Annotated in this window: 60 protein-coding genes (2 of these 60 only partly in view); 26 read left to right on the top strand and 34 right to left on the bottom strand. The window is 66.9% G+C overall.

Annotated elements, in window-relative coordinates:
• Positions 1–786 carry the end of a signal peptide peptidase SppA gene (sppA, locus tag EER27_RS09105; protein WP_123087713.1) on the top strand. 1104 nt of this gene lie to the left of the window's left edge, so only the last 786 of its 1890 coding nucleotides appear in the window; its start codon lies beyond the left edge, outside the window; its stop codon occupies positions 784–786.
• Positions 787–1006: 220 nt separating this feature from the next.
• On the opposite strand, the gene EER27_RS09100 is transcribed toward sppA, so the two are convergent.
• Positions 1007–1255 carry a hypothetical protein gene (locus EER27_RS09100; protein ID WP_425480826.1) on the bottom strand — a complete coding sequence of 83 codons (249 nt, stop codon included), beginning with the start codon at positions 1253–1255 and terminating at the stop codon, positions 1007–1009.
• A gap of 72 nt (positions 1256–1327) precedes the next feature.
• Here EER27_RS09100 and EER27_RS09095 point away from each other — a divergent pair, with 72 nt between their 5' ends.
• Positions 1328–2107 carry an SDR family oxidoreductase gene (locus EER27_RS09095; RefSeq protein ID WP_123087709.1) on the top strand — a complete coding sequence of 260 codons (780 nt, stop codon included), beginning with the start codon at positions 1328–1330 and terminating at the stop codon, positions 2105–2107.
• Between the two features lie 82 nt (positions 2108–2189).
• Here EER27_RS09095 and EER27_RS09090 read toward each other — a convergent pair whose 3' ends face one another.
• The 10 genes from EER27_RS09090 to EER27_RS09045 all read right to left on the bottom strand — a co-directional run bounded on the left by EER27_RS09090 (position 2190) and on the right by EER27_RS09045 (position 12584).
• Positions 2190–2834, bottom strand: coding sequence for a DUF4124 domain-containing protein (locus EER27_RS09090; RefSeq protein ID WP_123087708.1), 645 nt, complete (start codon positions 2832–2834; stop codon positions 2190–2192).
• Positions 2834–3514, bottom strand: a complete 681-nt coding sequence (locus EER27_RS09085; RefSeq protein ID WP_123087707.1) for a DUF4124 domain-containing protein — start codon at positions 3512–3514, stop codon at positions 2834–2836. The genes EER27_RS09090 and EER27_RS09085 overlap by 1 nt, the downstream gene beginning before the upstream one ends.
• A 128-nt stretch (positions 3515–3642) precedes the next feature.
• On the bottom strand, positions 3643–4263 hold the full coding sequence (locus EER27_RS09080; RefSeq protein WP_190285716.1) for a DUF1579 domain-containing protein: 621 nt from the start codon (positions 4261–4263) through the stop codon (positions 3643–3645).
• 99 nt (positions 4264–4362) lie between these two features.
• Positions 4363–4926, bottom strand: a complete 564-nt coding sequence (tsaC, locus tag EER27_RS09075; RefSeq protein WP_123087703.1) for an L-threonylcarbamoyladenylate synthase type 1 TsaC — start codon at positions 4924–4926, stop codon at positions 4363–4365.
• Positions 4927–5065: 139 nt separating this feature from the next.
• On the bottom strand, positions 5066–7585 hold the full coding sequence (locus EER27_RS09070) for a DNA topoisomerase I (RefSeq protein WP_123087701.1): 2520 nt from the start codon (positions 7583–7585) through the stop codon (positions 5066–5068).
• Positions 7586–7793: 208 nt separating this feature from the next.
• Positions 7794–8819: an RDD family protein gene (locus tag EER27_RS09065; protein WP_123087699.1), complete on the bottom strand. Its 1026-nt coding sequence runs from the start codon at positions 8817–8819 to the stop codon at positions 7794–7796.
• On the bottom strand, positions 8816–9544 hold the full coding sequence (locus EER27_RS09060) for a GYF domain-containing protein (RefSeq protein ID WP_123087697.1): 729 nt from the start codon (positions 9542–9544) through the stop codon (positions 8816–8818). The genes EER27_RS09065 and EER27_RS09060 overlap by 4 nt, the downstream gene beginning before the upstream one ends.
• A gap of 81 nt (positions 9545–9625) precedes the next feature.
• Entirely contained in the window at positions 9626–10114 is a 489-nt protein-coding gene (locus EER27_RS09055) for a DUF494 family protein (RefSeq protein WP_123087695.1), read from the bottom strand.
• 76 nt (positions 10115–10190) lie between these two features.
• Positions 10191–11363, bottom strand: a complete 1173-nt coding sequence (gene dprA, locus EER27_RS09050; protein WP_123087693.1) for a DNA-processing protein DprA — start codon at positions 11361–11363, stop codon at positions 10191–10193.
• A 75-nt stretch (positions 11364–11438) separates the two neighbouring features.
• Complete coding sequence (locus tag EER27_RS09045; protein WP_123087821.1) at positions 11439–12584, bottom strand: LysM peptidoglycan-binding domain-containing protein; 1146 nt, start codon at positions 12582–12584, stop codon at positions 11439–11441.
• Positions 12585–12756: 172 nt separating this feature from the next.
• On the opposite strand from EER27_RS09045, the gene def reads away from it, so the two are divergent.
• The 4 genes from def (at position 12757) to EER27_RS09025 (ending at position 17685) form a co-directional block, all read left to right on the top strand.
• A complete protein-coding gene (gene def, locus EER27_RS09040) occupies positions 12757–13269 on the top strand; it encodes a peptide deformylase (RefSeq protein ID WP_123087691.1) in 513 nt (170 codons plus the stop codon).
• A 181-nt stretch (positions 13270–13450) separates the two neighbouring features.
• A complete protein-coding gene (gene fmt / locus EER27_RS09035) occupies positions 13451–14368 on the top strand; it encodes a methionyl-tRNA formyltransferase (protein WP_123087689.1) in 918 nt (305 codons plus the stop codon).
• On the top strand, positions 14365–15681 hold the full coding sequence (gene rsmB / locus EER27_RS09030; RefSeq protein ID WP_123087687.1) for a 16S rRNA (cytosine(967)-C(5))-methyltransferase RsmB: 1317 nt from the start codon (positions 14365–14367) through the stop codon (positions 15679–15681). Before fmt ends, rsmB begins: the two co-directional genes overlap by 4 nt.
• 261 nt (positions 15682–15942) lie before the next feature.
• Positions 15943–17685, top strand: a complete 1743-nt coding sequence (locus EER27_RS09025; RefSeq protein WP_425480828.1) for an ArnT family glycosyltransferase — start codon at positions 15943–15945, stop codon at positions 17683–17685.
• A gap of 371 nt (positions 17686–18056) precedes the next feature.
• Here the strand turns inward: EER27_RS09025 and EER27_RS09020 are convergent, their stop codons facing one another.
• From EER27_RS09020 to EER27_RS09005, 4 genes are all read right to left on the bottom strand, one after another.
• A complete protein-coding gene (locus EER27_RS09020) occupies positions 18057–19181 on the bottom strand; it encodes a glycosyltransferase family 4 protein (RefSeq protein ID WP_123087685.1) in 1125 nt (374 codons plus the stop codon).
• Positions 19182–19208: 27 nt separating this feature from the next.
• On the bottom strand, positions 19209–20117 hold the full coding sequence (locus tag EER27_RS09015; RefSeq protein WP_123087683.1) for a glycosyltransferase family 2 protein: 909 nt from the start codon (positions 20115–20117) through the stop codon (positions 19209–19211).
• A complete protein-coding gene (locus tag EER27_RS09010; RefSeq protein WP_123087681.1) occupies positions 20114–21067 on the bottom strand; it encodes a UDP-glucuronic acid decarboxylase family protein in 954 nt (317 codons plus the stop codon). Before EER27_RS09010 ends, EER27_RS09015 begins: the two co-directional genes overlap by 4 nt.
• 210 nt (positions 21068–21277) lie before the next feature.
• Positions 21278–22072 carry a glycosyltransferase family 2 protein gene (locus EER27_RS09005; protein WP_190285715.1) on the bottom strand — a complete coding sequence of 265 codons (795 nt, stop codon included), beginning with the start codon at positions 22070–22072 and terminating at the stop codon, positions 21278–21280.
• 19 nt (positions 22073–22091) lie between these two features.
• Here EER27_RS09005 and EER27_RS09000 point away from each other — a divergent pair, with 19 nt between their 5' ends.
• Positions 22092–23150, top strand: coding sequence for a CDP-glycerol glycerophosphotransferase family protein (locus tag EER27_RS09000; protein WP_190285726.1), 1059 nt, complete (start codon positions 22092–22094; stop codon positions 23148–23150).
• Positions 23151–23360: 210 nt separating this feature from the next.
• Here the strand turns inward: EER27_RS09000 and EER27_RS08995 are convergent, their stop codons facing one another.
• The 3 genes from EER27_RS08995 to EER27_RS08985 all read right to left on the bottom strand — a co-directional run bounded on the left by EER27_RS08995 (position 23361) and on the right by EER27_RS08985 (position 26727).
• Entirely contained in the window at positions 23361–24803 is a 1443-nt protein-coding gene (locus tag EER27_RS08995; RefSeq protein WP_123087818.1) for a PH domain-containing protein, read from the bottom strand.
• A 232-nt stretch (positions 24804–25035) separates the two neighbouring features.
• Positions 25036–25566: a PH domain-containing protein gene (locus EER27_RS08990; protein WP_223807240.1), complete on the bottom strand. Its 531-nt coding sequence runs from the start codon at positions 25564–25566 to the stop codon at positions 25036–25038.
• A gap of 222 nt (positions 25567–25788) precedes the next feature.
• Complete coding sequence (locus EER27_RS08985; RefSeq protein ID WP_123087677.1) at positions 25789–26727, bottom strand: lauroyl acyltransferase; 939 nt, start codon at positions 26725–26727, stop codon at positions 25789–25791.
• A 240-nt stretch (positions 26728–26967) separates the two neighbouring features.
• On the opposite strand from EER27_RS08985, the gene dtd reads away from it, so the two are divergent.
• Positions 26968–27408 carry a D-aminoacyl-tRNA deacylase gene (gene dtd / locus EER27_RS08980; protein ID WP_123087816.1) on the top strand — a complete coding sequence of 147 codons (441 nt, stop codon included), beginning with the start codon at positions 26968–26970 and terminating at the stop codon, positions 27406–27408.
• A 96-nt stretch (positions 27409–27504) separates the two neighbouring features.
• Positions 27505–29364, top strand: a complete 1860-nt coding sequence (gene rpoD, locus EER27_RS08975; protein WP_123087675.1) for an RNA polymerase sigma factor RpoD — start codon at positions 27505–27507, stop codon at positions 29362–29364.
• Between the two features lie 128 nt (positions 29365–29492).
• Here the strand turns inward: rpoD and EER27_RS08970 are convergent, their stop codons facing one another.
• The 8 genes from EER27_RS08970 to EER27_RS08940 form a co-directional block, all read right to left on the bottom strand.
• A complete protein-coding gene (locus EER27_RS08970) occupies positions 29493–29864 on the bottom strand; it encodes a nuclear transport factor 2 family protein (protein ID WP_123087815.1) in 372 nt (123 codons plus the stop codon).
• A gap of 612 nt (positions 29865–30476) precedes the next feature.
• A complete protein-coding gene (locus tag EER27_RS17585) occupies positions 30477–30896 on the bottom strand; it encodes a DUF3658 domain-containing protein (protein ID WP_223807252.1) in 420 nt (139 codons plus the stop codon).
• A 51-nt stretch (positions 30897–30947) separates the two neighbouring features.
• Positions 30948–31202 carry a DUF2164 domain-containing protein gene (locus EER27_RS08960; protein WP_123087673.1) on the bottom strand — a complete coding sequence of 85 codons (255 nt, stop codon included), beginning with the start codon at positions 31200–31202 and terminating at the stop codon, positions 30948–30950.
• A 68-nt stretch (positions 31203–31270) separates the two neighbouring features.
• Positions 31271–31738 carry a hypothetical protein gene (locus tag EER27_RS08955; protein WP_123087672.1) on the bottom strand — a complete coding sequence of 156 codons (468 nt, stop codon included), beginning with the start codon at positions 31736–31738 and terminating at the stop codon, positions 31271–31273.
• A gap of 26 nt (positions 31739–31764) precedes the next feature.
• Positions 31765–32178 (bottom strand): VOC family protein, encoded by a 414-nt coding sequence (locus EER27_RS08950; protein WP_123087671.1) that lies wholly within the window; start codon positions 32176–32178, stop codon positions 31765–31767.
• 525 nt (positions 32179–32703) lie between these two features.
• A complete protein-coding gene (locus tag EER27_RS08945; RefSeq protein WP_148040988.1) occupies positions 32704–33219 on the bottom strand; it encodes a hypothetical protein in 516 nt (171 codons plus the stop codon).
• Between the two features lie 120 nt (positions 33220–33339).
• On the bottom strand, positions 33340–33738 hold the full coding sequence (locus tag EER27_RS16930; protein ID WP_148040987.1) for a hypothetical protein: 399 nt from the start codon (positions 33736–33738) through the stop codon (positions 33340–33342).
• Positions 33739–33757: 19 nt separating this feature from the next.
• Positions 33758–34174 carry a hypothetical protein gene (locus EER27_RS08940; RefSeq protein WP_123087669.1) on the bottom strand — a complete coding sequence of 139 codons (417 nt, stop codon included), beginning with the start codon at positions 34172–34174 and terminating at the stop codon, positions 33758–33760.
• Between the two features lie 905 nt (positions 34175–35079).
• Here EER27_RS08940 and EER27_RS08935 point away from each other — a divergent pair.
• From EER27_RS08935 to EER27_RS17075, 6 genes are all read left to right on the top strand, one after another.
• Positions 35080–35313 (top strand): hypothetical protein, encoded by a 234-nt coding sequence (locus EER27_RS08935; protein ID WP_123087668.1) that lies wholly within the window; start codon positions 35080–35082, stop codon positions 35311–35313.
• A 159-nt stretch (positions 35314–35472) separates the two neighbouring features.
• The gene (locus EER27_RS08930; RefSeq protein WP_123087667.1) at positions 35473–35829 is read left to right on the top strand and encodes a hypothetical protein; all 357 of its coding nucleotides are present in this window, start codon (positions 35473–35475) and stop codon (positions 35827–35829) included.
• 63 nt (positions 35830–35892) lie between these two features.
• Positions 35893–36186, top strand: a complete 294-nt coding sequence (locus EER27_RS08925) for a hypothetical protein (RefSeq protein WP_148040986.1) — start codon at positions 35893–35895, stop codon at positions 36184–36186.
• Positions 36187–36248: 62 nt separating this feature from the next.
• Positions 36249–36494, top strand: a complete 246-nt coding sequence (locus EER27_RS16925; RefSeq protein WP_148040985.1) for a hypothetical protein — start codon at positions 36249–36251, stop codon at positions 36492–36494.
• A 145-nt stretch (positions 36495–36639) separates the two neighbouring features.
• Positions 36640–37029, top strand: a complete 390-nt coding sequence (locus tag EER27_RS16920; RefSeq protein ID WP_148040984.1) for a hypothetical protein — start codon at positions 36640–36642, stop codon at positions 37027–37029.
• Positions 37030–37106: 77 nt separating this feature from the next.
• Complete coding sequence (locus tag EER27_RS17075) at positions 37107–37277, top strand: hypothetical protein (protein WP_190285713.1); 171 nt, start codon at positions 37107–37109, stop codon at positions 37275–37277.
• A 180-nt stretch (positions 37278–37457) separates the two neighbouring features.
• Here the strand turns inward: EER27_RS17075 and EER27_RS08915 are convergent, their stop codons facing one another.
• Positions 37458–38486: a TolB-like translocation protein gene (locus EER27_RS08915; protein ID WP_190285712.1), complete on the bottom strand. Its 1029-nt coding sequence runs from the start codon at positions 38484–38486 to the stop codon at positions 37458–37460.
• A 71-nt stretch (positions 38487–38557) separates the two neighbouring features.
• Positions 38558–38992: a nuclear transport factor 2 family protein gene (locus EER27_RS08910; protein ID WP_123087663.1), complete on the bottom strand. Its 435-nt coding sequence runs from the start codon at positions 38990–38992 to the stop codon at positions 38558–38560.
• A 181-nt stretch (positions 38993–39173) separates the two neighbouring features.
• Here EER27_RS08910 and EER27_RS08905 point away from each other — a divergent pair, with 181 nt between their 5' ends.
• Complete coding sequence (locus EER27_RS08905) at positions 39174–40256, top strand: sensor histidine kinase (RefSeq protein WP_190285711.1); 1083 nt, start codon at positions 39174–39176, stop codon at positions 40254–40256.
• A complete protein-coding gene (locus EER27_RS08900; protein WP_223807239.1) occupies positions 40165–41055 on the top strand; it encodes a LytR/AlgR family response regulator transcription factor in 891 nt (296 codons plus the stop codon). The genes EER27_RS08905 and EER27_RS08900 overlap by 92 nt, the downstream gene beginning before the upstream one ends.
• Before the next feature lie 54 nt (positions 41056–41109).
• On the opposite strand, the gene EER27_RS08895 is transcribed toward EER27_RS08900, so the two are convergent.
• On the bottom strand, positions 41110–41730 hold the full coding sequence (locus EER27_RS08895; RefSeq protein WP_123087660.1) for a TetR/AcrR family transcriptional regulator: 621 nt from the start codon (positions 41728–41730) through the stop codon (positions 41110–41112).
• Between the two features lie 90 nt (positions 41731–41820).
• On the opposite strand from EER27_RS08895, the gene EER27_RS08890 reads away from it, so the two are divergent.
• From EER27_RS08890 to EER27_RS08875, 4 genes are all read left to right on the top strand, one after another.
• Complete coding sequence (locus EER27_RS08890; RefSeq protein ID WP_123087659.1) at positions 41821–43302, top strand: phytoene desaturase family protein; 1482 nt, start codon at positions 41821–41823, stop codon at positions 43300–43302.
• A gap of 524 nt (positions 43303–43826) precedes the next feature.
• Positions 43827–44699 (top strand): hypothetical protein, encoded by an 873-nt coding sequence (locus tag EER27_RS08885; RefSeq protein ID WP_123087658.1) that lies wholly within the window; start codon positions 43827–43829, stop codon positions 44697–44699.
• A gap of 214 nt (positions 44700–44913) precedes the next feature.
• The gene (locus EER27_RS08880) at positions 44914–45372 is read left to right on the top strand and encodes a nuclear transport factor 2 family protein (RefSeq protein WP_123087657.1); all 459 of its coding nucleotides are present in this window, start codon (positions 44914–44916) and stop codon (positions 45370–45372) included.
• A 188-nt stretch (positions 45373–45560) separates the two neighbouring features.
• Complete coding sequence (locus EER27_RS08875) at positions 45561–46154, top strand: glycosyl-4,4'-diaponeurosporenoate acyltransferase CrtO family protein (protein WP_123087656.1); 594 nt, start codon at positions 45561–45563, stop codon at positions 46152–46154.
• Positions 46155–46276: 122 nt separating this feature from the next.
• Here EER27_RS08875 and EER27_RS08870 read toward each other — a convergent pair whose 3' ends face one another.
• The 3 genes from EER27_RS08870 to EER27_RS08860 all read right to left on the bottom strand — a co-directional run bounded on the left by EER27_RS08870 (position 46277) and on the right by EER27_RS08860 (position 48573).
• The gene (locus EER27_RS08870; protein WP_123087655.1) at positions 46277–47590 is read right to left on the bottom strand and encodes an RNA polymerase sigma factor; all 1314 of its coding nucleotides are present in this window, start codon (positions 47588–47590) and stop codon (positions 46277–46279) included.
• Between the two features lie 74 nt (positions 47591–47664).
• The gene (locus EER27_RS08865; RefSeq protein WP_123087654.1) at positions 47665–48075 is read right to left on the bottom strand and encodes a VOC family protein; all 411 of its coding nucleotides are present in this window, start codon (positions 48073–48075) and stop codon (positions 47665–47667) included.
• Between the two features lie 72 nt (positions 48076–48147).
• Positions 48148–48573: a YciI family protein gene (locus EER27_RS08860; protein ID WP_123087653.1), complete on the bottom strand. Its 426-nt coding sequence runs from the start codon at positions 48571–48573 to the stop codon at positions 48148–48150.
• Between EER27_RS08860 and glk the strand changes: the two genes are divergently transcribed.
• From glk to hemC, 5 genes are all read left to right on the top strand, one after another.
• Entirely contained in the window at positions 48563–49993 is a 1431-nt protein-coding gene (gene glk, locus EER27_RS08855) for a glucokinase (RefSeq protein ID WP_123087814.1), read from the top strand. The genes EER27_RS08860 and glk overlap by 11 nt on opposite strands.
• A 97-nt stretch (positions 49994–50090) precedes the next feature.
• The gene (locus EER27_RS08850) at positions 50091–51110 is read left to right on the top strand and encodes an energy transducer TonB (RefSeq protein WP_148040983.1); all 1020 of its coding nucleotides are present in this window, start codon (positions 50091–50093) and stop codon (positions 51108–51110) included.
• 83 nt (positions 51111–51193) lie between these two features.
• Positions 51194–51886, top strand: a complete 693-nt coding sequence (locus tag EER27_RS08845; RefSeq protein ID WP_123087651.1) for an alpha/beta hydrolase — start codon at positions 51194–51196, stop codon at positions 51884–51886.
• 178 nt (positions 51887–52064) lie between these two features.
• Positions 52065–52793 (top strand): LytR/AlgR family response regulator transcription factor, encoded by a 729-nt coding sequence (locus EER27_RS08840; RefSeq protein ID WP_123087650.1) that lies wholly within the window; start codon positions 52065–52067, stop codon positions 52791–52793.
• A gap of 94 nt (positions 52794–52887) precedes the next feature.
• Entirely contained in the window at positions 52888–53805 is a 918-nt protein-coding gene (gene hemC / locus EER27_RS08835) for a hydroxymethylbilane synthase (RefSeq protein WP_123087649.1), read from the top strand.
• Positions 53806–53878: 73 nt separating this feature from the next.
• Here hemC and EER27_RS08830 read toward each other — a convergent pair whose 3' ends face one another.
• On the bottom strand, positions 53879–54838 hold the full coding sequence (locus EER27_RS08830; protein ID WP_123087648.1) for a dimethyl sulfoxide reductase anchor subunit family protein: 960 nt from the start codon (positions 54836–54838) through the stop codon (positions 53879–53881).
• A 92-nt stretch (positions 54839–54930) separates the two neighbouring features.
• A protein-coding gene (locus EER27_RS08825; RefSeq protein WP_123087647.1) for a 4Fe-4S dicluster domain-containing protein crosses the window boundary here: on the bottom strand, positions 54931–55142 show its final stretch. It continues 649 nt past the right edge of the window; 212 of the gene's 861 nt are visible here — the last part of the coding sequence; its start codon lies beyond the right edge, outside the window; it ends in the stop codon at positions 54931–54933.

Here is a 55142-nt window from a genome sequence, read left to right as displayed (position 1 = left end):
GACGTGAAGGCCCTGGTCCTGCGCGTCGACTCGCCCGGCGGCGAGGTGTTCGCTTCCGAGCAGATCCGCCGCGAGATCGTGGCACTCAAGGCGGCCGGCAAGCCTGTCGTGGTGTCGATGGGCGACCTGGCGGCGTCGGGCGGCTACTGGATCTCGATGAACGCTGATCGGATCTACGCCGATCCGTCGACGATCACCGGTTCGATCGGCATCTTCGGCCTGATCCCGACCATTCCGCGCGCGCTCGAGAAGATCGGCGTGCACACCGATGGCGTCGGCACCACGCGATTCGCCGGTGCCTTCGACATCACCCGCCCGCTCGATCCGGACGTGGGCAACGTGATCCAGTCGGTGATCGACAAGGGCTACCGCGACTTCACTGGCAAGGTGGCGCAGGCGCGCAAGAAGCCGGTCGAACAGGTCGACGCCGTGGCGCGTGGTCGCGTGTGGACCGGTGCGCAGGCGAAGGAACGCGGTCTGGTCGACGAACTGGGCGGGTTGCAGGCGGCGATCGACGATGTCGCCGCGCGCGCCAAGCTCGGCAAGACCGACGACTACCAGGTGCGTTACGTCGAGAAGATCACGCCGCCGTTCGCCCGCCTGTTCGGTAGCCTGGCGGAAAGCCGGATGGGTTCGGCGTGGCTGCGCGAATCGGGCATGGCCCGCGCGTTGCTGGCCAAGGCGGCCCCGCAGGCGGCTGCCGACCTGCGCTTCCTCGAAGGCTCGATCCAGCGCACCCAGGGCGTGCCGGTGAAATCGCTGGCGTACTGCTTCTGCGGCTGGTGAGTCGGGTGCGCCGGGCGCCATCGCGCGTTGCCAACCGGCCCTGAGAAACGCACAACCCCGGCCCAGGCCGGGGTTGTTTTTTGGGGCGTGGGTTCGGTGCGCGGGAAATCCCGCGAGGCATCCGGGACGATGGCCGTCGATGCCGTCGGTACCCTCGGAGCGCGGTGGTGTCCGCTACTGCCGGCGAAGCCGACGCGCGCAATGCCGACGCAAGCCTCGGTCAGTCGCCGGTAGCGGCCTCGATGGCGGCGCGTTGCGCCTCTGCCGCTTCGCGTGCCGCGGCGTCGGCAGCCTTGGCCTGGTCGATCGGCTGCTGGATCGCTTCGCGCAGTTCGGTGTTGGCCTGCGGCTCGGGCGGTTGATCCTTGTCGGGCGGCTGTGGCCTGGAGCATGCGGCCGACGCAAGCAGCACGGCGCACAGCACGGCGGCGGTTAGCGGGTTTGCCACGTGCATCGGGCTGGCTGACATGTCGGGCTCCTCGGCTGGGTCGGAGGCTATGCTACGCCCGGCCGCGAGCGGCGGCGCACGAACGAGGCAGGCATGGATCCCAAGCGTTGGCGACTGGATGGACAACTGGCGCTGGTCACCGGCGGCAGCGCCGGCATCGGTCGTGCCATCGCCCGCGAGCTGCTCGGTTTCGGTGCCGACGTGCTGCTGGCCGCGCGCGACGCCGCCGCGCTGGACATCGCGCGCAACGAGCTGCTCGAAGACTTTCCCGAACGCCATATCGAAAGCTTCGTTGCCGATGTCGCCATCGACGAGCAACGGCGCGAGCTGCTCGACTGGGTGGAGGATTACGGCGAGGGCGCGCTCAACATCCTCGTCAACAATGCCGGCGCCAACATCAGCAAGCCGGCAACCGACTACGCCGATGACGAATGGCGCGATGTGTTCGAGGTGAACCTGTTCGCCGCATTCGAGCTGTCCCGCTACGCGCACCCGCTGCTGACCCGCCACGCCGCCTCGAGCATCGTCAACGTCGGCAGCGTGTCGGGGCTGACCCATGTGCGCACCGGCGCGCCGTACGGCATGAGCAAGGCGGCGATGCACCAGATGACGCGCAACCTCGCGGTCGAATGGGCCGAGGATGGCGTGCGCGTCAATGCCGTGGCGCCGTGGTACATCCGCACGCGTCGCACGTCCGACCGGCTGGCCGATCCGGACTATCTCGATGAGGTGCTGCTGCGCACGCCGCTGGGCCGCATCGGCGAGCCGGAGGAAGTCGCCGCCGCGGTGGCATTCCTGTGCCTGCCCGCGGCCAGCTACGTGACCGGCGAATGCATCGCGGTGGACGGCGGATTTCTGCGCTACGGGTTCTGACATCCCGGTGTCGCGATGCCGGGCCGGTTCCGCGACGGCCCACGCCCGTGGCGGAGCACGGGCAAGTGACTAGAAGCAGGCCTTAAGGCTTGGCCGCCTGCGCGCAGGTGCTCTCGGCGACGATGCGCGCAACGCGATCGCGTTCGGCCTGCACCACCTCGCGTGTTTCGCTGCGACCAAAGCGCAGGCCGGCTTCGGCCTCGCCCAGGCGCTGCTTCCAGGCCGCGCACACGGCGCCATCGGGAATGCGCTGGCAGCGGTCGCTGACCATCTGGCAGGAGCTGGCGCCGCCGCTGCCGGACAAGCCGCCCAGGTCGCTGGTGGCCAACGGCGCGCAGCGCTGCTGCGCCTCGCCGCTCTCGCTGAGGTAGCGATCCTTGTCATAGGTGGTGCATTCGTACAGCACCGGCGGCGGCAGGCGCTCGACGTCGGACGCGGTGTCGTAGACCGCCGGGGGCGGTGCTGCCGCTGCGGACGCTGCCGGTCGCGCGGCGGCGGGCGAGGCGGGCATGGGAGGAGGCACGTAGGCCGGTGCGGCGTACGAGGGCGTCGGTGCTTCGAGCACCTTGCGTTCCTCACGACTGCCCTTGGGGCAGCGTTCGTTGTTCTGGAACGTCTGCGCACCGCTTGCGTCGGTGCATTTGTAGATCACCACTTCCTGCTGCGCAGTTGCGACGCCGGAGGACAACAGCAGTACCAGTACCGGCAACGACATCCACGCGCGCATCAGGTTCCTCCGCAATCGTTATCAAGGCGGGCATCGATGCCGCGCTGCTCATTATCCATGCGCGCGCGTTCGCTCTGCAGCGCGCTGTTGTAGGCACGGATCAATTCGTAACGGCGGTCACGCAGGCGCGCGCAGACTTCCTGCTGCGGCAGCGGGTGGCAGGCATCGCGAACCCAGCTTCCGGTCGAATGGACGACGCCGGCCGGCAGGAGCGGTCGATGGCGCGGTCCGCCCAGATCGATGCCAGCGCGGACGTGGCGGTCACGGTACACGATGCGTGCTCGCCCGGTGTCATGACGGTCCAGTCCGGCGTAGACGGGATAGCCGTAGGTCCACGACGGCACCCAGCGCGGACTGCCGTCGCCGTTGTCGCTGGTGTAGGTCTGGCCGTCGGCGCCTGTGCACTCGTACATCGTGCGCGGCGGTTGCAGGTAGACCACGTGCGGCGCCAGTGTCGCCGGCGCCTGCGGTGCGACCGGTGCCGGGCGCGGTCGTGCGGGTGCATCGACCGGACGCACCATCGCGCGCACCTGCTGGCGCTCGCCTTTGGCACACGGGGTGTCGCGCAGCGTGAGCCGGTTCTGCGCGTCGGTGCAGCGGTAGATGGTGACCTCCCCGGCGTGCGCTGCGGAGGCAGCGCACAGGGCCAACAACAGGTAGGTGGCACGGTGGAGCTTCATGCCCGCATCTTGCGCCCCATCGCGCGTCCGGTGGTAGCGCCGCCCGCCGGAAGGCGTCCTCCGGTCGAGGCGGCATTCAGATTGTCCGCGCAGCGCCCGGTGCGAGGCCCACACACGGGCCGGTCGGCTCATTGCGCGCGATTGAACTCGATCTGCATGGTCTTGCGTTCCTTGCCGTCGCGGGTCTCGTAGAACTCCATCACGTGGTGGTCCTTGTCGACCACACGCACCACCTCGCGGATCGGCGTCATCGTGCCGGGCTTCATCGCGTCGGCCATTTCGCCGCGATAGGTGTAGGTCTTGCTGGCCGCGTCGTAGTCGCCTTCCAGCATGGCCATGCCGGTCGACATGTTGTCGGTCCAGCTGCTGAAGTACTTGCCCTTGACGTTGTCGTAGCCGCTGTAGCCGATCCCTTCGAATGCCTGGCCCATGAACATGCCGCTGTAGTCCATGCGCAACTGGCGGGCGCCCAGTACCGGGGTGTTGACCGTCTTGCCCATCTCGACGGCCGGCGGCGTGGCGGGATCCATCCAGGCGCTCATCTTGGTGGTCCAGCTGCCGCTGAAGTGTTCGGCCAGCTGCGCGTGCTGCGCACCCGGGGTGGAAGCCTTCTGCCAGGCGTCCATCATCGCCTTCTGTTCGGCGCTCATTTCCGGCGGTGCGGTGTCCTGCGCGCTGGCGGGCGCGGCGAAGGCCAGCGCGAATGCCAGTAGCGGCGTGAGGGTCAGGAGCTTGGTTCGGGTTGGCATGTCATCGTCTCCAGGCAGGCGGTGCGGCGCACCGTGGCGCGTCATGCTGGCAACGTCGGCGTGAAACGGGCGCGAATGCTAGGTGCACCGGCGATGGCTTCAGTCGCGCAGGACCAGGCCACTGCGGGCATCGCGGATCGCCGTTGGCGATGCCAGTCCACCGGTTTCGCCTTCGACCACGCCGTCGATCAGCGCCAGCAGCGCCGGGTCCAGCGCATTGCGGACGAACGCGGGCGGCTCGCCCGATCGATTGGCGCTGGTCGACACCACCGGCCCGCCGAAGGCCGTGCACAGCGCGGCCACGACCGGATGCGCACTGACGCGGACCGCGACACCGGCGTGGCTTCCGCGAATCCATGCGGGCACGCGCGCGGTGACCGGCACGATCCAGGTGTTGGGGCCCGGCCAGCTGGCCAGGACCGCGTCGCGGCGCGCGTCGGGCAGCGCCTCCCAGTCCAGCAGCCCGTCGAACTGCGTGGCGCTGGCTGCCGCCAGGATCAGTCCCTTGTCGCGTGCACGTTGCTTGATCGCGAGCAGCCGCGTCACCGCGCCTTCGTCGAACGGATCGCAGCCCAATCCCCAGACCGCTTCGGTCGGGTAGGCCAGCACCGCACCACGGCGCAGCGCCGCGGCGGCTTCGGGGATCGTCAGTGCGAGGGACATGCGGGCAGCCTGTTCGCCGGTGACCGGGCGTTCGAGGTGGGGCGGGACGCCTGCCAGCCGGCAGGCTCCCGATGCGGACCGTGGCGGGCACGGTTCCGGAGACGACGGCGATCGGTGGTGGCGATCGCCGGCATCGGGTTCAGAAGGGTGCGGCGTCGTTGGCGGCCTTCTTCACGACCTTCTTCGCCGCCTTCTTGGCAACGGTCTTGGTCGCGGTCTTGCTGGTCGCCTTCTTCACGGCTTTCTTCGTCGCCTTCTTTGCCGCCTTCTTCACCGCAGCGGTGGCCGGGGCCTTGGTTGCGGCCTTCTTGGCGACCTTCTTGGCCGGTTCTTTCTTCGCCGCCGCCTTCTTGCCGAAGCCCTTGCGCATCGGCTTGCCGGTGTCGGCCATCATCTGGGTGACCTCTTCCAGCGTCAGCGATGCCGGCTCCCGATCCTTGGGGATGCGGCCGTTGAGCTTGCCGTCGCTGATGTACGGGCCAAAGCGGCCGTTCAGCACCTGGATGTCGCTGCCCTCGAACTGCTTGATGATGCGATTGCGGGCGATCTCTTCCTTCTCTTCGATCAGGAACACCGCACGCGCGAGGTCAACGGTGTAGGGGTCGTCCTCCTTCTTCAGCGAGGCATACACGCTGCCGCGCTTGGCGAACGCACCAAAGCGGCCAATGCCGACGCTGACTTCCTCGTCCTTGTCCAAGCCCAGCTTGCGCGGCAGCTTGAACAGCTCCAACGCGTCCTCGAGCGAGATGGTGTGCATGCTCTGGCCGGGGCGCAGCGAGGCGAACGTCGGCTTTTCCTCTTCGTCCTCGATGGCGCCGATCGCCGCGTACGGTCCAAACCGACCCAGGCGCACGCTGACCGGTTTGCCGGATTTCGGGTCGGTACCGAGCTGGCGCGCACCGGTGGCTTCGTTGCGGTCGACCGAATCCTTCTTCTCCTCGACCAGCTGCTTGAACGGCGTCCAGAAGCGTTCCATCAGCGGGATCCAGTCTTCCTCGCCGCGCGACACCGCGTCGAGCTCGTCTTCGAGCCGTGCGGTGAAGTCGTAGTCGACGTACTGGGTGAAGTGTCCGGACAGGAACTTGCTGACCGCACGGCCGACGTCGGATGGACGGAAGCTGCGGCTTTCCAGTTCGACGTACTTGCGGAACAGCAGGGTCTGGATGATCGAGGCGTAGGTCGACGGCCGGCCGATGCCGTATTCCTCGAGCGCCTTGACCAGCGCCGCTTCGGTGAAGCGCGGCGGTGGCTGCGTGAAGTGCTGGTCGGTGTGGATGCGGTCCAGCGGCACGCGGTCGCCGGTCTTCATCAGCGGCAGCTTGCGGCCTTCGTCCTCGTCCTCGGCGCCCTTGGTGTCCTTGCCTTCCTCGTAGACGGCCAGGAAGCCCGGGTCGACCACGGTGGTGCCGCTGGCGCGGAAGCTGTGCTCGCTGCCGGCGGCGAGTTCGACGCTGACCGTGTTGAGCGTGGCCGGCACCATCTGGCAGGCCACGGTGCGCTTCCAGATCAGTTCGTACAGGCGACGCGCATCGTCCTCGAGGAATCGCGCCACCTGCGTGGGCGTGCGCAACGCCGAGGTCGGGCGCACCGCCTCGTGGGCTTCCTGCGCGTTCTTGGCCTTGGCCTTGTAGGTGTTGGGCTTGTCCGGCAGGGCGCCGGTGCCGTAGTCGCGGGCGATGACGTCGCGGATCTCATCGATCGCATCGGCCGACAGGTTGACCGAGTCGGTACGCATGTAGCTGATGAGGCCGACCGTGCCTTCCTCGCCGAGCGCCACGCCCTCGTACAGCTTCTGCGCAACCTGCATCGTGCGCTTGGTGGTGAAGCCGAGCTTGCGCGCGGCCTCCTGCTGCAGCGTCGAGGTGGTGAACGGCGGTGCCGGGCGACGCTTGCGCTCCTTGCTGCCGACGTCGGTGACGTGCAGCGCGCCGTTTGCGGCCGCGACGATGCGCTTGCGCGCCGCTTCGGCGGTATCGCCGTCGGTGACGGTGAACTGCTCGAACTTCTTGCCGTCGAGCTTGGCCAGTCGAGCGGTGAATGCCTGCGACGGATGCGCGCACTCGGCTTCGATGGACCAGTACTCGCGCGCGACGAAGGCTTCGATCTCCTCCTCGCGTTCGACGATCATGCGCAGTGCCGGCGACTGCACGCGACCGGCCGACAGCCCGCGCTGCACCTTGCGCCACAGCACCGGGGACAGGTTGAAGCCGACCAGGTAGTCCAGCGCGCGGCGCGCCTGCTGGGCATCGACGAGGTCGCCTGCGATGTCGCGCGGGTTGGCCATCGCTTCCTTGATGGCGCGCGGGGTGATCTCGGTGAACACCACGCGCTGCAGCGTGCGGTTCTCGAGCAGGCCACGTTCGCGCAGGATCTCCGCGATGTGCCAGCTGATCGCCTCGCCCTCGCGGTCCGGGTCGGTCGCCAGGAACAGGTGCTCGGCGCCCTTGGCGGCCTTGGCGATCGCATCGACGTGCTTCTCGTTCTTCTCGATGAGGTCGTAGCGCATCGCGAAGCCGTTGTCGGGATCGACTGCACCCTCCTTGGGCACCAGGTCGCGGACGTGGCCATAGGACGCCAGGACGGTGAAGTCCTTGCCCAGGTACTTGTTGATCGTCTTGGCCTTGGCGGGCGACTCGACGATGAGGAGATTCTTGGCCATGAAGGATTGGCTCCGCAGGGCCGTTTCGGGCCGGGCATGGTGCCGCGAAAACGCCGCGGCAATGTGTTGACGCCCGCGGCCAGGACCGCGGGCGTTCAGCGAGTTGCTCTATTTAGTGGAATCACGCGGCGACCACGCCTGTCAAGCTCGGCCGGCTTTCACGCCGTCTCCACGGCGCGCGCGGCAGGGCCCTGCGCGCCGCGTTGGATCAGCTGCTGCCCATCGCGCCCAACGCCACGACGAACGCCAGGATTGCGCCATAGCCGAGGATCGCCAGGCCTGCCAGGACCAGCATCACGATCGTGACCACGCCCAGTTCCCGGCGCTGCAGGTCCGGCCGGCCGGTGTAGGCCCAGCGGTCCACCACCAGGGTGTTGGCGACCATGTCGTGCAGTCCGCGCTTGCGGTCGGTGAAGCCGGCCATGATGTAGCCGACGTACAGGGTGAGGTACGAGAGCAGGTGCGAAACCCAGCGGCCCAGGGCGTGGGTCGGGCGCAGGCGCTGTCCGTTGCCGTCGGTGACCTTGATCCCGACCGCCATCTTGCCCAGCGTGGCCTGCATCGAGGAGGACTCGAAGCCGACGTAGTAGAGCCCGCTGATGATCGGGTACACGCCGTAGATCACGGCAAACATCGCGACCATGCCCGCCGGCAGGGCGTCGGAGCTCGGAGTCATGCTGCCCAGTGCGCCAAGGCCCATGCCGAACACCAGCATCAGGATGATGACCACGGCGTAGTACGCGATGGTGATGGCGAAGCCGTCGATCACGACCGCGGCGAAGCGCTTCAGGAAGCCGGCATAGACGACTTCGCCGCCGGCCTGATAGTCGCTGCTTTCGGCCAGGGTGGCCCGGGGCGGCGCGTACGGCGAGGCGCTGTCGGCAGTGGCCCAGGAGGCGGGCAGTGCGTCTGTGACGGTCGCTGTGGGCCGTGGCGACGCCGGGATACCCCAATCGATTGCGTCACCCGATTCCGGTGCTGTCGTGGGCGTGGCGGCTGGCGTGAAGCCCGCTTCACCATCGATCGCCGCCGGTGCGGGGGGCGGCGAGAGCGCGACGTCGGTGCCGAGCACCTCGGACATCAGAGTCCGCCATGGCTGCCACTCAGTCAGGCCCTCGCGCCAGACCAGCGTATCGGGCGCCAGTCGTCCCTCGCGGTGCAGTTGCGCCATCGCTTCGGCATCGACCGGCCCCTGGCGCGTGCGGGTGGAGTCGCTGTAGTACCAGTGGCTCATGGTGTGGACTCGTCAGAGATGATGGATTTGCACATTGCAGGCAGGAACTTGTTGGGGACGCTGCCGCCCTGGCACCGCCATTCTCCTGCGTCACGGTCCAGTTTCCAGAACAGCGTTTCACCGTCGACCGCCGGGGCGATGCCGCGCAGGGCGATCTCCATGGCGCACCCCCCTTCTTCGACAGACCCCACGCGGACGCTGGCAACCGTGTCGGACGCGTAGCTGTCGGGTTCGCCGAAGCCCTCATCGCCGTTGCGCGGGCAGGCGTCATGACGCCTCTCGTACGCGTGCACGCCATCGCGCAGCGTGGCGGTGGATACGATGACCTGGGTGACCTTCGTGCGGTGGATGTAGTCCTGGTAGGCCGGAATGGCAATCGCGGCGAGGATCGCAATCACCGGCACCAGGATCACGACGACGACCACGCCGATGATCGCGGCGATGGCGCAGCCACCCAATCCGCGCCCCGCGGTAGCGGGGGGCGCGTTGGTCCCGCGGTGGGATGCGGGGGGATTCAGCGGCGGGGGCTGGCGCGGATCGGACGTCATGCCGGGCAGTCCGAGTTCGCCGGAAAACTGCGACAGCGGGGACCAGTCGGCCTGGCCGGGGCGCCAGACGGGCGTTTCAGAGCGGATCAGGTGGTCGCGGAATCGCGCGCGCAGTTCCTCTGCCGCAATCGGCCCGACGCGGCCCAGTGCCGGGTCGTGGTAGTACCAATCGGTCATTCCCCAACTCCTGTAGGCCACCCGGCAGTGCACGGGCGGCGCGTCCTGCGATGCCGCGCGCCTCCCCGGCGCGCGGACAGGTCAATGCACCGGCTCTGGCTCGTCTTCGAAGATCTGCGTTTCCATCCAGGCGTATGCCGCTTCGGAGCCGGGCTGGTTGAACAGAACCATCAGCACGACCCACTTGAGGTCGTCCAGGTCGATCTGGTCCTGGTCCAGTGCCATCGCACGATCCAGCACCAGCTCGCGCTGGCCGGCATCGAGGATGCGGTGCTGTTCCAGGAACATCAGGAAACCCCGGCATTCGACGTCGATCTTGTCGAGTTCGGGGCCGAAGTAGACGCGGGTCGGGCCGTCGGCACGCGGCACGCTGGCCGAGGGACGCTGACGCGCCAGCGCATCAAGCCAGTCGAAGGCCTTGTTGATCTCGGCGGGGCTGAAGCCCGCCTGGCCCAGCTCATCGAACAGCGGGCCGCTTTGCAGGGAGTCGCGGTCGCGGACGAGGTCCGCGTCTTCGGTGAAGTAGTGCTCAAACAGGTAAAGCAGGACGTCCAGGATGCTCTCTTTCATTTCCCCTCGGCCTGCGCCGCTTGCGGCGCGGTGGGCTGGAGTTGCTGACGTGCCGCCAGCCGGCCATGGGGCCAACTCAGCGACTGCGGTGGTAGCGGCCGTGTCGTGCCGCCACGTGGCCCTCAAGCTCCATGAGCAGCAGCATGGAGGACAGGGCGGCGGGCGTCAATCCGGTGCGCTGCGCCAGTTCATCCATATCGGTAGGGTCGTGACCGAGTGCGCGCCACAACGTGTTGTAGTCATCGCCCCGTGGTGGCGGGATCACGGGAGGGCCTGGCGGACCCGAAAGGAAGGCGACGGCGGCGCTATCGTTGCGCCCCGTGATGGGGGCGGGCAGGCGCTGGCGCAAGTCGCCGGCCAGCCGTCCGGCCAACGGGGCGAGCACTTCGACGATCTCCTCGGGCGTCTCGACCAGCAGCGCCCCATCGCGGATCAGGCGGTGGCAGCCGCGGGCGTGCGGGTTGTCGATCGACCCGGGCAATGCGAACACCTCGCGCCCGGCCTCGGCAGCCAGCCGGGCGGTAATCAGTGCGCCAGAACGGGCGGCGGCCTCGATCACCACCGTGCCCAGGCTCAGCCCGGCGAGGATCCGGTTGCGTGTGGGGAAGTGCTCTTTGCGTGCTGGCGTGCCGGGCGGGTGCTCGCTGACCAGCGCCCCCAGTCCCGCGATCCGGGCATGGAGCCCGATGTTGGTGGCGGGATAGGCGGTGTCGGGGCCGGTGCCGAGCACGGCAAACGTGTGGCCCCCTTGGCGCAGCGTGGCCTCGTGCGCGGCCGTGTCGACGCCTGCGGCCAGCCCGCTGCCAACCACCAGGCCTGCGGCTGACAGCGCATGCGCGAAGCGGATGGCGTGGTCCCTCCCACCCGGACTGGGCGTGCGGCTGCCGACGACGGCGACCGAGGGGCGCCACAGCAGGGCGGGGTCGCCGGAAACGAACAGCGCCAGCGGCGGGCTGGCTGCCTCCCGCAACGGTGGCGGGTAGTCGGCGTCGTGCCAGCCGATCACGTGATGGCTTTCCCGGTCGAGCCAGTCCAGGGCCCGCGCCAGCGCCGACCTGGGTGGAGGCCTGCGCAGAGCCCCGATCTGCGCGTCGTCCAGTCCGGCATCACGCCAACTGGTCACCGACGCGGACAGTGCGGCCAGGGGTGACTGCCAGTTGTCGAGCAGTCGTCGCCGCGGCGCGCTGGCGCCGCCGGCGAACAGCAGGTGCAGCAGGGCAATGGCGTCATCGCGGGGTTCGGTCGGCATGCTGGCAGCCTGCCCCGGAAACGACGACGGCGCCCGAGGGCGCCGTCGCTTCAAACCGTAGGGAAAGCCCGCGAATCAGTACGCGGCGTCCGGGTGCTTGAGTTCGTAACCGACGCGGGTCGGCTTGACGCTGTCCATCACCAGGCCGTAGCTGACACGTTCGAAGGTCTTGAAGATCATCACGTGACCGGCGTACTCGTCCGGCAGGCGAACGTGGCCACTGCGCGGAATCGTGTCCTCGCTACGGCTGTCACCGAAGCGAATGCGGTCCGCCGGTTCGCTGCCAACGCGCCAGGTCGAGAACACCGTGCCGTTGTCGACGCCGTCGCGGGTGCCGACCGACAGCGCGATCACGTCACGCGGCCCACCGCTGGTGAGGGTGTCGGCGACTGCAAGCACGCGGGCACGGCCGTACTCGAGCTGCTGCTTGGGCGGGTGCGGGAAGAACTGCAGGTCGTACGGCTGTGCTTCGACCGGGATCAGGCGATCGCCGATGCGCACTTCACGACCGGCCCGGTCGAGCAGCAGGGTGCTGGCCTCGATTCCGCCGACTTCACCGCGGGTGATCGTGCCGACATTCTGCTGCATCAGCTCGAAGCCGAGCAGTTCGGTGCCGTTCTCGCCAACCAGGCGGCTGGTCCAGAAGTCTTCGAAGTTGATCGTGCGGCGACCACGGAAGTCGAGGTCATCGGCCTTGTGGATATCGCAGCATTCATCGCGATCCACGCGGGTATAGCGCACGGTCGGACGAACCACCGCGTAACGCTGCCCCGGCTGCGCGCTCGGCAGGCCCTTGACGTAGACGAGCTGGCCTTCGCTGCTGCGCAGGCGGTCTTCTTCGAGACCGACCACGTACGGCATGTCGTCGACCTTGTCGACAACGCGCAGGTTCTTGAGGAACGGCTCGACGTCCGACAGCGGGATCGCGTTGAGCGGCGCTTCCGCGCGCGGACCCGGCTCGACCGCGACGCGGTTGAGGTAGGCCAGCGAGATCACGTCACCCGGATAAATAAGATGCGGGTTCTTGATCTGCGGATTGGCTTGCCAGATTTCCGGCCACAGCCACGGACGCTTTAGGAAACGGCCGGCGATATCCCACAGGGTATCGCCCCGTTTCACCACGTAGGTGTCGGGATGGTTGCCAGACATTTCGGCGGCGACGCCGTAGGTGGCAACGGTCAGCAGCGCAGCAGTGACAACCGCGCGGATCGGTTTAAGTATGGCAGCCATCTACCTGATTCCCCTTGCAGGTTTGCCGGCCCACCATTGACGGCGGGGGCCCGGGCACTATAGCCCAGAAGATACGCGCGGTTGCAAGCTTTTGGGGGCCCCATCGGCGTTACAATCACTGCCACTGATTGTGTCTGTGACAGACGCCCCCATTTCTGACGCCATGGCCCTGCTTCCAATACTCGAATTCCCCGATCCGCGCCTGCGAACGCAGGCCGTTGCCGTCGATCCTGCCCGGATTACCGATTCCGCGTTCCAGCAGTTGATCGATGACATGTTCGAAACCATGTATGCCGCTCCCGGCATCGGCCTGGCGGCCAGCCAGGTCGACGTGCACCAGCGGTTCATGGTCATAGACGTGTCCGAAGAGAACGACCGGCCGCTGGTTTTCATCAATCCCGTGATCACCGCCCACGATGGCGAGCAGGTCTACCAGGAAGGTTGCCTCTCGGTCCCCGGCATCTTCGCCGACGTCACCCGGGCCAACACGATCACCGTGCACGCGATCGGACGCGACGGCAAGCTGTTTGAAATGCAGGCCGACGGGGTGCTGGCTGTCTGCATCCAGCACGAGATGGACCACCTGTTGGGCAAGCTGTTCGTCGACTACCTGTCGCCGCTCAAGCGTGAAATGGTCCGCAAGAAGCTCGCCAAGGCGCGTCGCAACGCCGCTTGAGCCATCGCGGGGTGCCGCAGGCCGGCCGCGGTGCGGCCTGTACGATGTGCGATGTCCCCGCCTCGCGCCGACGTCCACCGGCCGCGTCTCCTGGCGTGGTCGGCGTGCCTGTTCGTTGTGCGCTCCCGTCCTCCCCCGCAGCGCACGCCGTGCGCGACGCCCCCAATCGACCTGACCGCCCATGAGAATCGTCTTCGCCGGCACACCCGACTTCGCCGTGCCGTGCCTGCGCGCGGCCGCCCAGCGCGGCGAGGTGGTGGCGGTCTACACCCAGCCCGACCGGCCGGCTGGTCGCGGCCGTGAGCTGACCCCGTCGCCGGTCAAGCGCGAAGCGCTCGCGCGCGGCATTCCGGTGCTGCAGCCGGAGAATTTCCGCACGACGGTTTCCAAGGACGCCCTGCGCGCCCTGAAGCCGGACCTGATGATCGTGGTCGCCTACGGCCTGATCCTGCCGCAGTCGGTGCTCGACATCCCCGCTTACGGCTGCTGGAACGTTCACGCCTCGCTGCTGCCGCGCTGGCGCGGCGCCGCGCCCATCCAGCGCGCCATCGAGGCCGGCGACGCCGAGTCGGGCGTGTGCCTGATGCAGATGGAGAAGGGCCTGGATACCGGTCCGGTGCTGCTGTCGCAGTCGCTGGCGGTGGGCGAGGACACCGGCGGCGCGCTGCACGACCGCCTCGCCGCGCTCGGCGCACAGGTGCTCGCCGACGGCCTGGGCCTGCTGCGCGCGGGCATTCGCCCCGTGCCGCGCCCGCAGCCCGAGCGCGGCGTCACCTATGCCCACAAGCTCGACAAGGCCCAGGCCCGGCTCGACTGGAGTCGTCCTGCGACCGAGTTGGCCAACCGCGTGCGTGCGTTCAACCCCTGGCCGATGGCCGAGGGCACGGTTGCCGGTGAGCGCGTGCGCGTCCACGCCGCCACCGCGCTTGCGTTGATCCACGGAGCCACGCCCGGCACCCTGTTGCTGGCCAGCCGCGAGGGCATCGACATCGCCTGCGGCAAGGGCGCGCTGCGCATCCGCACGTTGCAACGCGATGGTGGCAAGCCGGTCAGTGCCGCCGACTACCTCAATGGTCGCGCCGACCTGAGGACCGCATGAGCGCCGGTGCCGCGCCTCGCGCGATTGCCGCCGACGTACTTGACGCGGTGCTGCACCGCGGGCGCTCGCTGAAGGCCGAACTGGCCAGCGCCCTGCCGCCGCTGCGCGACCCGCGCGACCGCGCGCTGGTCGAGGCGATCTGTTTCGCCGTGCTGCGCCAACCGCAGCGCTACGCCGCCGCCGTCGACGCATGGATGGCGCGGCCGCTGCCCAAGCGCGACGCACGCGTGCGCACCTTGTTGTTTGCCGGTTTCGCCCAGCTGGATCCGCTCGGGCTTGCTGCGCATGCCGCTGTCGCCGCGACCGTCGAGGCTGCGCGCATGCTCGGCTTCGAACACCACGCCGGACTGGTCAACGCGCTGCTACGCCGTGCCCAGCGCGAAGGCCTGCCGGCGGTTGACCCGCACGCGCATTGGCCGCAATGGCTACGTGAGCAATTGCAGCGCGATTGGGGTGACGACGCGGCGGGGATCCTCGACGCCAGCGCGATTCCGGCGCCGATGTGGCTGCGCGTCAACGCGCGCCGCGTCGATCGCGACGGCTATGCCGCGCAGCTGCGTGACGCCGGCATCGCGGCCACGACCGTGCCGGCGCTGGCCGATGCCCTGCGCCTGGAAGAGTCGGTGGCCGTCGCGGCATTGCCGGGCTTCGACGAAGGCGCGGTGTCGGTGCAGGACGCGTCGGCGCAGTTGGTTGTCGACGCGCTGGCACCCGTGCGTGGTGCCCGTGTGCTCGATGCGTGTGCGGCGCCTGGCGGCAAGGCCGCGCACCTGCTCGAGCGCGACCCCGAGCTTTCGCTGGTGGCGCTGGAGATCGACGCCGCGCGGTTGCGGCGCATGCGCACTGGCTTGGCCCGGTTGGGGTTGGGTGGGCGAGGCCGTCTGCTGGCCGCCGACGCTGCCGCGCTGCCATCGTGGTGGGACGACGTGCCGTTCGACGCGGTGCTGCTCGACGCGCCGTGTTCCGCCACCGGTGTGGTGCGGCGCCAGCCCGATGTGCTGCTGCACCGTCGCGAAGCCGACATGGCCGCGCTGGTCGCCACCCAGGCCCGTCTGCTGGATGCGTTGTGGCGTACCGTCGCCCCCGGTGGCGTGCTGCTGTACGCCACCTGCTCGATCCTCAAGGCCGAGAACGACGCGCAGGTCGCGGCGTTCCTGGCGCGCACCGCCGATGCCGCGCTCGAGCCACTCGACGGACGCTTCGGCCGAGCCGTGTCCGTCGACGGCGTGCCCGCCGGTTACCAACGCCTGCCCGGCGAGGGCGGTGGCGACGGGTTCTTCTACGCGCGGCTGCGCAAGTCCGCCAAGGCCTGACGCCGCCCCTGCTGGGCGAGGCCGGTACAGGGCCCCGCACCGGCGCATCGCATCGGGCCCCTTGGATGGGGCCGGTGCAACGACCGCCCGGGCGCTACGGCCGATCGCGGCGACGGCGCGTTCACCGCAGTCCGAGCAATCGCCAAGACGCGCAAGCCGCGCCGCTGGCACTTCCGACAGAACGCTTACATCGTCTGGCTATCATTTGCGCTCCGTCGAAACGCCGTGGAAAGCCTGATCGTGCCCCTGCAGATGCCGCGCCTGGCGAGAACCGCGATTTCGCGTGAAACCTGGTTGTTCTGGATCGTGGCCGTGCTGGTGCTGGGCGCCGGACTGGGCCTGCGCGACCCCTGGCCGGCGGACGAGCCGCGCTTTGCGCTGGTCGCGCGGCAGATGGTCGACAGCGGCGACTGGCTGTTCCCACACCGGGGCGGCGAGCTGTATTCGGACAAGCCGCCGTTGTTCATGTGGCTGCAGGCCGCCGCCTACACGGTGATCGGCAACTGGCGCGTGGCCTTCCTGCTGCCGTCGTTGCTGGCCGCGCTGGGCACGCTGTGGTGCGTGATCGACCTGGGCCGCCGACTGTGGACCCGCCGGGTGGGGTTGTACGCGGGTTGGGCGGTGTTGCTGGCGCTGCAGTTCACCTGGCAGGCCAAGAAGGCGCAGATCGACCCGCTGGTGGTGTTCTGGATCACCCTGGCCAACTACGGACTTCTGCGGCACGTGCTCACCACGCGCAGCGATCCCGGACCGAACTGGTCGATGTGGGCGCTGGGGTGGGCGGCGGCCGGGTTCGGCACCATCAGCAAGGGGGTCGGTGCGATCGCGCTGCTGATGCTGGTTCCGGCCGGCATCGCGGCAGTACGCGGTTGGCCGGTGCGCCTGTACGCCACCCACCCTCGGTTCTGGCTGGGTCCGCTCGCGTTCGTTGCGGCCTGCGGCGTGTGGCTGGTGCCAATGCTGGTGGCCGCGCTGGGCAATGGGTCGCCGGACTACCGGACGTACATGGACGACATCCTGCTGCGCCAGACCGCCAAGCGTTACGCCGCCTCCTGGCACCACGCACAACCGGCCTGGTACTTCCTGGAGGTCATGGCCACCATGTGGCTGCCCACCGCGCTGGCGCTGCCGTGGGCGGTGCCGGCGTGGCGCCGGCGACTGCGTCGCGTCGACCCGCGCTACCTGTTGCCGTTGGCGTGGTGGCTGCTGGTGCTGGTGTTCTTCACCATTCCCAGCGGCAAGCGCGACATGTACATCCTGCCGGCCCTGCCGATGGCGGCGTTGGCGTTGGCGCCGCTGCTGCCGGGTCTGCTGCGGCGCGTGTGGCCGCGCCGGCTGGCGTTGGGGTTTGCCGCGGCGCTGGGCGGCGTGGCGCTGGTGGCGGGTCTGACGATGTGGTTCGGCGATCCGGGGTTCGAGCGGCACCTCGTGGCGCAGCGCGGCCTGGAGAATGAAGCCCTGGCGCTTGCCGGCCTGCTGGTCGCCATCGGGGCCTGGGGCGTGGCCAGCGTGCTGTGGTTCGGTCGCCGGCGGCCGATCGCGGCGCTGGTCTCCACCCTGGCCGGCCTGTGGGTGTTGTTCGGGCTGATCGGGGCGCCGCTGCTCAACGACTCCTCGTCGGCACGCGGGCTGATGGTCGCGGTCGGCCGGCGGATCGGTGCGGACGCCGAGCTCGGCCTGGTGGCCTGGCGTGAGCAGCACCTGTTGATGGCCGATCGCGCGGTCGCCGAGTTCGGCTTCAAGCGTCCCTTCGACGAACAGATGCGGCGGGGCCTGGCCTGGCAGGCGCAGCGGCCGGCATCGCGGTGGTTGCTGGTGCAGGATGCGGCGATGGTCGATTGCATCGACCGGCGACATGCGCAGGCGCTGGGCAATGCCAATCGCCGAAGCTGGTGGCTGCTGCCGGGAGCGGCCACCGCCGCGTGTGCGGATGCGATGCTGACACCCACGGCGCCCCCCAGTGCTGCGTCGGACGACGACGGCGATGCCGACGACGGCGGCTAGTCGCCGTCACGTGTGGCTAGCTGTCTGAACGCACAAGTCTGTTCTTGCGGGCGCGGATGCGAGGCACGGGCGGCTGGCGGCCCAGGCTGGGCCGAGCCCAGATCGCCCGCCGGGCGCAGCCCCGTAGGATGGGTTGAGCATCGTGATACCCATCGCTCGCCATCGCGGTCAGTGCGCCAGCGGCCATCCCGAGGGCAGCGCAGATCGACCAAGCAGCTTCGGCATTTGCCAAGGCCTAAGGTGCACTCGTAGGGCGCCAATAAGCGAAGCGCATTGCGCCGGATTTGTTTGTGTCGAGGTTGGACCTTCATCGCGCGTCCGATCCGGCGCATTACGCCTTCGGCTAATGCGCCCTACGAGAGCCGTGCTAGCTAGCCGGGCGTAGCGTCCAGAAGGCGCTGGTATGCCGCCTCGGTGCGATCCACGAAGCGCTCCAGGCCGAACTCGGCCTGGGCATGCGCGTGTGCTGCCGCACCCATGCCCTGCAGTTGGTCGCGCACGCGCAGCAGGTGCTGGATCGCGGCGCCGATGGCCGTGCGATCGCGTACCGGTACCACCCAGCCGTCGATGTCGGGCTGGATGTTCTCGGGCAGGCCAGCGTAGTTGCTGACCAATACCGGCCGCGCCATCGCCATCATCTCGCGGCAGGCGAACGAGATCGTCTCGACATCCCACGACAGCACGAACCCGGCATCGATCGCGGCGATCACCGGGCGCACGTCGTCCAGCAGGCCGGTGAACTGCACCTGCGCGCTGAGCCCCAACTGCTCGATGCGTGCACGTTGCTCGCTGCCGGGCGGTTTGCCGGCCAGCAGCACGCGAACGCGGGTGCGTTGCTCCGTCGGCAGGGCCGCCAGCGCTTCGACCAGGTCCATCCAACCCTTGTAGGTCGCGGTGCCGGCGTTGCTGCCCAGCAGCAACGTGTCGTCGTCCGCCCAGCGCCGGCGCTCGGTCGCCGCCTGCGACGCGGGCCACGGCGCGTAGCGAGCGATGTCGACCCCGTTGTGCACGGTCTCGTGCAGGCAGCGTCGGTACGCGGTGCCGGCCAGTTCGGTGCGGGTGTGGTCGCACACGGCGATGACCATGTCGGTGCCTCGCCGGGCTCGCCAGGCGTGGCCCAGGCCGGTCATCGGCTTGGAGTTGTGCTTGGTCAACACGATGCGCGGCCGTTGCGGCAGGCCGCGCAAAGCGGACATCACCAGGCGGTGGTCCGCCGATCCGTTGACGTGGACCACGTCGAAATCGTGCTCGCGCAGGTAAGCGGCAAGTTGCGCGCGGGCGCGCAGACGGGCCGCCAGACGCTTGAGCCCGTTCGGAAACGCCTGCGCCAGCGCGTGGACGCCCAGTGACGCGGCGGCCTCGCGGTACAGGCGGCTGCCTTCGGGCGCGGCGACGTGCACCTCATGGCGCGGGGCAAGCCCTCGCGCCAGCGCCAGCACGTACGTCGTGTGACCGCCGCCGTCGCCGTCGTGGAAGTTGGTGAGCAGCAACTTCATGGGATGGGGCCGCGATGGCGCCGCGGCTCAACGACCCTTGCGGCGGCCCATGAGGATGGAGATCGCGCGTTCGCCACGCTTCCACCACGGCGCGCCGCGACCGGCCCAGGCCAGCCCCGCGTAGCGCTTGGTTTCGTCCCAGCTCGGGTCGGGCTTGGTCTTGTACTCGTACTTGGCCAGGTGCAGGCAGGAGTCGTCGATCCCCGCGATCCGCGCGTAGTGCGCGATCAGGCCGCGCGAACGCAGGCGGTTGAGGAAGTTCGCAGTCGGCGTGCGGTTGGACCACCAGCCGTTGTTCCCGTGGATGCGGTAACCCACGCTGCCGGTGGGCAGGTAGTACTTGCGCGCACCCAGGACGCTGGCGCCGTAGACCAGGCAGTTGTCGGCCGAAAGGCGCCAGGTGTGGTTGAGATCGGCAGGCAGGTCGAGGCTGCGCCGCGCCCACAGCGAGCGAAGCGACAACGCCGAAGTCGGCGCGCCGTACCAGTGGGTCAGCGAGAACGTGCTGATCGCGGTGTAGCCCAGGTCGCGGGCACACTCGTCGTAGCCGATCGTGCGCTGCTCGTTGCCGAACAGGCTGATGTCGGAGAAGACGAAGTCGACGTCCTTGCGGCTGTCGTACAGCTCGCCAATGCGCGCGAGGTAGTCCGGGGCCCAACGGTCGTCGGCATCGAGGAAGCAGATCACGTCCGCGTTGGCCGCCGCCATGCCGCGCTGGAACGCGACCAGCTGGCCGCCATTCGCGCCGCACAGCAAGGTCACCCGCGGGTCGCTGCCGTAGCGCTGCTGGAGCAGGTCCGGGGTGCCGTCGGTGGAGCCGTCGTCGACGACGATCACCTGCGCAGGCGCACGGGTCTGTGCCAGCGCGCTGTCGACGGCCTCTTCGACGAAGGCGCGGTAGTTGTAGCTGGTGACGATGACGGCGAACGTGGTCATGCCGGGTTCCCTTCGGCAAGCAGCTTGCGGAAATAGGCGATGGTCTCGCGCAGGCCGTCTTCGAGCGCGACCTTGGGTTCCCAGCCGCCGAGCTTTTCCTTGGCCAGCGAGATGTCCGGCTGACGCTGGCGCGGGTCGTCGGAAGGCAGCGGGCGATAGACCAGCTTCGACTTGCCGCCGACCTGCTTGAGCACCAGTTCGGCCAGCTCCAGCATGGTGAACTCGACCGGATTGCCGATGTTGACCGGACCGGTGAAGCCGGTCTCGGTCTCCATCATCCGCACCTTGGCTTCGATCAGGTCGTCGACGTAGCAGAAGCTGCGCGTCTGGCTGCCGTCGCCGTAGATCGTGATGTCCTCGCCGCGCAACGCCTGCACGATGAAGTTGCTGACCACGCGCCCGTCGTTGGGATGCATGCGCGGGCCGTAGGTGTTGAAGATGCGCACCACCTTGATGTCCAGCTGGTGCTGGCGGTAGTAGTCGAAGAACAGCGTTTCGGCGCAGCGCTTGCCTTCGTCGTAGCAGCTGCGGATGCCGACCGGGTTGACCTTGCCCCAGTAACCCTCGGGCTGCGGATGCACTTCCGGATCGCCGTACACCTCGCTGGTCGAGGCCTGCAGGATGCGCGCCTTCACCCGCTTGGCCAGGCCGAGCATGTTGATCGCGCCGTGCACGCTGGTCTTGGTGGTCTGCACCGGGTCGAACTGGTAGTGCACCGGCGAGGCCGGGCAGGCGAGGTTGAAGATCCGGTCGACCTCGACGTAGAGCGGGAACGTGACGTCGTGCCGCATCACCTCGAAGAACGGACTGCCGTGCAGGTGGGCGACGTTGCGCTTGCTGCCGGTAAAGAAGTTGTCCACGCACAGCACGTCATGGCCGTCGCGCAGCAGACGCTCGCAAAGGTGCGAGCCAAGGAAGCCGGCGCCGCCGGTGACGAGGATTCGATTCATTGCGTGGTCTTCGGGGGGATGCGGAATGCCGGGATTCCGCATGGTTCGAATGGAGGGGCGTCCGGCAGCGGCGGATAGTGGCACGGAACGGCATGGCGCGATGCGACTGATCGCGCCAATTCTGAACGGAGTTGTCCGATTTTTTTGTCCGGCGGGCCTGACAGTTGGGTCAGGGTCCGGACGCCAGGGCGGCGCGGGCCGCCATCGCGTTCAGCGTTCGGGCGTGGTCACCGGCTGACCGTTCTGCAGCATCCACAGCATGATCGTCTTCTGCCGCACGTAGTTGGCACGCACGTAGGCGTAGACCAACCCGTGCCAGCCGTCCAGGAAGCCCAGCCGCAGCACGTAGCCACGCCAGAAACGCCAGGCCGGCGACAGCACCAGCTTGGCCACGGTGGCGCGCTTGCCGCGTGCGTGGTCGTGCTCGGCCATCATGCGGGCGTAGCGCTGGGTCTTGGCCAGCTGCTGTTCGAGCGAGCGGTACGGGTAGTGGATCAGGTCGCCGTGCAAGGTGCGCACCGGGCCGTCGACGCTGGCGGCCTCGTGCACCTCGCGCGTGCCTCGCCAGCCGCCGCGGCGGCGATCGAACAGGCGCAAGACCCGGTCGGGATAGGCATTCCCGCGGCGCAGGAACTTGCCGAAGTACTGTGACAGGCGGGCAAAGCGGTAGCCGGCGGCATCGAACCCCGCGTCCCGCGCCGTCGCGATCGCCGCGGCCAGCTCCTGGCTGATGCGTTCGTCGGCGTCCAGGCACAGCACCCAGTCGTGGCGCGCCTGCTCGACGGCGAACTGCTTCTGGCTGCGGAAGCCGTCGAACGGCCGCAGCAGCACGCGTGCGCCGAGGTCGTGGGCGATCTGCGCGGTGGCATCGGTGGAATGCGAGTCCACCACCACGACGTCGTCGCAGAACGCCAACGAGGCAATGCAGTCGGCGATGCGGTCGGCCTCGTTGAACGTGATAATGACCGCCGAAAGCGGCACGCGGCGGGTCGCGACGGCATCCATGGATTCAGTACGGGAAGCGTTGATGGCGGACTACCTGTTGTTTGCGACCGAGCGTTATGCGCTGCCCATCCTGCAACCGCTGGCGCAGGCGCTGCAAGCCGCCGGTCACGGCGTCCACGCCTGGTTCGCCGACGGTGCGGCCTCCGCGCGCCTTCCCGAGCCGGTGCGCATGGTCGGCCTGCGTGAGGCGGTGGCACTGCGTCCGCGGGCGGTGTTCAGCGCCGCCAACTGGGTGCCGCCGTTCGTTTCCGGTGCCAAGGTCCAGCTGTTCCACGGGTTCAACGTCGAGAAGCGCGACGACGCGCGCGGCCACTTCCGCGTGCGCGGCTTGTTCGATCTGTACTGCACGCAGGGGCCGGCGACCACCGCGCCCTTCGTCGAGCTGGCCGCGCGCCATCGCCATTTCGCCGTGGTCGAGACCGGCTGGCCCAAGCTCGATCCGCTGTTCCGCGACGACGACGGTGCCGCGGCGGCCTTGCGCGCGCCGGCCGACGGGCGCCCGGTGGTGCTGTTCGCCTCCACGTTCACCGAGCGGCTCAGCGCCGCGCCGCACCTGTTCGAGGCCATCGCCGCCGAGGTCGCGCGCGGCGATCGCTACTGGCTGCTGACCCTGCACCCCAAATGCCCGCCCGCGCTGTTCGAGCGCTATCGGACGCTGGAAGGGCCGAACGCGGCGTTTTTCGAGACCGAACAACTGGTGGCTGCGCAGCGTGCCGCCGACGTGCTGGTCGCCGACACCACGTCGGTGGTGTCCGAGTTCGTGGTGCAGCGCAAACCGGTGGTGACGTTCCGCAATCGCGCTCCGAAACCGCACATGCTCGATTTCGACGATGCATCGGCATTGCCGCAGATGCTGCAGCGCGCATTCGCACCCACACCGGAGTTGCAGGCGGCGTTGGCCGCGTACGCCGATGCGATCCATCCGTTGCGCGATGGCCGCGCCAGCGAGCGCGTGATCGCCGCCACTGAGGATCTGCTGGCCGGTCGTCTGGGTCCGCTGCGATCGAAGCCCTGGGGGGGACGCCTGCGCGCGCTGCAGATCCGCCGGGAGCTGGGCTACTGGGGTCCGGGCGGCTGAACCCTCGCGTCCCGCGCCGGCCGGCGTGGGACGCGGCAGGGCTCGGCGGCGTCCGCCCGTCTCCGGCTCCGTGCCTGCGCCGGGCGATCAAGGGATGCCGGCGGCGTTTCCCTCGCGATCCGTGACGCGGCTGATGCCGCGCCTGCAGGCCCGGTCAGCGCCGGGCAACCGGTGCGCTCGCGTCCTGGGTTGAACGACTCACTGACCGACTCACCACCGCAGCGGCCGTTTCGCCAGTTCGTGCGCCAAGCGCGCGTACAGCGCCTGCGCCTGCGCCTCGGGCAGGAAGCGGATCTGCAGCGGCGGCGCCATCGCGCCACTTCCGGCGGTGTCCAGCGACAGCGTCGCGGTGCCGCAGCGCCGATCGAGGGGCGATCGCGACAGGCGCAATGCCTGCAGCTTGTCGATCTCGGCGAAGCGCCAGTGCCGGCTCCACCAGCCGCCGCGCACCGCAACCAGCTCGGCGTTGCACGCCCAGGCCATGCGCCGCGCCTGCTGGCGCGACAACAGCACCGCCCACGGCAGCCACAGCAGTGCCAGAAGACCCCAACTGCCCACGCGCAGGCACAGCAAACCGGTGGCCAACAGCAGCCAGGGCAGGTGTGGGGCGAACAACCGCCACCAGTTCGACGCCGGCAGCGCCCGCCAGTCCAGCGCGGCCCAACCCGCGCGTGGCAGCAGGTGTTCGATCAGGGCGTCGCAGGCGTCCGGCGTCGCGATGGGGGCCAGCTCGCGCAGCGCACGTTGCTGGCCGTTGCCTTCCTCGCGCGCGGCGGTGTCGATCTCGAGGCTGCGGCGTCGCAGCAGGCGGTGCATCTGGCTTTCCCGCAGGGTCCACGCCTGGATGCGACGGCGCGAGGCAGAAGTACGCCAGCGCGCCAGCAGGCCACGTTCGACGGTCAGCCGCCGGCCATGCTCGACCAGTCGGAATCCGTGGTACTGCAACAGCGCCAGCACCATCGAGAACAGTCGCAGCACCACGACCAGCAGCACCGCCAGGCTCAGGCCGACCAGCACGTAGTCGGGTATCCCGTAGCCATGGCTGTCGCCGTAGCCGAACAGTGCCTCTCCCCAGCGCTTGAGCATCTGCGGCATGAGCTTCGGGCTGAACTGGGCCAGCGCCGCGGCGCCGGCGCCGAGCACGACCATGCCGCGGTTGGACACCAGTCCATGGCGCAGCACCTCGGCGGTCGACATCGCCAGCAGCACCGGCGAGGGTTCGTTCGCCGATTCGGCCTGCGATGGGGCGACCTGCAGGCCGCGGTGGCGCACCAGCGCCTCCAGCGCGATCGCATCGGCGTACTTGAGTACCCGCATCTCGGCCTCGGGCTTGGTGCCGCCGGCCGATTCCAGGCGCACCTCGGCCACCCCGAACAGCCGGTGCAGCAGCGACTGCTGCACGGCGACGTTGTGGATCCGCGCGAACGGGATCACGCGCAGGCTGCGTTCGAGCAGGCCGCTGCGCACCACGAGGCTGTCGGCGGTCACGCCATAGCGGTAGGTGAAGTAGCTCCACACCGACAACAGCACCAGCGCGCCGACGCCGATCAGCGGCCACAGCTCGTTGCGGTCGCCGCGCCCGAACACCAGCAGCGCAAGCAACGGGATCACGAACTGGCGCAGCTGCTGGAGCAGCACGAACAGCCACGACATCGGGTGCAGTCGGCGTTCGGCGTGCGCCAGCGGCTCGTCGTCGGCGCCGGCTCGGCCGATGGGCTCGGGAGCCGGTGCTGGCGTGGGGGCGGCGACGGGCTCGCGGACGGAATCCGGCGCGGTGCCCTCGGTAGCCGGCGCGTTCACGGCGGCCGTCGCATCGGCGATTCCAGCGGGGGCGCGAGGCGTTCCACCGCTGCCCGGTGCCGCGGCGCTGTCGTCGTTTCCGGGCTCAGGCATCGTCGTCGTGGTCGATCTGGCGTGCGAGGCGGTCGCGCAGGCGTTCGGCATCGCCTTCGTCGAGGTTGAAGACCTGGACGGCGCTGTGGCGCGTGCCAGCGGTGTGCACCACGAGCGTGGCCAGGCGCTGCCGGCGCTGGAGCGGGCCGCGCTTGAGGTCGAGATGCTGCACGCGGCTGGCCGGCACGCGCGTCTCGTGCTGCCACAACCGACCATGGCGAAGCGCCAGGCCATCGGCATCGAGCCGCCAGAAGGTATGGCGATGGTGTTTGAGGCCGAGCCAGGCGCCGAACACCGCCCCCACCAGGGCGCCCAGGGCGACGGTGGAGGCGAACCAGAGCGGCTGCAATCCGAGGTTGCCGATCAGCGCCGCGATGCCGCCGATGATCGCGCCGGGAATGGCGAAACCCAGTGCGTTGCCGAACATGGTGAGGTTGCGCGCGCGCTCGGGCATGCGCTGCCAGTCGCCCGGATCCGTCGCGGCATCGGTTGCATTGGGCGCGTGGGTCGCGATGTCGCTCACGGTGCACGCTCGCGATGGTCGGCGTGCTGGCACGGGGCCGGCGCGATGATCATGCGCGTTGCGCGGCGCTCCGCGTGGCGGCCTCTGCCGGTGTCGATCGTGTCCATCGTCCCGGGCCCACCGCCCGCGGTGGCGGGCCGGGCTGGGAAGGCAAAAAACGGCACCCGTCGGCGCATCGAACATCCCCTGGTTCGTGAGCGATCACGGTCGCGCGATGCGACCTTAGTGGCCGTAGTAGGGATTGTCCTCGCCACTACCCGGCGGCCGCAGCGTAAAGCGTTTGTAGGTCCACTGGTATTGCGCGGGCGCACGCCGCGCGATGCGCTCCACCGCCGCATTGAGCGCGGTGGTTGCCGCGAGCGGATCGGCAGCGGCCACCGCCGCCGGGGCCGGCTCGATGTGCAGCGCGAAGCTCGGCGGGCGGCCGTGGCTGCCGGCGTCGAGGCGTTCGCACCACGCGAACAACACGGCGGCGCCGGTGCGCTCGGCCAGCCGGCCGAGCAGGGTCATCGTCAGCGCCTGCACACCGAAGAACGGCGCGAACTCGCCATCGCCTGCCTTGGGTTGCTGATCGGGCAGGATCCCCACCACGCCGCCGCCGTTGATCACCTTGAACAGCTGGCGCACCGCCGGCCCTTCGGCGCGCACCTGGGTCACCCGCGCGGCGTTGCCGCCGGCCGCACGCACGCGGTTGAGGAAGGCCTCGCCGATGGCCGATTCCGGTGGGCGGTACAGGATGGCCAACGGTGTGCGTTCGGCCAGCCACTGGTTCAGCAGCTCCCAGTTGCCGTGGTGGGGGGCGGCGACGATCAGCCCGCGACCGGCGGCGAGCGCGGCGTCGAAGTGCTGCAGGCCGTGGGTCTCGCGGATCAGTGCCAGATTCTCGGCGTGCGGGTGGGTCCACAGGCGCAGGGTTTCGAGCGCCTGGCGCGCCGTGGTGCGCAGGATCGCGCGCTGCAGGTCGTCGCGCTCGGCGGGCAGCAACTCGGGCCAGGCCAGTTCGAGGTTGCGCCGCGTGACGCGGCTCTCGCGCGCCCCCAGACGCAGCCACAGCGCGGCGAGGGCGTCGCCGAGCGTGGCCATCAGACGCCAGGGCAGGCGTCCGGCCAGCCAGGCGAGACGGTAGACCAGTTGTCCCAGCAGGGTTTGCCATCGTGACATTGCGGCAGTCTAGCGGCTGCCTTGCGGCTCACGCCCCTGCGGTGGGGCGCGAAGGCATGCGGCGATTGGCGCCTCGCCGGTCCGCTGGCGGTAGAGTCGCCGGCGGTGGCGGTTGCGCACCGGACGGCATCGCCGTCGTGCGCGCTGCCTGACGAGGCGCCCGGCCGGGCGTCCGCGCGGGAACACACAGGCCGTTGGAGGCTCGATGGAAGTGGATGGGATGGGATGGCGGAGGCACCGATGCTGGCGCTGATCCAGCGCGTCAGCGAGGCGGCGGTGCGGGTGGATGGCGAAACCATCGGTGCCATCGGGCCGGGGCTGCTGGCTCTGGTCGGGGTCGAGCCCGGTGACGGAGAGGCCCAGGTGGCGCGGATGGCCGAGAGGCTGCTGGGGTACCGCGTGTTCGCCGACCCGCAGGGACGGATGAACCTCGGGCTGACCGACACCGGCGGCGGGCTGCTGCTGGTCAGTCAGTTCACGCTGGCCGCCGACACCCGCAGCGGCATGCGCCCGGGATTCACCACCGCGGCCGCGCCCGAGCTGGCCGAGCCGGTCTTCGACCGCCTGCTGGCGACCTGCCGCCAGCGTCACCCCCCGGGGGTGGAAACCGGCCGGTTCGGGGCCCATATGGTGATCAGCCTGGTCAACGATGGACCGGTCACCTTCCTGCTGCGGGCCTGAACCACCGGGCAGGAAATTCGCTTCCGCGCCCGTGTTGGCGCGGGTCGCTGGTATAATGCACGGTTCCCTCCCTCCAATAACGCGGTGGCGCAGCCCATGGCCAACGAACGTCAGGCCCCCCAGTCCGACATCAAGCAACTGATCAGCAAGGGCCTGGAGCAGGGCTACCTGACCTATGCCGAGGTCAACGATCACCTGCCCGATGACCTTGTCGATCCGGAACAGATCGAAGACATCATCGGCATGATCAACGGCATGGGCATCGAGGTGCACGAAGTTGCGCCCGATGCCGAGACCCTGCTGCTGGCCGATGGCAATACCGGCAATCGCGAGGTCGACGACACCGCCGCCGAAGAAGCCGCCGCCGCACTGACCGGTCTCGACGCCGAAGGTGGCCGCACCACCGACCCGGTGCGCATGTACATGCGCGAGATGGGCACGGTCGAACTGCTGACCCGCGAGGGCGAAATCGCCATCGCCAAGCGCATCGAAGAAGGCCTCGGCCAGGTGCAGGCCTCGCTGGCCTCGTTCCCCGGCACGATCGCGCTGGTGCTTGAAGACTACGAACAGCACAAGGCCGGCAAGAAGCGCCTGGCCGAGATCGTGGTCGGCTTCCTCGACCAGCTTGACGACCCGACTCCGCCGCCGGCGGTGGTCGAGGCGGTCGACGACACCGAGGAAGACGCGGACGACGACGAGGCCGCCGGCGACGACGAAGTCGCCGAGGAAGCCGGTCCCACGGGTCCGGACCCGGTCGAAGTCGCCGCGCGCATGGAATCGATGTCGGCCAACTACGCCAAGTTCGAGAAGGCCTACGCCAAGAACGGCCCGAGCCACAAGACCGTGCTCAAGCTGCGCGAGGAAATGGCCGAGGTGTTCGTCACCCTCAAGCTGCCGCTGCCGCTGACCGACGTGCTGGTGCGCAACCTGCGCGAGGTCCAGGGCCGCGTGAAGGATCACGAACGCCGCATCCTCGATCTGTGCACGCGCATCGCCAAGATGCCGCGCAAGGATTTCATCCGCGCGTGGGACGGCAACCAGACCAACCTCGAGTGGGTCGAAGAGCTGCTCAAGCGCAAGCAGAAGTGGTCTTCGGGCCTGCGTGACGTCAAGGACCAGATCATCGTCGAGCAGCAGTCGACCATCGAGCTCGAGCAGAAGATGCTGGTGACGCTGGCCGACCTCAAGGAAATCAGCCGCGCGATGGCCTACGGCGAGGCCAAGGCCCGCAAGGCCAAGAAGGAGATGGTCGAGGCCAACCTGCGTCTGGTCATCTCGATCGCCAAGAAGTACACCAACCGCGGCCTGCAGTTCCTCGACCTGATCCAGGAAGGCAACATCGGCCTGATGAAGGCCGTGGACAAGTTCGAGTTCCGCCGCGGCTTCAAGTTCTCGACGTACGCCACGTGGTGGATCCGCCAGGCGATCACCCGCTCGATCGCCGACCAGGCGCGCACCATCCGTATCCCGGTGCACATGATCGAGACGATCAACAAGCTCAATCGCATCAGCCGGCAGATGCTGCAGCAGTACGGCCGCGAGGCGACGCCGGAAGAGTTGGCGAAAGAGATGGACATGCCCGAGGACAAGATCCGCAAGGTCATGAAGATCGCCAAGGAACCGATCTCGATGGAGACGCCGATCGGCGACGACGAGGATTCCCACCTCGGCGATTTCATCGAGGACACCAACGTCGAATCGCCGGTCGAGGCGACCACCAACATCAACCTCACCGAGACGGTCCGCGACGTGCTCGCCGGGCTGACCCCGAGGGAAGCCAAGGTGCTGCGCATGCGCTTCGGCATCGACATGAATACCGACCACACCCTCGAGGAAGTCGGCAAGCAGTTCGATGTCACCCGCGAGCGCATCCGTCAGATCGAGGCCAAGGCGCTGCGCAAGCTGCGTCACCCGAGCCGCAGCGAGCAGCTGCGCTCGTTCCTCGACATCGACTGACCTCGACATCGACCGCAGCCACCCGGGTCCCCGGGTGGTGCAACACAAAGCCCCGCCATGTGCGGGGCTTTGTGTTTCCGGGCCCTGCGTGCGCAGGCCTGGCGGTTACGGGCGTTGGCCGGCGGGCTTCAGCTGGTCGGGTAGAAGAACTGCTCGTGCACGATCTTGCCGTCGCGCACGCGGTACACGCAGATCTCCTCCATCGGCATCCGGCCCATGTCCTTGTACGTGGCGTCGATGGCCATGGCGACGCTGAACCAGTCGCCTGCGACGATCGGGTCGCTGACGCTGCCGCCGTGGACCTCGACGATGTTCTCCGACCACCTGCGGCCCTTCTCGCGGATCGCGTCCATCCCGCTCGCGTTGCCCAGCGCGCCCGGCGGCAACCCGTCCATCTCGATGCTGACGGCGTCCTCGCCGTAGAGCTCCTGCTGGGCCTGCTCGTACTTGCCTTCGCGGCACAGCTCGACCAGTCGGTCGGCAATCTGCTTGGTATCCATGGCGTACTCCTCCAAAGGGTGGCCAGCGTATCCCCTTGCGAAGTCGTTGTCGTGGCGGCGGAATCTGGGCCGCGTCGTGAGTTATCCCGCCGGGGTTGTTACGATAGATGCACGGGCCTATAGCTCAACGGTTAGAGCAGGGGACTCATCGAAAGGTGCCGCCACGCAGTGATGCGTGGACGGGAACGGGATGAACTCAGGGAAACCTCAGCGGCGCGCGATGCGCGGACGGTGGCAACCCTGAGCCAAGCCGGCGGTACACCGCCGGAAGGTGCAGAGACTACCTGAGGGCTACAGCGCCCTTGATCACAGGCTCGAGCGTCCCGCACCCCACCCGCTGCGCGCGCCATGCAGGCAGCGGAGGGTGAAGAGATAGTCCGCGCCAGAGGGAAACCTCCGGAACACGCGAATCCCTTGGTTCCAGGTTCGAATCCTGGTGGGCCCACCACATCATCGTCCGGCAGCATCCCGGGACGACCCAAGAAGAACGCTATCACACTGTATTTTCGGGTGTTTTTGTCCCCGGTCGTTCCGGGCTGTCCTATTGCATCCTGGCAGCCGTTGCGCCCCAATTAAGCCGAGCCGCGAAGCGGCTTCGGCTTGAATGAATTGTTAGGCCTCATGCCCGAGGCCGAGAGGAGTGAGGCGAACCTCACTGAAGCGCATGCGGTACAGATTACCCCGTGCCTCCAGGTAGCCACTTGAGACCAGATCTCTGACACGTTGGCTGTAGAACACATCTGGAATGCCATCGTACTGGTCCGGATATGCGTCCATTGCAACAGCTGCAACAAGGGCGACCTTTCGCCAGTCTGCGCTGCTACTGGCCAGAAGGGCTCGATCTATTGCGCGAAGGTCGTCTTGGGTAAGCGCAGCAACTGCCCGCAGGTCATCAGCGTCAAGCGGCGGATCATCGTGCTCGTCTGCAAAAGTCGTAGTGAACGTTCTTATGAGGCCTAACGCCTGAATTAAGCCGAACCGCGAAGCGGTTTCGGCTTGAATGAATGTTAGGGCCCACCTGCTTACTGCCACGGCCCCGATAGCTGCGCTGAGCAGAAGACCACAGTGCACCAAGGATTTCGATCATTTCCGGAACTCGGTAGGGCGCTCAAGGAGATAGATGGCGTCACCCAAATCTTCCAGCTTGCTTGAGAGGATGGCCTGCGCATCGTAAAGGCCGCGATTGTAAAAGTATGGGCCAACCTCGCCGGAGAAAAAGTCCAGCAGGAATTCCGCGTCAAAGCGTCCGATCTCTTGCTTTAGTTCTTCTGTGAAGTAGAGCTGGATCTTGCGGACGATGAGAGCTTTCTCGTCTTCCGTGAACTTGATGTCCGCCATGCGCCCTCCGTGGGGCCTAACGCCTAAACTAAGCCGAACCGCGAAGCGGTTTCGGCTTGAATGAATTGTTAGGCGGCACCCGGCCACCACCAGAACCACAGCGCCAAGTTGCCTTGGCCCGGACGCCCAATGCAAAAGTCACCTTCGCCCTTTGGGATGCCATCGAGCCCGGCGATGAGCGCTGGGAGGTACGCCTCACTGATGGTAAGTGCTGCAGGCTCCAGCTCCAGAGGAAATTTCCACGTGTCTGCGTTGCCACTCGGAGCGCACTGGAGGCGCCATTTAGATGGTGCAGCCCAGAGCGCATCGCCTTGCTGGTAGTTCGGGACGCGCAGAATTGAAGCGGATGGAGGGGTGACCGTTACCGTGCGGTAGGCGCCCGGATCACCAGCCAGCAGCCGCAAGAGTGACAGTAGCGACTCAACGCCAGCGTCATTTCCGGTGAGGTGCCAGCCTCCAAACTTGTTCCGGAACTCCGTGTACCGCCAGAGCGAGAGGACGCCTTCTTGCTTCCAGGAGAAAACACCGTCGTCCATGGTTCTGTGCCGCCTAACGCCTGAAATTAAGCCGAGCCGCGAAGCGGCTTCGGCTTGAATGAACTGTTAGGCCCCGCCCATTGGGCCAGATGGAGCAACACGCCGGACGGATCCCAAACGTAGGTGACCAATGCCCCGTACGGCTCCTCCTTGGGCGGTGCCACCCGAGCGCCAGGAAAGCTGCCGGAATCTACGAGCTCCTTGATCCTGTTAAAGCAGTCCACCGCATCTTGCACAGACACATGGAGCATGCAGTTCTCAGCCCAATCCTTCGCGTAGTAGCGCTGCAGGTAGAACCGGCGGTCCGCGAGAGCGAACAGCGCAATATTCTCGTCAGACCACTCTAGCTCGCAACCCAGCGCCGAGTAGAAGTCCTTGGCCATGCCAAAGTCTTGGGAAGGGATGAGGGTCCGGATATCGCTCGCCTGAAGATCAATCATCGTGCTCTCCCATAGGGGCCTAACGCCTGAAATTAAGCCGAGCCGCGAAGCGGTTGCGGCTTGAATGAATTGTTAGGCGCGCTACTCGCGACCCAAGCTCTTAAGGTTGCCGTTGAACAGTAGGAGGTCTCGGTCAGCCCGATGGTCATAAACGTACACCGAGTAACGAGCCTCGTGCTCTGGCGAAATTTCGATTCTTGCGTGAATCCGGTCGCCAGGAGCCAAGTCTTGGGCAAGTCGTACGTGCATGTAGTCCGGGTACTCCCGCCGGAGATAAATCTGAATCTCAGCCGGTGAATATGAGGCGGTTGCCTTGGGAGGCGTGACGTAGATATCGAATAGATGATCGTCTGCCCGTTTGGTCACGGTGGCGGGCGGGCCCCCTCGATAAAGGTGCTGGTCGCCTCTACGGCCAGCGGTGCGACCAAGAGTACGAATGCCAAGAAGAATTTTGCCATACTCTCCATGCGCGTCTAACGCCTGAGTTAAGCCGAGCCGCGAAGCGGCTTCGGCTTGAATGAATTGTTAGGGGGCACCCGCGCACTCCTGCTCAATGTCCCACAGCAGTGCAATGGGGTCTCCCAACTCTAGCGAACCTGGCTGGTCAAACAGCCTCAATAACGCTGTTCCGTGGTCCGAGGCAGACAGTACCAGACCCCGCCACTCGGCCGGGCGCCTTGGCTCACCGTTGAGCAGGCGCCAGTAGCCGTTATGATCTGCTGCGTTCCTGGCGTGGCGCAGAAATTCAATCGCTCCGGTGGAAGTTCCAGCTTGGCGGATTGCTTCATGCGCGCCTGCCAGAATCGATTGGACCGATTGCACGTAGATGGGTAGCAGATAGCTCAAATTGTTGGCGAGCTCATCCGCGACGTGCTCCGCTGAGATGCTGAGGGGCTCGTGATCGCCACGGACTCTCAGGTCCAATGGTCCGAGCAGTTTCAATCTCTCGTTTTCGGGCCGAATATCTGCACGGATACCCGTAGACGAGCGAAAGTACAGCGTAGCCTTCAGCCCATGCAACTTCGCCAGATACGAAATCACGAGTGGGTAGAATGGCTTTGATCTGTCGAAGTAATAGCGGTCTACCACGTGCCCCCTAACGCCTAAATTAAGCCGACCCGCAACGTGCCAGTCGGTGAGTTGCTGCAGTGGAACAACGACTCACCCGAGTTGCCGATACCACTCGAGTTGCTCTCTGGTGATGTAGTCGCCACCATCTGGATAGACGACGACTATCTCTATGGCAGGCTCTATATCTCTCATCAGCTCCTGCCCGGAGATTTCCTTCTTTGGCCATGGAACCTTGTCCAAAGCATCATGTCGCTCGGACACTGTTACGCACCAACGGTCAGGGTTTGGCGATTTGGTTAAGAAGTAGCACTCTTTCTGATCTGTGGTCGATGGGTCAGCAGCGACTACTACAAAAAGCTTTGTCTCTCTTAGAACTGCCCAGACGAGGTCGATATTTCGCTGCTCGCGCGAACGCTGAAATGCCATTTTCAACGGTGATGTTGGATTACGTGGCGAGGCTTTAAGCAGGGAAGCGAAAGGGTTTCGCATGTGAGCTCTAACGCCTGAATTAAGCCGAGCCGCGAAGCGGCTTCGGCTTGAATGAATTGTTCGGCCCGTGCCCGAACCACTCCGACGGGTACTCCCCTGCCGTGACGAGAAGGGTCGTTTCCGGCTCGAGGAGTTCGAAATACTGGTGGGCAGGCGCTCCGGCTGCAACGGCTCGGACCCGCGCAGCTACGGCCAAGAGTTCCGACGCTGGGACCAACCACCTGAACTGACCTGTGACCGGTACGGGTTCTTTGAGAACGAACAGTTGGCCAAAACCAACGACAGGCAAGTGGCTCTCCAGTGCGATGCCAAGCTTCTCGGAACCCGCAAGTGCTTCCAGTACACCGGCCAAGGCATCAATTGCTTCGGGCTGGCCCGACAGGACCAGCGTATCGCTGCCCTTAAAGTCTTCGAAGTGCCAGAGATCTATCTGCACGGGCCTAACGCTTAGTTCTGCCCCTCAATTGAGGCGGTGCGCGAAGTATGCGCTCCTCCGACGCGGGCGCCAACGAAGAATTTCTACGCGGAATCAGCTACTTGCCTGATAGCTTTCGGCTGCCCGGGCGACCACCCTCGCGTTACAGCCACGCAACGGAGGGTGTATGGATTACAGGCTGCAGGGAAAGGGTGTAACGCGGGCCGCGCCGGAGCGAGTCCAGCACGTGCAACGTGGGGGCAACTTTGGGGGAACTTCCGATCTTGCGGAATGGAAGCCCGCGCAAACAGGGCGTTTCCGGCCCAAATTTGATAGATCCCACCCCTCACATCATGGCGGTGTGCGAAGTACGCGCTCCTCCAGCCTGGCATTTAGCTCGGCTACTGTCCGCGATGAAGGCGCCAACCCTTGCTCCGCTCGGCATCCAGAGGGGCAGGCGCGAGCAACGAAGCCGTGGGGCTGGTTGAGCGCGCTCAATCTCTTGGCGCTTCTCATTTGAGCGGGCATCATTTGGGAGACGCCAGGTGTGACTCAGGTAGCGACAGCCGCAGAATGTGAGTAATTTTGCGAGTAACGGCGCTGTTCCATCTGGTGGCAATGTATTGAAATCAATGAATTGAGCCAGCTATTTGGTTGCTGGTGGCCACCACTCAAGCAAGCACCGTCCCCGCAATTCCCATCTTCTGGCATGCCACCGAAACTGCGGGGTTGGGCGACGCACGCAACATTCCGATGGCCGCTCCAACGATGTGCTAGCGCATCGGCCTGGAGGCGCCGCATGCCAGCGAACGCTGGTGGCGAGACGCGTAAGTCATCAGAGCACCAGCCGGCCCGACGGCTGCGATGTGGCGCCAGACGTACAACCGGACCAAGGTCCATCCATCTATCGCAAAAGGAATCGCAGCATGCAGGTACACATTTTCAGGGGCCCGGGGCGCGTATTCGCTTTCACGACCGACGCATCGGGAGCCAACCTTCCAACCAAATACGCGCCTTGGGACGCCTTCAAGGCAGTCGAGCTGCAGACGGGCGTGCCCACTCCCGGCGTGGACGTCGACGACTGTTTGCACGACATCGAGGTGCATGGCATCCACGTCACCGATGCGCACGTGCGGATCACCGAAGACGCAATCGGGTAACCAAGCCTTCTGACACATTCACCGGCTGTTGACCGCTGGTGGCGCGAGTTCTGCGCCGTGGGTTCGCCTGTGTGTTGATTTTCCTGCTGACGTACGTCCAAAAGTTCGTTCAACCCGAGCCACTTCGCGGTTCGGCTCAACTTCGAGCGCGTGGCCAAAATGACACTCAAGCACCTTCTCCTTCGAGGCGCACTGGCAACAGTCTTTTTCTTTGCTTTGCTCTTTGCCGTGGTCGTTGCCAAAGTCATCTTTTATGTCGTGTCTGGGATCGCATATTCCGGTTCGACGGGAATGGCGCATGCGGCGTTTGTGGAAAATGTGGCTCCGTTGGGCAGATTTCTCTTGTGTTTCCTGGTCTTTGGCGGCGTAGGGGTGGTGATCAACGCTTTTTGGCCCACCAGCCGCGTTTGGCCGCAAGCCATCATCGGTTTTGCGGTTTTGGGCGGCGCCGCGTCATTGGCGCTCCCGTCAATGGGTCAGGAACTCCATGATTTGATCCTCTCGGCCTTCGAGTGACTCGCAGATGTGGCTTTCAATCCAAAGCCGCTTCGCGGATCGGCCATGCGCTGGGAGGCGCCAATGGGTATAGCCATTGGCATCCTGTCGGGCTTCCTGATCTACTTTGGCGTGGCTGTGTTCACGGCTCACCGCTCATGGAAGGCTTTTTGGATCAACTTCGGCGTTGCCATCCTGCTGTTGTCGCTTCTGGCCGCGTCTCATACAGACCACACCACATCCGCGGATGGGCTGGTTGAACTGTTCTTGGTTGCGCTGTTTGTCGTGCTATTCATCGTCACCGGCTTCGCCTGGCTATGCTCATTGCTCATCAGAGCGGCCGACAATGCATCACAAGATCCTGGGATCGATGTCTAAGAATTCATTCAAGTCGAAGCTGCTTCGTGGCTCGGCGTAATTCATGCGTCAGACCTTCACTCATGCTGCTTAATGTTCTCAAACGCGCCGCGGTTCTGTTCCTGACGGTTGCCGGCGTCTCCACCGCGGCTGTGGCTGCTCTGGCGTGGTATCACGTCCGCATCGCTTGTCCCGCGAATTTTGTTTGCTATCTCCGCATGCAGCCGACCGGCGACTGGCTGGCGCCATTTGCCGTCGCCGCCGTTGGCTTTGCCGTATGCCTTCTTGTTTCGTTGCTGTCGGTAAAACTTGGAAGGTCTCCCAAGTGACGCCTGGAAACTCATTCACGTCCAAGCCGCCTCGCGGTTCGGCTTAACTCAGGCGCGGGGATCGCGGATGGATCGTCGGTATCGGAAGAGGATGGCCAGCTATTGGGCTCGGTCTGAGGCGCGAGCTTGCCGAAGTATCGATGGCTTGGATCTCTCCAGCTGGTTCGATTGTTGGCACACTCACGTGGACTGGCAGGGGCGAGGGGACGCGAAGCCTGAAAATCAGGCGGATGCGGCGGCAACGACGGTCCGGGTGCTGCGTTACCTTGAGCAACGTGCCCAGAACCGGCGAGAGCCAATCCAGCTCTGGGCGACCATCTGCGAAGGTACGATGGACAATGCGGTTTACGCACATTCGCTCAATCCGAACGGCACGCCTTACCCGAATGACTTTGCCGGCGCTCAATGGGATGTGCAGGTTCCCGACCGGATCTTGGCCGCCTTGTCCGGTGACGCACACCAGGTTGGCACGGTCAGCTACGGTGACGCGGTAGTCCATCTTGTCCGCAAGCGGCTACCCGGCGGTGGCATCTAGCAATTCGATCAGGCTATCGCCGCTTCGCGGCTCCGCTTGAGGCGTCAGGCAACCACACCACAGGATGGAGACAGAAGATGCTTCAAGCGATTCGCAACCGCGCCATGGCCTACGTGGCGAGCCACAAGGGCGCGGTCAGGTTCTTCTGCTTCCTCCTTGCTCTCGCGGCGGTTGCTAGTTCCGCCGCAAATATCGAGGATTTCATCAACGGCTTCCTTGACGGCGACTCCTCCGTGTCTAGACCGTGATGCGCCTGCAGTCACTACCCAATACGACCTAGTTCAGATCCCACTTGCCGCCGAGTGACGATTCGCAACGGCGTGACGGCCTGGTTCACGGCTTCACCCGTGACCACTCACCGCAACGGCCGGTAGCGCGTCACTTGCGAGTCGTTTCGTGGCCCGGTGGGTCGGGCCGTCGTGGAAGCGTCACACGCCGGGCCAATCGCAGCCTTCGGGGCCCGATTCTCCGGTGGTCGATCGGAGGCCTTGCCGAGTGGCCTCGATCGCCATCGAGGTCGGGACCACGTAGATGTTGGCTTGTCCGTTCAACACATCGGCGGCAACGTCCGCGTCCGCGGACGTGCGCATGCTGGCAAAGCGCAGTTCCGTGTCATCGACAGACAACGACGGGGTGAAATCCATGCCCGGTGCATTGATCGGCGACGGCAGGCGCACCGCTGCAGACCAGGCGTCCTTCGTACGACACGTTGCGAACAGGTCCGCGTCCGAAGAGCCGTCGCGCTGACTCCAGAACACGGCCAGGCGACCATCCGACGAGAGGGTGAAGTCGCCTTGGATCGCGCCGTCGTTGAACGGAGCTCCCAGTGGCTGCGGCGCATCGAAGCCGCTGCCATTCATTCGCGCCCGATAGATCGCCAGCTTCGCAGGCCCACCCTTGCGTGAGCTGTTGAAGTACAGCCAGCCATCGTGCAATTCGGGGCCGAGTTCCTCGCCATCGCTGGCAACCGCGTCGAGGCGCTCGGGTACTCCGAAACTCCCGCCCTCCAACGCAGCGCGCCAGATGTCCAGGTTGGCATTGGGCAACTCACCGCTGGCCGGGCGGTTGGAAACGAAGTAGAGCGTCTGGCCATCGGGCGTCAACCAGGGATCGGAATCGCGATAGCGCGGATCGGAGAAGGGCGCTTCGGCCACCTCGCCCCACCCAATTCCTTGCCTCTGTGCAAACCAGATCCGGCTCTGCTTGAAATTCGCTTCCGAACGCGCAAACACCATGAGGTCCTGCGCGGAATCCGTGCTCAGGTTGTAGTCGTTACGCGTACCCGACAACCAGCCCGCACCCGCCAGACGCGCCGCATTGGCCTGTGGCAACGGCAACTGCCGCTCGGCTACGCCCAGGGGGGCCGGCATATTCGCCAGCGCCGACGGATTGGCCGAAGCACCGGAAGGTTCGGCTTCCATCGGCGAGCAGGCCGACGCCAGCAAGAGTAGCCCCATCAGTTTCACACTTCTCATCACGTACCCCACGTGGAATTGGCGACCGGCGACCTATCGAACGATGGCTCGAATTACCGTGGTTTGCTGTGCCACAGGGCGTTGACGATGATCCATTTGCCGTCAAATCGACCCATGTGGAAATAGTCGACAAACCATTTGGTTTCCAGCCGGACCGACGCCGTGTTTCCAATCACATCGAGCACGCGGCAGCTGCGCTCCCATTGCTCCTTCGGTGTCTTCAGCGCGCCTTCCCTGGTGAGGCCCACCAGCTCTTCCTTCGACATGCGCCGCAAGCCGAGCCGTTCGTAAGGCGTGTCCCCGATCACCGCGCGCTTGGCGAGGTCGGGATGCAATGCCCGCGCAACGCGATCCGGATTGGCCTCGAGCTGACCGTCCACGTAATCAAAGCAGGTGGCTTCGATCGCGGCGATAGTCGCCGGGTCGACATTTGTCGGCCCAGGCGCGGCCGCGCCTGCTGCTGCAAGAACCAAAGAGAGTGCAAACATGATTCGCCCTGTCGCTGAGTGGTACCGATCCAGCTATTAGGCAGGATCGGGGGCGGAAGTCTTCATCGCTTGCGATGGAGCGTTGCTGACGCGCGACGAGGCGTTGGGCCGTCTGCTCCGTCAGCCTTCACACTGGGCATGGCGTAACTCATAGTGGCTGCCTGCCATGAAGAATCTCCCCATGAGTTCCATCGTTCTGCCCGATTCGATCACGGCAACCTCGAAGCGATTGTTCTGGCCCTTGCAGATCGTTGGCTGGCTCGGCTACTTCATCCTCCACTTCACTACGGCGATGGGCGACGGGAAGCCGTTGTCCTACGTGTCCGCGTCGTTGTCCGTGGCCGTCTGCGGTTTCGTCATCACCAGCCTGTTGCGCCTGGGTTATCGGCGCCTGTGGGGATTGCCCGTGCCACTGATGGCGGCGGCTGCGATCGGGCTGCTGGTGCTTGCCACGGCCCTGCAGATGAAGCTCTACGTCACGATCGCCTTCAGCTATTGCGATGACTGCGAAATCCGCAGCATCTTCGGCTACCTGTGGTACTTCACCTCGACGCTCTACATCATTCTGTCGTGGAGCGGGCTCTATTTTGGAATCAAGTTCGCGCTGCAACTGCAGCAGCAGAAGGAAGCCGCGTTGCGCGCGCAGAACGCGGCGCACGCGGCGCAAATCAGGATGCTCCGGTACCAGCTCAATCCGCACTTCCTGTTCAATACGCTCAACGCAATCTCCACGCTTGTTCTGGATGACAAGCGGGATACGGCGTACCGCATGGTCGCAAGCCTTTCGGCATTCCTGCGCCATTCCCTCGACTCCGATCCGGAGCAACACGTCGCGCTCACGCACGAGGTCGATGCGCTCAACCTTTACCTTGGCATCGAGCAGGTACGTTTTGGCGAGCGCCTCCAGATGGCTGTGGACATCGAGCCGGCCGTTCGCGATGCGCTGGTGCCGGGTCTGATCCTGCAGCCGCTGGTCGAGAACGCGATAAAGCACGCGGTGTCCAAACGAGAGGAGGGCGGGCGCATCGAGCTCATCGCCCGCCTCGACGACGACATGCTCGACGTGCATCTTCGAGATGACGGGCCCGGGCTGGTTGACGCCGATGTGACGTCAAACGGCCATGCACGCGTCGGTCTGGCCAACACACGCGAGCGACTGCGGGTGCTGTTTGGTGAGCGCCAGCGCCTGGCCATCCGCAACCGCGAAACTGGGGGGCTGGACGTGCATATCCGACTGCCGTTCCGCGTCGCGCAGGATGCGTGAGATGAAGGCGATTCGTACGCTGATCGTGGACGACGAGCCCTTGGCGCGCAGGGGGCTGGAGCTGCGGCTGGCTCGGCACGCCGATATCGAGATCGTCGGGGAGGCGGGCAACGGCCGCCACGCCTTGCAGGCCATTTCCAGCTTGCGTCCGCAGCTGATGTTCCTCGACGTACAGATGCCGGGAATCGACGGCTTTGGATTGTTGCGCATGCTGCCGGCGACGCAGATCCCGCTGACGGTGTTCGTCACGGCCTACGATCACTATGCGTTGGCGGCGTTTGCCGCAAGCGCGCTCGACTATCTTCTCAAACCGGTTGACGACGTGCGCCTGGACGAGTCGGTCGAGCGCGCGCGCGCGCGTCTGGCTGCTCGCAAGACCGAGGATCACTACGAACGTCTTCTCAAGATCATCGGCACCCTGCCTGCAGCGCATCGATCAAGGATCGATGGGTTCCTCGGCGATGAGGACCCAGGTGCTGGCGGCAGGTTGACGATCAAGGACGGCAACCGCATGGTGCGCATCGATGTCGCCTCGATCCGCTGGATTGATGCGGCAGGCGACTACATGTGCATCCACGCGGGCGATGAAACCCACGTCTTGCGCGGCACGATGCAGCAACTCGAGCGGCGCCTGGATCCGCGGAAATTTGCGCGCATCCACCGCTCCACCATCGTCAACCTGGAGCGCGTCGATCAGATGCGGCCACACGTCAATGGTGAGTACTTTCTCGTGCTCGATTCGGGACATGAGCTGAAGCTGTCGCGCAGCTATCGCGACAAGCTCAAGTTGTTCACCTGACAATTGCGGGCGCAGCTGACGTGACCTGCTCGCGTCGCGTGCTCAACGGCGGGGTCACGGCACCCGCGCCATTGCGCCTTGGTGGAAGAACGCCACGACGTCGGCGAATTCCTCCGCCAACGACAGGTCCGGATCGGCAAGCCAGCGCATCAGTGCGCAAAGAGTGAGGTAGTGGAGGTACAAGGCGAGCTGCGCGACGGATGCGTCCTGGCGAAGCTCGCCGCTCTTCTGGCCCTGTTCGATGAGTGACGCGTAGACCGTCACCATGTCGGACGTAGGGCGCCCGCGGTCAGCGGGTGGTTCTCGCCCGACGCGTTGGAAGCGGTAACGGACGTAAGGCGCGAGATACCGCCGATGTGCTTCCCACCAGCCTGCTGAAGCCATCAGCACCGTGCCCACCCGGCCGTTGAAGCTGGCCTGGCGCATTGCCGCCTCCATGAGAGGCGTGAGATCGCGTGCGAGCTGCGCATGCATCCAGTACGCGAGCACCGCTTCCTTCACCGCAAAGTGGTTGTAGAGCGTGCCTCGGGCGACTTCGGCCGCCGTGGCGATCTGGTCCATCGTGACGGCGTCGTAGCCGTGCGTCTCGAACAACTCGAAGGCCACCTGCGCCAGGCGGTCGCGCGTCCGTTGCCGCTTGGGTATCGGCCCGGTGCTGGAAGAAGTGCTTTGCATCCCATCATTGTACGTTGTACATTTTTAGACAATGTTCAATTGTTATGGTGCTTCGGCCCCGACGACGGGTCTCCCACGAGGTCAAACAGGATGTCCAGCAGCGACAAGTCCTCCGTCGTCGTCATCGGTGCCGGTCTCGCCGGGCTCAGTGCGGCACTCAGCCTGGCGCGGTCGGGGCGGCAGGTCACCGTGCTGGAAGCCTCGGACGCGGTCGGTGGCTGTTGCTCGACCCGCAAGGTCTCGGGATACACGTTCAACAACGGCGCGTTGTACGTCGCCGTACCGTCGGCGCTGAAGGCGGCATTCCACCGGCTGGGCCTCGACTTCGACGCGGAGGTCTCGCTGGCTGCCATCGCCAACCCGCATCGCACTGTCCTCGACAATGGCACCACGGTGCATCTGTCGAGCGTCGAAGCGTCCTTCGTTGAAGGCGTCGATGCGCGGCAGCGAACCGCTACGTTGCGCCGAGAACTCGCCACGCTCCGCAATCGTTGGAGCCCGATCTATCAGGCGCTCGTCCAGGACATCCTGCCGGCACCGCCGTCGCTGCCACGGGTGCTGGGGCGGTTGTGGAGGCATCTGCCGCGCATGGGCGGCAGCGTGGAACGGCTGATATCCACGCAATTCCAGGATCCGGACGTGCGAGCCGCGGTTGCCTCGACCCTGTTGTACACGGGCACCGCTCCGGCACGACTGCCCGCCACTCAGATCATCGGCTTCATGGCGCTCCTCGAAGAAGGGTTCCACCTGCCGCACGGGGGCATGGGGATGATCCCTGCCGCACTGGAGCGGGCTGCCGAGAAGCATTCGATTTCGATCCGTCGCGGCGTGCGCGCCAACAAGCTCGAGGTGTCGAACGGGCGCGTGTGTGCCGTCGAACTGTCGACCGGCGAACGGATCGAATCGCGCCAGGTCGTGGCGACCTGCTCGGGATTCGAGTTGGCGGCGCACCTGTTGCCCGAGGAGGCCGTGCCTGCACGGCTTGTGCGACAGACGCGTCGTTCCCCGTTGTCACACCGGGCGATCGCGATACAGATCGGCTGCCAAGGTATCGGAGATCCCGGTGCCTTCATCGTCAACCACGTACCGCCGATGCCGGAGCAAGGACGCATGCACGTGAGCGAAACGGGTGTCCCGCGTTGGCTCGCCTATACCAATCCGACCCGGACGCTTCCGGAGCTCGCTCCGGAAGGAAAGGCCGTCATCGAGTTCTATGCCCCCGTGAGCGGCATCGCATTGGCATCGCAGTGGACCGAGGCGATGACCGAACGAACCGTGACGAGTTACGTCGATGGCCTTCGGAAAAAGCTTCCCACGCTCTCGATCGAGACCGTGGAGGTGATGGATCCGCAAACCTTCGTAACCCAACGTCACCTGCACGAAGGCGCCCTGTACGGCGTCGCCCCAGGCGCAACTCCGGGGCAGTTCTTTCCGCACCGAACTCCCGTGAAGGGCCTCTATCTGGCCGGCCAAACCACGTTTCCCGGCTATGGCGTGCCGTCGGCCATGTGGTCGGGCATCCAGGTGTCGGATGCCCTGCTGGCAGACGCCAAGAAGCCCGACGCCCAGTAGCCCGACGAGCGAGGCTTCATCGCTACGCGTCGCAACGCCGCACCAGCAACACCATGCAATGAACGACTCGGCGCCGGGGCTCGTTCGCGCATCGCTACATGCCTCATCGAAAGCCGCGGGCTTGGTGCCTTGATCGTGCGTTTCATGGGGCGAACCACCGTTTCGCCGCAAGACAGGCACGGCTTGGCGACGCGCGCATCCATGCCGTCACCGTGCTGGATACAGTCCAAGCCGGAACGCGAGATCGACCCACCGCAGTGCACACGTCGATGCAGGGAACGCGGAAGCGTCGTAGTCATGCTCTGTCACTTGGCGTGTCTTGAGGTCACCAACCGGCGGTAGCCACCGCAATGCCAGTTGAGGTGTTGGGCCGAGAAGTCAACGCACGTCGAGGTCGAGGCCCTCCGGGCCAACGTAGATCGTGTTCCGTCGTCGCACGCACGTCTGTGAACCTTTCATCTGCTTGAAACAAGGACGAAGCCTTTCCACGCCCAATGCAAGGGCAATTCAAGGAACGAACGAGCATGAAACTGATCAATCTGTTGACGCTTACCGTTGCATTCGCCGCATCGTTTTCCGCGGTCGCCAAGCCCACGTATCCATGCCATGGATGCACCCCCGAGCAGGTGGCCGATCTGGCATGGCAGACCCTTTCGGCTGCCGGTGCCGGCGACGCCTACTACGTCGACTACGTAAACGGCAAAGCCTATCGGCTCGCGAACCAGGCGCCGATCCCCGACATGAGCAACCCGGAGCCAGAGCCCTACTTCCCGGACATCGTGTTCGTGCCGATCGATCCGGCGATCGTGGCGTTCGCCGAGAACATGCGGGTACTGACCAATGGAAACAATCTGCAGGTCTACGAGCCCGCCGCGGGCGCATTGTCGTTCCGCTCCAACGCCGTCACGCCTTCATCGGGCGGATCAGGAAATCTGCCGGCCAACAGCTACGAGTTGATGAAGCGCACCGACCTTGAATACAACCTCTCGTCGCATCTGATGCAAACCGAGCAGGGGATCAGAGGCTACATCTTTGGCGTAATCGGCGCCTTGACGCAGTCGGGTTTCGACTACTCAAAGGCTCCGGCGGTAATCGTCTACCGCTTCCGCGATGGCGGATCCGCCAAGTTCAGGCTCGACATGACGGTACAGAAGTATGTACGTGTGCCGGGAGAAACGTACGATGGCCACGGGAACCGGATTCCGGAGACGAAGGAAGACTTCTACGGACATGTGTACCAGGTGGGTCCCAGCAACGGCCCCGAGTATGACTACAACTACCTGGCAGAGCGCGCAGGTCTTCTTGGTCATCAGGTCTACAGCGGTCCCATCAGTGGATTCAGGATCGCCTACGCTTGCACGCCGGACGGCTGCGCCGGGTACATTGTGGCCAACTGAAACTCACGGCAGTTGATGCCGATTTCGACGAGCTGTTGCATCGGCATGACGGCCAAGTAGTTCTTGCCGGTTCGGCGCGCCCAGCGCGAATGGCAGCACCAATCGGCGGCGGCAGCACACGTTCTGTGTTGCCGCCGCTTCTCGTATTCTGGCGGTGCGTCCGACCTGATATCGTCCAAGCCAGTTCGCGCAACGGTATTTCAAGGAAGACCCCATGCCATTCATGCCGATTGTCCTTGCCGCGGCATCCGCCGTGGCCACCGCCGATGCATTGCCTGTCCCGGAGGTCGATGCGGCCACCCGCGCTTCGATCGAAGCGACCTGCTTCGACTACGTCGACGGCCAGTTGGAAGGCAACCCGGACCGTGTTGCCCGTGCGCTTCACTCGGACCTGGCCAAACGGAAGGTGGCAGGTGAAACGCCCGGTGAGCGGCGGGAGCTACGCCGGATGACCAAGGAGGAACTGGTCGAGCTGACGCGGCAGGGCGCGCTGAAGACGCCAAGAGCGCAATGGGACCGGTCGTGCTACGTGCTCGATGTCGCGGGCGACGTCGCGGTTGCGCGCGCGGAAACGCCGTGGTTCGTGGACTTCCTCCACATGGGCAAGTTCGGTGACCGATGGGTCATCGTCAACGCGATGTGGTACTCGAAACCGCATCAACCCAAGAACTGATCGCGACGAGTCGGCTGCACCCGGAGCAAACCCAGGCGAGCCGGTTTGCGGTTCGGCCGAGCGCGGGCGCATGGTGAGCACGCATGACCGTCGTCGGGGCACTTGCCATCCCTTCGGTGCGCGCCTGACAGTCCATCCCAGGTCCAGGACGCAGCGTGGCGGGTTGATTCGGACATCGGGTGTCGAACATGACGAACGTGCGCAAGCTGGGGAGCGTTCTCGCGGTCGTGGCAACCGTTGCGGTGTTCGCCGTCTGCTTCCGAATGCTGGCGCAGGTCATCGGCATCACGTCGCCGTGGCTGTGGTTGCTGGCGATGTTCTACTTCCTGGGCATCGCCAAGGTCGCCGAGCCAATCTTCATGCTCCCAATGCCCGCGTCGCTCCGTGGCATCCGTGCGAGCGAACGGTCTGGCGACGCGTATCGCAGACTGGGTGTGCATCGGTTCGGGAGGTTCCTCCGGGACTCACCGTTTCGGCGCTTGAACGCGTCCGTGTACACCTCGCAAGCGCCAGAAGCAGGCGACCTGGCCAGGCTCAGCGCTCAAGCTGAATCGGCGGAGGCAACGCACTTCTGGGCCGCCGTGCTGTTCACTCCCTACATCGCCTATCTCTTCGTTGCCGGGAATGCGGGAACCGCCAGCGTGTTCCTGTTGGTCCAGGCGCTGTTCAACGTCTACCCGATCCTCCATCTGCGCGTCGTTCGCGCGCGCCTGGAATCGATCCGCGCCCGGGCACATCAGCGGTCGGTGCGGGGCAGTGAAACCGCCGTCGACGACGCCTGATCACGCGATCGGGCGGCGTCCGCGGTGTCAACACCGCGCAAGCAATTCGAGGCCGTGCGATCGCCGTCGCGTTTGTTCTGCGCAGGAGTGGTCGATGAGCAGGCGGCAAGCGCAGGCCGCGATCAGCCGGGGATCGCGCCGTCCGCGCACGCGGCCGCGCGCGCCAGCAGCAGGTCGCGTTCGCGCTCGTTGCGGGTCTGCCCGGCGGCGCGTTCGAACTCGATGCGAGCCTCATCGATGCGCCCGAGCTTGGCGAGCAGGTCGCCGCGCACGGTGGGCAGCAGGTGATAGCCCTGAAGCGCCGGTTCGTCGACGAGCGCGTCGGCCAGCGCGAGGCCGGCTGCGGGGCCGGCGGCCATGGACCAGGCCAGGGCGCGGTTGAGTTCCACCACCGGGGAGCCGCTCAGCTCGGACAGTTCGTCGTACAGCGTGGCGATGCGCGACCAGTCGGTGTCGGCCGCCACCGCTGCGCGCGCGTGGCAGGCGGCGATAGCCGCTTGCAAGACATAACTGCCACGGCCGATGCCCAGTCGCTGGCACAGCGTTTCCGCGCGTTCCAGCGCGGTCAGGCCGCGCCCGATCAGCAGGCGGTCCCAGCGCCCACGATCCTGGTCCAGCAGCAGGATTGGCTGGCCGCTTGGCTCGGTGCGCGCGTCGAAGCGCGATGCCTGGAGTTCCATGAGCGCGACCAGGCCGCGCGCCTCCGGCTCGCGTGGCACCATGCCAACCAGCACGCGGCCCAGTCGCAGCGCGTCCTCGCACAGGCCCGGCCGCATCCAGTCGTCGCCGGCAGTGGCCAGGTAGCCCTCGTTGAACACCAGGTAGATGACCTTCAGCACCGACGCCAGGCGCGCATCGAACTCGGCGCCGCGCGGTACTTCGAACGGTGCCTGCGCCTGCGCGAGCGTGCGTTTGGCGCGAACGATGCGCTGGGCGATGGTGGCCTCGGGCACGAGGAAGGCGCGCGCGATCTCGTCCGTGCTCAATCCGCCCAGCAGTCGCAACGTCAATGCGATGCGGGCTTCCTCCGACAGCACGGGGTGGCAGGCGACGAACATCAACCGCAGCAGGTCGTCGCCGATCCCGTCGTCGAGCGACGCATCGAGCGCCGCTTCGAGGTCGGCGTCGCGCCACGCCTGTTGCTGCTCGAGCTCGTGGCCGAGTTGTTCGTGCTTGCTCTGGATCAACTTGCTGCGGCGCAGCTGGTCGATCGCACGACGCCTGGCGGTGGTCATCAGCCATGCCCCTGGGTTGTCCGGAACCCCGGTCAGCGGCCATTGCTCGAGCGCGATGACCAGCGCGTCCTGCGCCAGCTCTTCGGCGGCGTCGATGTTGCGCAGCATGCGCGCGAGGCTGGCGATGAGTCGTGGCGACTCGATCCGCCATACCGCGTCGATGGCCCGGTGAATTTTCGAGTGCGTGTCGGCTGACGTCATGGCGGTCGATGAAAGCACCGCCACGCGATTGCCGCAAGCGCGTCATCGCCGTCATGCAACGGCGCGCGCAACGCTCATCCGGCCTTCTCGCAGTTGACCATCCAGGGCACGCCGAAACGGTCCTCGAACATGGCAAAGCGCACCGCCCAGAAGGTCTCCTGCAGCGGCATCGACACCTTGCCGTTCTCGGACAACGCGTTGAACACGCGCTCCGCCTCGCCGATGCTGGCGACGTTGAGCGACATCGAGCAGCCCTTGATGCCTTCGTACGGATAGTCGGGGTGGTTGTCGGAAGCCATCAGCACCCGGCCGTCGAACTCCAGGCGCGCGTGCATGATGTGGTCGGGGTTGCAGCCCGGCATGCCTTCGCCAGGCGCCTCGCCGTAGCGCGACATCATGACGATCTCACCGCCGAGGCATTGCCGGTAGAAGTTGAACGCAGCTTCGCAGGTTCCGTCGAACATCAGGTAGGGATCGAGTTGCATGGGATGGTCCTCGCGTGGGGCGGGTGGAGGCTGCGGTGAGCGACGACATGGCCGCTGGTTGCGCCTCAGCGGTCAGTGCTTGCTGGCGACCTGCTCGCGCAGGCGTTCTTCCTGCTCGCGCAGCTCCGGGGTGAACTCGGCGCCGAAGTCTTCGGCCTCGAACACCTGGCGGATCTCGATCTCGGATTCGCCCGGCATCGGGTTCGGACAGCGCTTGACCCACTCGACCGCCTCGTCGAACGACTTCACCTGGATCAGCCAGAAACCGGCGATGAGCTCACGGGTTTCGGTGAAGGGGCCATCGATCACCGTGCGCTGGTTGTCGTTGAATCGCACGCGGGCACCCCTGGCGCTGGGGTGAAGGCCCTCGCCGGCGAGCAGCACGCCGGCCTTGACCAGCTCTTCGTTGTACCTGCCCATATGGGTCAGCAGTTCTTCGCTCGGCATCACGCCGGCTTCCGATTCGGGGCTGGCTTTCACGATCAGCATGAAGCGCATGGCGGTTCTCCTGTCTCTCGGGGCGGTGGCGCCGCCCGTGGGTGGGTGGTTCGCGTCGCCCGATGCCGGGCTCTTGACCTGTACGTCGAACCAGCGGGGGCGAAATCGACAACCCCCGGGCCATTTCTTGCGACCGGGCGAACACGGCGCGGAAGGCGAGTGTCCACACACCGCCGTGTGCCTCGTGTGGTTGGTGCGGCGACGGCGTGCAGGCGCCGGGCTCACGGCTGCCGGGGTAGGCTTGCGCGATCCGAATGGAAACCGGGTGGGACCAGGCGATGATCGAACCGGTCGCGTTGCCGACATTCTTCGCCGTGACCGATGCCGGCCACCGCCCGTGGGTGGTGGCCCCGTGCGGGCAGGGCACGTGTTGCGGCAGGGATGGCTGACCGTGGCCACCTCTTCGAACACGCTCTCGTCGAGCACCCTTGCCCTGGTGGCCGACATCGGCGGCACGAACGCGCGCTTCGCGCTGACCGACCCACGATCGCCCACGCCCACGCTGCTGCACGCGCAGTCGCTACGAAATGCCGATTTCGCGAATCTGCAGCGTGCTGCCGAGCACTATTTGGGAACGATCGGGGAGAAGCCGCGGCGTGCGGCGATCGCGGTGGCGTCGCCGGTTGTCGCCGACGAGATCCACCTCACCAATCGCGCCTGGTCGTTCAGTCGCCGCGGGTTGCAGCAAGCGCTCGGGCTGGACGAACTGCGGGTGCTCAACGATTTCGGCGCGATCGCCTGGGCGGTGCCCGCGTTGCGCGACGACGAACACATCGCCCTGTGCGGTTTCGCCGCCGGGCCGCTGCGTGGCCCGGTGACCGTGCTCGGGCCCGGCACCGGATTCGGCGTCGGCCTGCTGGTGGGTTCGGATGCCGGCGGCTGGCACGCGGTGGCGACCGAGGGAGGCCACGTGACCTTCGCGCCGATCGGCGAGGAGGAGCACGCGATCGCTGCCTGGGTGGATGAACGACACGGCCGTACGTCGTACGAGCGCTTGCTGTCTGGCAGTGGTCTGTCGTCCATCGACGCCGTCCTGCGTGGGCTGGGCGGCGACAGCGGGCACGACGCGTCGGTGATGCGCGAGCCTGACGCGATCGTTGCCGCCGCGCTGGAGGGCGACGATCCGATCGCGCGACGCGCGCTGGCGCGTTTCTGCGCGGTGCTGGGCAGCGTCGCCGGCGATGTCGCGCTGATCCACGGTGCGCGCACGCTGATGATCGCCGGCGGCATCGTGCCGCGCTTCGTGCCGTTCCTGCGCAGCAGTGACTTTCGCGAACGCTTCCTCGCCAAGGGGCGTTTCGCCGCCTACCTGGAGCAGGTGGCGATCCACGTCATCACCCATCCCCATCCGGGACTGCTTGGCGCCGCGACGGCGTTGCGCGTCCCCGCGGGTGTGCCCCAGGAAAGTCAGGCGCGTTGACGCGCGCGCGTTGCGACCATGCGCACGGTTTGCCGCATCGACGTCATATCCGCCGGCTAGCCTGCGCTCCATTTCGCTGCGTAGGGGCGCATTCGACGTGACCAGAATTCCGTTGTTGTTCCTGTCGGTCTCGATGGCCGCGATGTCGGTGGCGTGCACGCAACCATCATCGGAGACCGCGGCCGACGCCGCGTCGCCACCGCCGCGCGTGCGCGACGTGGCCGAGGGCACGCGCCTTGCAGCGGTCGACCCGCACGGCCTGCGCCAACGCGCCGAACGCGCGCTGCACGGCCAGCGCATCCATTCGCCGGTGGGCGACAACGCGATCGAGCACTACCTGGCGCTGCGCGATCGCCAGCCCGATGCGCCCGGCGTGGCCGCCGCGCTGGTCGAGCTGCAGCCGTACGCGGTGATCGCCAGCGAACAGGCCATTGCCGCCGGCGACCTCGCCCAGGCACATCGTCTGCTGGGGCTGCTGCAGCGCGTGGATGCGCAGGCGCCGGCGCTACCACGGCTGGCAGCAACCCTGGCACAGGTCGAGCAGGCCGCCGCCGAGCACGCACGCCGTGTCACCGACGCGGTGGCCCTGAGCCAGCGCACGGCCGATGACGCGGCCGCCCGTGCACTGCTTGCGGGCGCGACGCGGGTGCAGGCCCCGCGCCAGCCGCTGGCCCGTGACCAGCCCGTTGCCGCCGCCCGCGCGGCCGGGCACGCGCCGTCGCGTGGGGCGCCCCCATCGGCGCTGCAATCGTCCACCGATGAGGCGCACGCTGCCGCGCTTGAAGCCGCGCGGCTGGCCGACCGCGCCGCCGTTGCGCCGCCGGGCCGCGTCGCGCCGCCGCCGCCTCGATACGGGAACGCCGCGCCGCGTCTGTTGGTGGACGCTGCACCGCGCTACCCGGCCCAGGCCATTCGCCGCAGGCTCGAGGGCAGCGTGCTGGTGGCCTTCACGATCGGTCCCGATGGCAGCGTGAGCGGTGCGCGCGTGCTGGACGGCAGCGGGGGAGGCGTGTTCGATGCGGCGGCGCTGGCCGCCGCGGCGCGCTGGCGCTTCGAGCGTGGCGGTGCCCGTGTCGACTCCACCCGCCGGGTGCAGTTCCGTCTGCCAAGCGGCTGACCGGCGCGCCGCGCCGCCGCGGCAGGCGCGTCCGGCGGCGGCGCGGGGTGACGCCGCGTGCCGCGCGCGGCGACAATGCCCGCATGAACCAGACTTCCCAGACACTGCTCGACACGGTCGAGATCGAGACCGGTCCCGCGCCGGAATGGACCGTGCTGTGGCTGCACGGCCTCGGCGCCGACGGCAACGACTTTGCCCCGCTGGTGCCCAACTTGGTGCGCAAGGATTGGCCGGCACTGCGCTTCGTGTTCCCGCACGCGCCGCCTCGCGCGGTGACGATTAACAACGGCATGCGCATGCGCGCGTGGTACGACATCCGCGACATGAACCTGGCCAATCGTGCCGACGAGGCCGGCGTCGAGGAATCGATCGTGCAGGTCGAGGCGCTGATCGCACGCGAAGCCGAGCGCGGCATGCCGGCATCGCGCGTGCTGCTGGTCGGGTTCTCGCAGGGCGGTGCGATCACGCTGGCAGCTGGCATGCGCCGGACCACGCCACTGGCCGGACTGGTGGCGCTGTCGACCTACATCCCGATGGCCGAACGCCTGCTCGCCACGCTTCCCGCGGTGGGCGCCGCCGCCACCCAGCCGGTGTTCATGGCCCACGGCCAGTTCGATCCGGTGGTGCCCTACCAGGCCGGCGACATGGGCGCCCGGCAGTTGCGTACGCTGGGCTTCGATGTCGACTGGCATGCCTATCCCATGGCGCACCAGGTCTGCGACCAGCAGGTCCGCGACCTCGGCGACTGGCTGACCCGGCGTTTCACCACCGGTTGAGGGCCGATCCGGATGGCCAGGAGCCGGGCGCGCGGGCGTGCCCCGGCGGCCTGCCCGTGTTCCACCCGTTTCCCACTTCTTCCACCCGTTCCTCGCCCTTGCCGTCGCGCGGGGCTACTATCGCCGCGAACCGCACGCTCACCGGCGTGCGTGCGAGCCGATGAACAGGGGGCAGCCGATGAAGGTGGTCATCGCCGACGACGAGCCGTTGGCTCGCGAGCGTTTGCGCAACCTGCTGGCCGATCAGCCCGGGGTGGAGGTCGTCGCCGAGGCGGTCGATGGCCAGCACGCGCTGCACGCCTGCGCCGAGTTCAGTCCGGACCTGGTGCTGCTCGACATCGCCATGCCCGGCATCGACGGGCTGGAAGCCGCGCGGCACCTGGCCGCGTTCGAGCCGCGCCCCGCGGTGGTGTTCTGCACCGCGTACGACGCCCACGCGCTGTCGGCGTTCGAGGCCGAGGCGATCGATTACCTGGTCAAGCCGGTGCGTGCCGAGCGCCTGGCCGCCGCGCTCGACCGTGTGCGCACGTTTGCCGCGGGCCGCGAGAAGGCCGGGCAGGCCGCGCCCGGCCAGCGCCGCAGCCACCTGTGCGCGCGCCTGCGCGGCAGCCTGCGGCTGATTCCGATCGAGGACGTGCACTACCTGCACGCCGAAGAGAAGTACGTGATCGTCCACCACGCGCGTGGCGAGGACCTCATCGAGGAATCGTTGAAGTCACTCGAGGACGAATTCGGCGAGCGCTTCGTGCGCATCCATCGCAACTGCCTGGTGGCGCGCCATGAGATCACCGAACTCAAGCGCACCGCCGACGGCCACGTGCAGGCGGTGCTGCGCCACGGCAAGCAGCCGCTGGAGGTCAGCCGCCGCTGCGTTGCGGGGTTGCGCGAGACGCTGAAGCACCTCTGATCCGGGGCGACCCCCGTCCCTCGCGTGGGGCCGGGACGCCGGTGGTGTGCCCGTCGGGGCCCTCCGAGCCCGTGCAAGCGGCGATAATGCCCGGATGAAGACACTGCGCATCGCCACCCGCAAGAGCCCGCTCGCCCTGTGGCAGAGCGAACACGTCGCCGAGCGCCTGCGTGACGCCCACCCGGGCCTGGAGGTCGAGCTGGTGCCGATGACCACGCGTGGTGACGAAGTGCTTGACCGCTCGCTCGCCGCCATCGGTGGCAAAGGCCTGTTCCTGAAGGAGCTGGAGCTGGCGATGCTGCGTGGCCAGGCCGACTGCGCGGTGCACTCGCTCAAGGACGTGCCGATGGAGCTGGAGCCGGGCTTCGCGCTGCCGGCGATCCTGGCGCGTGCGGACCACGCCGACGCCTTCGTCAGCAACCGTTTCGATGACATCGCCGCCCTGCCGCCGGGCGCGCGCGTGGGCACGTCGTCGCTACGCCGGCAGGCGCAATTGCGCGCGCTGCGGCCCGACCTGGAACTGCTCGACCTGCGCGGCAACGTCAACACCCGCCTGGGCAAGCTCGACGCGGGCGAGTACGACGCGATCGTGCTGGCCTGTGCCGGTCTGCAACGGCTGGGGTTCGAGGCGCGCATCCGTGCACGCCTGGACGCGCCGGAATGGTTGCCGGCGCCGGCGCAGGGCGCGATTGCGATCGAATGCCGCGAAGACGACATCGCCACGCGCGAGCTGTTTGCCGTGCTCGATGACGCGGCCACACGCACTTGTGTCGAGGCCGAGCGCGCGATGAACCGCGCCCTGCATGGCAGCTGTCACGTGCCGGTGGCCGCGTTTGCTCGGCTGGATGGCCAGCAGCTGCGGCTCGATGGCCTGGTCGGCTCGGCCAGCGACGGCCGCGCCGTCCGTGCGCACGGGCAGGGCCGCGGCGACGCGCCCGATTGCCTCGGCCTGGAAGTCGCCCAGGCGCTGCTCGCACAAGGTGCGGCCGAGCTGATCGGCGACGTCGAGTAGGAGCCGGGCAAGTAGGCGCCGGGGCAAGGCGCGCCGCGGCACGAGGCGCGCCGCCGCTCACACCACCGGCTCCTCAGTAGTACAGCGTCACCACGTGCTTGGCTTCGGCGAAGAACAGCCAGCGCTCGACCAACGCCCCGCACAGTGACGCCGCGGCGGCCAGCGGCATCGCCAGCGCTGCTGCCGCCGGCAACGCGAGCACCAGCACCGCCGCCAGCAGCGGCACGGCGCCGAACAGCACCAGCGCAATCATCCGCAGCTTGCGCGCGTGCTTGCGCGCCACCACGAAGCCCATCTCGCGTGTGAGGTAGTTGTCCTCGGTGTGCGGACGCTCGAACACCCCGACCTCGCGGCCCGGCAAGCCGACCGCCGACCCGCGCGTGGCGGGCATGCGCTGCCGGTCGATCGCCCACCAGTAGCGCCACTTCAACAGCGCGGTGGCCGCCGCGGCCAGCGCGAGCAGCACCGCCAGGGGCGTGGCGAAGCCAGCCAGCGCACCGGCCAGCGCCAGGCCACTGGCCAGCAGCGTCGCTCCGGTCAACAGCGAGAACAGCAGGTAGCCGGGCAGCACCAGCGACTGGCACCAGGCCGGAATCGTGCGCAGCGAGGCGTAGATCATCGCGGTACAGGCGACGGTGGCGATCGCGGCGACGACCGCCAGCACGGCAGCAATCGGCGAATGCGTCGCCACCGGTCCGGACGCCGGATCGAGTGCTGGATGGATGGTGCCGTCCAACAACTGCCAGCCCAGCCACAATGCCGGCGCGAACGTCACCACCGCCATCACGCCCTCGCGCGACAGCCACGAGCTGCGCCACTGCGAGAACGCCCGCCACGCGCGCCCGGGCTTGCCAAGATGCCCCAGCGAGCTCAGCAGGCCGGTGGTCACCAGCAGCAACGCCAGCACCAACAGCGCCAGCAGCGGCGTTGCCGGCGCGCGCGACGACAGGCTCGCGACGGCCACCAGCGCGAGCAGGCCGTAGCCGGCGCCCGAGAGCGTGGTGAAGAACAGGACGGAGAACGCGGGATGCATGGCGGGAGCGGCTCGTGGGTGCGGCGGGTCGGCCGTGGGGCGAAGGTGCGGGCGTCCGGCGGGCAGGGCGCAATGCAGCCCGGCCCCGTGGCCTACCGCGACAGCACGCGGTCAAGCCAGCGCAGCACCGGCGGCAGCGCCGTGGTGTCGAGCGGCTCGGCCGGGGCCTGGGCAGGGGCGTCCTGGCCGACGCGACGCGGGCGCGGCGGCAGGTACTTGTTGGTCGGCTTGTAGCCCAGCTCGGGCATCAGGTCGATGCCGCCGCGCGCGGCGACCAGCTTGGACACCTTGGATTCGGGATCGC

It is taken from the genome of Montanilutibacter psychrotolerans, assembly GCF_003719825.1.
In the GTDB taxonomy this organism is placed as follows: domain Bacteria; phylum Pseudomonadota; class Gammaproteobacteria; order Xanthomonadales; family Xanthomonadaceae; genus Montanilutibacter; species Montanilutibacter psychrotolerans.
This window is presented reverse-complemented; position numbering and strand designations above follow the sequence as displayed.

Bases quoted from the DNA above. Each gene is read 5' to 3' on its own strand.
- EER27_RS08985 (WP_123087677.1), bottom strand. From the start codon at position 26,727: ATGTCACGATGGCAAACCCTGCTGGGACAACTGGTCTACCGTCTCGCC.
- EER27_RS09065 (WP_123087699.1), bottom strand. From the start codon at position 8,819: ATGAGCCACTGGTACTACAGCGACTCCACCCGCACGCGCCAGGGGCCG.
- rsmB (WP_123087687.1), top strand. From the start codon at position 14,365: ATGAGCGCCGGTGCCGCGCCTCGCGCGATTGCCGCCGACGTACTTGAC.
- EER27_RS09005 (WP_190285715.1), bottom strand. From the start codon at position 22,072: ATGGATGCCGTCGCGACCCGCCGCGTGCCGCTTTCGGCGGTCATTATC.
- EER27_RS08840 (WP_123087650.1), top strand. From the start codon at position 52,065: ATGAAGGTGGTCATCGCCGACGACGAGCCGTTGGCTCGCGAGCGTTTG.
- EER27_RS09080 (WP_190285716.1), bottom strand. From the start codon at position 4,263: ATGCCAACCCGAACCAAGCTCCTGACCCTCACGCCGCTACTGGCATTC.
- EER27_RS08970 (WP_123087815.1), bottom strand. From the start codon at position 29,864: ATGGATACCAAGCAGATTGCCGACCGACTGGTCGAGCTGTGCCGCGAA.
- EER27_RS09060 (WP_123087697.1), bottom strand. From the start codon at position 9,544: ATGACCGATTGGTACTACCACGACCCGGCACTGGGCCGCGTCGGGCCG.
- EER27_RS08930 (WP_123087667.1), top strand. From the start codon at position 35,473: ATGACACTCAAGCACCTTCTCCTTCGAGGCGCACTGGCAACAGTCTTT.
- EER27_RS08910 (WP_123087663.1), bottom strand. From the start codon at position 38,992: ATGTTTGCACTCTCTTTGGTTCTTGCAGCAGCAGGCGCGGCCGCGCCT.
- EER27_RS09100 (WP_425480826.1), bottom strand. From the start codon at position 1,255: ATGTCAGCCAGCCCGATGCACGTGGCAAACCCGCTAACCGCCGCCGTG.
- EER27_RS09015 (WP_123087683.1), bottom strand. From the start codon at position 20,117: ATGACCACGTTCGCCGTCATCGTCACCAGCTACAACTACCGCGCCTTC.
- EER27_RS09095 (WP_123087709.1), top strand. From the start codon at position 1,328: ATGGATCCCAAGCGTTGGCGACTGGATGGACAACTGGCGCTGGTCACC.
- EER27_RS08865 (WP_123087654.1), bottom strand. From the start codon at position 48,075: ATGCAACTCGATCCCTACCTGATGTTCGACGGAACCTGCGAAGCTGCG.
- EER27_RS08830 (WP_123087648.1), bottom strand. From the start codon at position 54,838: ATGCATCCCGCGTTCTCCGTCCTGTTCTTCACCACGCTCTCGGGCGCC.
- EER27_RS08960 (WP_123087673.1), bottom strand. From the start codon at position 31,202: ATGGCGGACATCAAGTTCACGGAAGACGAGAAAGCTCTCATCGTCCGC.
- EER27_RS09070 (WP_123087701.1), bottom strand. From the start codon at position 7,585: ATGGCCAAGAATCTCCTCATCGTCGAGTCGCCCGCCAAGGCCAAGACG.
- dtd (WP_123087816.1), top strand. From the start codon at position 26,968: ATGCTGGCGCTGATCCAGCGCGTCAGCGAGGCGGCGGTGCGGGTGGAT.
- fmt (WP_123087689.1), top strand. From the start codon at position 13,451: ATGAGAATCGTCTTCGCCGGCACACCCGACTTCGCCGTGCCGTGCCTG.
- EER27_RS08925 (WP_148040986.1), top strand. From the start codon at position 35,893: ATGGGTATAGCCATTGGCATCCTGTCGGGCTTCCTGATCTACTTTGGC.
- EER27_RS08890 (WP_123087659.1), top strand. From the start codon at position 41,821: ATGTCCAGCAGCGACAAGTCCTCCGTCGTCGTCATCGGTGCCGGTCTC.
- EER27_RS08895 (WP_123087660.1), bottom strand. From the start codon at position 41,730: ATGCAAAGCACTTCTTCCAGCACCGGGCCGATACCCAAGCGGCAACGG.
- tsaC (WP_123087703.1), bottom strand. From the start codon at position 4,926: ATGTCCCTCGCACTGACGATCCCCGAAGCCGCCGCGGCGCTGCGCCGT.
- EER27_RS17075 (WP_190285713.1), top strand. From the start codon at position 37,107: ATGCTTCAAGCGATTCGCAACCGCGCCATGGCCTACGTGGCGAGCCAC.
- EER27_RS08885 (WP_123087658.1), top strand. From the start codon at position 43,827: ATGAAACTGATCAATCTGTTGACGCTTACCGTTGCATTCGCCGCATCG.
- EER27_RS09010 (WP_123087681.1), bottom strand. From the start codon at position 21,067: ATGAATCGAATCCTCGTCACCGGCGGCGCCGGCTTCCTTGGCTCGCAC.
- def (WP_123087691.1), top strand. From the start codon at position 12,757: ATGGCCCTGCTTCCAATACTCGAATTCCCCGATCCGCGCCTGCGAACG.
- EER27_RS09090 (WP_123087708.1), bottom strand. From the start codon at position 2,834: ATGCGCGCGTGGATGTCGTTGCCGGTACTGGTACTGCTGTTGTCCTCC.
- rpoD (WP_123087675.1), top strand. From the start codon at position 27,505: ATGGCCAACGAACGTCAGGCCCCCCAGTCCGACATCAAGCAACTGATC.
- EER27_RS08935 (WP_123087668.1), top strand. From the start codon at position 35,080: ATGCAGGTACACATTTTCAGGGGCCCGGGGCGCGTATTCGCTTTCACG.
- EER27_RS16925 (WP_148040985.1), top strand. From the start codon at position 36,249: ATGCTGCTTAATGTTCTCAAACGCGCCGCGGTTCTGTTCCTGACGGTT.
- EER27_RS08880 (WP_123087657.1), top strand. From the start codon at position 44,914: ATGCCATTCATGCCGATTGTCCTTGCCGCGGCATCCGCCGTGGCCACC.
- EER27_RS08915 (WP_190285712.1), bottom strand. From the start codon at position 38,486: ATGGGGCTACTCTTGCTGGCGTCGGCCTGCTCGCCGATGGAAGCCGAA.
- dprA (WP_123087693.1), bottom strand. From the start codon at position 11,363: ATGCCGACCGAACCCCGCGATGACGCCATTGCCCTGCTGCACCTGCTG.
- EER27_RS09055 (WP_123087695.1), bottom strand. From the start codon at position 10,114: ATGAAAGAGAGCATCCTGGACGTCCTGCTTTACCTGTTTGAGCACTAC.
- EER27_RS08995 (WP_123087818.1), bottom strand. From the start codon at position 24,803: ATGTCGTGGCTGTTCGTGCTGCTCCAGCAGCTGCGCCAGTTCGTGATC.
- EER27_RS08955 (WP_123087672.1), bottom strand. From the start codon at position 31,738: ATGGACGACGGTGTTTTCTCCTGGAAGCAAGAAGGCGTCCTCTCGCTC.
- EER27_RS09085 (WP_123087707.1), bottom strand. From the start codon at position 3,514: ATGAAGCTCCACCGTGCCACCTACCTGTTGTTGGCCCTGTGCGCTGCC.
- EER27_RS08875 (WP_123087656.1), top strand. From the start codon at position 45,561: ATGACGAACGTGCGCAAGCTGGGGAGCGTTCTCGCGGTCGTGGCAACC.
- EER27_RS08870 (WP_123087655.1), bottom strand. From the start codon at position 47,590: ATGACGTCAGCCGACACGCACTCGAAAATTCACCGGGCCATCGACGCG.
- EER27_RS08905 (WP_190285711.1), top strand. From the start codon at position 39,174: ATGAGTTCCATCGTTCTGCCCGATTCGATCACGGCAACCTCGAAGCGA.
- glk (WP_123087814.1), top strand. From the start codon at position 48,563: ATGAAGCGCATGGCGGTTCTCCTGTCTCTCGGGGCGGTGGCGCCGCCC.
- EER27_RS09020 (WP_123087685.1), bottom strand. From the start codon at position 19,181: ATGAAGTTGCTGCTCACCAACTTCCACGACGGCGACGGCGGCGGTCAC.
- EER27_RS08845 (WP_123087651.1), top strand. From the start codon at position 51,194: ATGAACCAGACTTCCCAGACACTGCTCGACACGGTCGAGATCGAGACC.
- EER27_RS16930 (WP_148040987.1), bottom strand. From the start codon at position 33,738: ATGCGAAACCCTTTCGCTTCCCTGCTTAAAGCCTCGCCACGTAATCCA.
- hemC (WP_123087649.1), top strand. From the start codon at position 52,888: ATGAAGACACTGCGCATCGCCACCCGCAAGAGCCCGCTCGCCCTGTGG.
- EER27_RS08950 (WP_123087671.1), bottom strand. From the start codon at position 32,178: ATGATTGATCTTCAGGCGAGCGATATCCGGACCCTCATCCCTTCCCAA.
- EER27_RS08860 (WP_123087653.1), bottom strand. From the start codon at position 48,573: ATGCGCTTCATGCTGATCGTGAAAGCCAGCCCCGAATCGGAAGCCGGC.